At 72.4% G+C, this 57,671-nt stretch carries 7 protein-coding genes and 2 pseudogenes (1 of these 9 running past the window's edge); 4 read left to right on the top strand and 5 right to left on the bottom strand.

The genetic code is table 11. The features are described 5' to 3' along the window. On the top strand, positions 1-11,211 hold the 3' portion of the coding sequence (locus OG550_RS28110) for an SDR family NAD(P)-dependent oxidoreductase (RefSeq protein WP_442906087.1). 639 nt of this gene lie to the left of the window's left edge; 11,211 of the gene's 11,850 nt are visible here — the last part of the coding sequence; its start codon lies off the left edge, out of view; the stop codon is at positions 11,209-11,211. 118 nt (positions 11,212-11,329) lie between these two features. On the opposite strand, the gene OG550_RS28115 is transcribed toward OG550_RS28110, so the two are convergent. Next, positions 11,330-12,094, bottom strand: coding sequence for a maleylpyruvate isomerase family mycothiol-dependent enzyme (locus OG550_RS28115; RefSeq protein WP_327682157.1), 765 nt, complete (start codon positions 12,092-12,094; stop codon positions 11,330-11,332). Positions 12,095-12,482: 388 nt separating this feature from the next. On the opposite strand from OG550_RS28115, the gene OG550_RS28120 reads away from it, so the two are divergent. From OG550_RS28120 to OG550_RS32825, 3 genes and pseudogenes are all read left to right on the top strand, one after another. After that, on the top strand, positions 12,483-25,010 hold the full coding sequence (locus tag OG550_RS28120) for a type I polyketide synthase (protein WP_327682159.1): 12,528 nt from the start codon (positions 12,483-12,485) through the stop codon (positions 25,008-25,010). A gap of 84 nt (positions 25,011-25,094) precedes the next feature. Beyond that, a pseudogene (locus OG550_RS28125) lies at positions 25,095-34,547 on the top strand (type I polyketide synthase); the annotation flags it as partial. Positions 34,548-34,868: 321 nt separating this feature from the next. Then, positions 34,869-35,969: pseudogene (locus tag OG550_RS32825) on the top strand (thioesterase domain-containing protein); the annotation flags it as partial. A gap of 152 nt (positions 35,970-36,121) precedes the next feature. On the opposite strand, the gene OG550_RS28130 reads toward OG550_RS32825, so the two are convergent. The 4 genes from OG550_RS28130 to OG550_RS28145 form a co-directional block, all read right to left on the bottom strand. Continuing rightward, on the bottom strand, positions 36,122-37,843 hold the full coding sequence (locus OG550_RS28130) for a fatty acyl-AMP ligase (protein ID WP_327682163.1): 1,722 nt from the start codon (positions 37,841-37,843) through the stop codon (positions 36,122-36,124). A gap of 284 nt (positions 37,844-38,127) precedes the next feature. After that, entirely contained in the window at positions 38,128-39,336 is a 1,209-nt protein-coding gene (locus OG550_RS28135; protein ID WP_327682165.1) for a cytochrome P450, read from the bottom strand. A gap of 205 nt (positions 39,337-39,541) precedes the next feature. Beyond that, positions 39,542-45,181, bottom strand: coding sequence for a type I polyketide synthase (locus tag OG550_RS28140; RefSeq protein ID WP_327682167.1), 5,640 nt, complete (start codon positions 45,179-45,181; stop codon positions 39,542-39,544). 44 nt (positions 45,182-45,225) lie between these two features. Next, positions 45,226-57,150, bottom strand: a complete 11,925-nt coding sequence (locus tag OG550_RS28145; protein WP_327682169.1) for an SDR family NAD(P)-dependent oxidoreductase — start codon at positions 57,148-57,150, stop codon at positions 45,226-45,228. Positions 57,151-57,671: the final 521 nt, after the last annotated feature.

Here is a 57,671-nt window from a genome sequence, read left to right on the forward strand (position 1 = left end):
GTGGCACTGCACCTGGCCGCCCAGTCGCTGCGGGACGGCGAATGCGACCTGGCGCTCGCGGGCGGCGTCACCGTGATGTCCACCACCGCCGTCCTCGTCGCGCTCTCCCGGCAGCGGGCCCTCTCGGAGGACGGCCGGTGCAAGGCGTTCTCCGCGGCCGCGGACGGCGCGGGCTGGAGCGAGGGGGCCGGCGTCCTGCTGGTCGAGCGGCTCTCCGACGCCCAGCGGCTCGGGCACCCGGTGCTGGCCGTGTTCCGGGGAAGCGCGGTCAACCAGGACGGCGCGTCCAACGGTCTGACGGCGCCGAACGGCCCGTCCCAGCAGCGGGTGATCCGCCAGGCCCTCGCCAACGCCCGGCTCTCCGCGGCGGACGTCGACGCCGTCGAGGCGCACGGCACCGGTACCGGCCTCGGCGACCCGATCGAGGCCCAGGCGCTGCTCGCCACCTACGGGACCGCGCGCCCGGCGGACCGTCCGCTCTGGCTCGGCGCGGTGAAGTCGAACATCGGTCACACGGGCGCCGCGGCCGGGGTCGCGGGCGTCATCAAGACGGTGATGGCGATCCGCAACGCCCGGCTGCCGAAGACCCTGCACGTGGACCGGCCCACCCCGAACGTGGACTGGTCGGCCGGTGCGGTGGAGCTGCTGACCGAGGCCAGGCGGTGGCCGGAGACCGGCGCGGCCCGCCGCGCCGCGGTGTCGTCGTTCGGCGTGAGCGGCACCAACGCGCACGTCATCCTGGAGCAGGCCCCCGAGGCGACCGTGGCCGCCGAGGCGACCGGGGCGACCGGGGGCGACGAGCCCGCGGGGGAGCCCGCCGTCCCGACCGCGGCACCGGTGGAGCTCGCGGCCGTCCCGTGGGTGGTCTCCGCGCGAAGCGAGCAGGGGCTCCGGGCCCAGGCCCGCAAGCTCCTCGACCGGCTGGCGGAGCGCCCGCAGGCCGCCGTCGACGTCGCCTACTCCCTGGCCACCACCCGCACGGCCCTCGAACACCGGGCCGCCGTCGTGGCCGGGGACACCGCCGGGCTGCTCGACGGGCTCGCGGCACTCGCCGAGGGCCGGACCGCCGACACCCTCGCCCTCGGATCACCGGTCAAGGGCGAGGTGGCGTTCGTCTTCCCCGGCCAGGGCTCGCAGTGGGCCGGCATGGGGCGGGAGCTGCTCGACACCTCCCCGGTCTTCGCCGCGGCCGCCCGCGACTGCGCCGAGGCCATCGAGAAGTTCGTCGACTGGAAGGTGCTGGACGTCCTGCGGGACGCGCCCGGGGCCCCCTCGATGGACCGCCTCGACGTGGTCCAGCCCGTTCTGTTCACCATGATGGTGTCGCTCGCGGCGGTGTGGCGGTCCTTCGGGGTCGAGCCGACGGCGGTCGTGGGGCACTCGCAGGGCGAGATCGCCGCCGCGTACGTCGCCGGCGGGCTGTCGCTGGAGGACGCCGCGCGGGTGGTCGTGCTGCGCAGCCGTGCCTGGCTGACGCTGGACGGACGCGGCGGGATGGTGTCGGTCCTCCTGCCGGTCGACCGGGTGAGGGAGCTCCTGGCCCGCTGGGGCGACCGCCTCGCGGTGGCCGCCGTCAACAGCCCGAGGTCCTGCACCGTCGCCGGGGACCCGGAGGCCTGCGACGAACTGGTCGCGGCCTGCGACGCCGAAGGGGTCCGGGCCCGCCGGATCACCAGCGCGAGCGGGGCGGGCCACTCGGCCCACGTGGACGTGCTGCGCGACCGGATCCTGACGGACCTCGCGCCGGTGGCACCGCGGCCGGGCGACGTCCCGTTCTACTCGACCGTCACCGGTGGCCGGCTGGACACCGCCGAGCTCGACACCGACTACTGGTGGCGCAACATGCGCCGGCCGGTGGAGTTCGAGCAGGCGGTGCGGTCGGTGCTCCGCGACGGTCGGCGGATCCTCGTCGAGATGAGCCCCCACCCGGTCATGATGATGTTCGTCCAGGAGATCATCGAGGACGCCGGGAACGCGGCGCGGGCCTGCGCGAGCCTCCGCCGGGGCGAGGGCGGCCTCGCCCGGATGACGGCCTCGCTCGCCCAGGCCCACCTGCACGGCGCCCCCGTCGACTGGCCCGGGGTGTTCGCCGGCACCGGTGCCGAGCGGGTGGAGCTGCCGACGTACGCCTTCCAGCGGCAGCAGTTCTGGTCCGACATCCGGAACGCGGGCGGTGACGTCGGTTCCGTGGGCCTGGGCCCGGTGGACCACCCGCTGATGGGCGCGCTGGTGTCGACGGCCGGGGACGACGGCGCCGTGCTCACCGGACGACTGTCCCTGCACACCCATCCCTGGCTCGCCGGGCACGCCGTCATGGACCAGGTGGTGTTCCCGGGGACTGGCTTCGTCGAGCTCGCGGTGCTGGCCGGCGACCAGGTCGGCTGCGGCCGGATCGAGGAGCTGACCCTCCAGGTGCCGCTGATCGTCCCCCGCACCGGAGGGATCGTGGTCCAGGTCCGGCTGGAGGCACCCGACGAGACCGGTGCCCGCCTGCTGACCGTCTACTCCAGGCCCGAGGGCGGCGGCACCGACGTGGTGTGGACCCGTCACGCCACCGGTACCGCCGTCGAGGCGGTCCCGGCGGCGGCCGAGCGGTCGGCCGAGCCGTGGCCTCCGCCCGGAGCCGAGGCGGTCGACGCCACCGGCCTCTACGAGCGGATGGCCCGGGCCGGGTACCAGTACGGTCCCGAGTTCCAGGGGCTGACCGCCCTGTGGCGTCGGGGCTCCGAGGTGTTCGCCGAGGTCGGGCTGCCGCGGCAGCAGGTCTCCGAGGCCGAGCGCTTCGGCCTGCACCCGGCGTTGTTCGACGCGGCCCTGCACGCGATGTTCGCCCTGGGCACCGGGCAGGACGGCGTGGGCATGCCCTTCTCCTGGTCGGGTGTGGAACTGCACGCCTCGGGTGCGTCGCGCCTGCGCGTGCGGATCTCCCGTGAGCAGGGGGACTCCGTCTCCCTGCTGCTCACCGACGACACCGGCGGCCCCGTCGCCTCCGTCGACTCGCTGATCGTCCGCCCCATGAACGGTGCGGCCCTCACGGCTGCCAGGGAGGACTCGCTCTACCGGATCGACTGGCGCGCGGTCCGGACCGAGGACGCGGCACCGCCCCTCGCCGTTCTCGGCGACGCGGCCGACCTCGCCGCGGCACTGCCCGGCGGCACGCTGTTCGCCGGCCTGTCCGACCTCGTCTCGGGCACCGGCGTACCGGACACGGTCCTCTACCCGGTCCCCGGCCACGCCGGTGGGCCCGGCGCCTGGGAACCGGTCGTCGCCGTCCTGGAGTTCCTGCAGTCCTGGCTCGCCGAGGAGCGCCTGGAGCGCACCCGCCTGGTTCTGGTGACCCGCGGAGCGGTGGCGGTCTCGGACCGCGAGGACGTCACCGACCTCGCGGCCTCCGGGGCCTGGGGCCTCGTCAGGTCCGCCCAGTCGGAGCATCCCGGACGGTTCGTCCTGGTGGACCTCGACGGCGACGAGGAGTCGGTGGCCGCCCTCGGCGGCGCGCTGGCCTCGGGCGAGGACCAGCTGGCCGTCCGCGCGGGCCGCACCAGCGTGCCCCGGCTGGTGCGCTGGGACCGCACCGCGACCGCGCTCCCGCCGGTCGGGGAACGCGCCTGGCGGCTGGAGAACACCACCCCCGGCAGCTTCGGGGGGCTGGAGCTGCTTCCCTACCGGGAGGCCCTGGAGCCGCTGGCGCCCCACCAGGTGCGGCTGGGGATCCGGGCCGTCGGCATGAACTTCAAGGACGTCGTGGTCGCCCTCGACCTCGTACCGGGGCTGACCGGGCTGGGCGGCGAGGCCGCCGGGGTGGTGATCGAGGTCGGTTCCGACGTGCACGGCGTCGAACCCGGCGACCGGGTGATGGGTCTGTGCACCGAGACCTTCGGGCCGGTCGGCGTGACCGACCAGCGGCTGCTGGTCCGGATGCCCGAGGGCTGGACCTTCGAACAGGCCGCCGCCGTGCCCGTCGCCTACATGACGGCCTACTACGGCCTGGTCGACCTCGGCGGACTGCGGGCCGGACAGTCGGTGCTCGTCCATGCCGCGGCCGGAGGCGTCGGCATCGCCGCCACCCAGCTGGCCCGGCACCTGGGTGCCGAGGTCTACGGCACCGCCAGCCCCGGCAAGTGGCCGACCCTCCACGCGTACGGCCTGGACTCCGACCACATCGCCAACTCCCGTACGGTGGAGTTCGAGGAGCGGTTCCTGGCGGCCACCGGCGGCCGCGGCATGGACGTGGTCCTCGACTGCCTGGCCGGGGAGTTCGTCGACGCGGGCCTGCGCCTGCTGCCGCGCGGCGGCCGCTTCCTGGAGATGGGGAAGACCGACAAGCGCGACCCGGGGCCGACCGCCGAGCAGTACCCCGGCGTCGGCTACCAGGCGTACGACCTCCTGGAGGCGGGACCCGACCGGATGCGGGAGATGCTTCTGGAGATCCTGGAGCTGTTCGAGGCCGGGGTCCTCCGGCACTCCCCGGTGACCACGTGGGACGTGCGGCGCGCCAGGGACGCATTCCGCGACCTGAGCCAGGCCCGCCTGGTCGGCAAGGCCGTGCTGACCGTCCCCCGCCCGCTCTGGCCCGAGCACGGCACCGTCCTGGTGACCGGCGGCACCGGCCTGCTCGGCGGCCTGCTCGCCCGCCACCTCGTCACCCGGCACGGCGTGCGCCACCTGGTGCTCACCAGCCGCCGCGGTGCCGACGCCCCCGGCGCGGCCGAGCTCGCCGCCGAACTGGCCGAGGCCGGAGCCCAGGTCACCCTCGCGGCCTGCGACACGGCGGACCGCGAGTCCCTCCGCGGCGTCCTGGCGGCCGTCCCCGCGGACCGGCCCCTCACCGGCGTGATCCACGCGGCCGGCGTGCTGTGGGACGGACTGATCGAGTCCATGAGCGCCGAGCAGGCCGCCGCGGTCCTTCGCCCCAAGGTCCAGGGAGCGATCAACCTGCACGAGCTGACCGCCGACGCCGAGCTCTCGGCCTTCGTGCTCTTCTCGTCCCTCGCCGGGATCATGGGCGGCCCGGGCCAGGCCAACTACGCCGCCGCCAACGCGCTGCTGGACGGCTTGGCCCAGCACCGGAGGGCCCGCGGCCTGCCCGGGCTCTCCCTGCCCTGGGGCTTCTGGGAGCAGCGCAGCGAGCAGTCCGCGCACCTGGACGAGCGCGACATGAACAGGCTCAGCCGGGGCGGCGTCCTGCCGCTGGCCAGCGACGAGGGCCTGGCGCTCTTCGACACGGCCTGCCGGACGGACGACGCCGTCCTGGTGCCGGTCAGGCTCGACCCGGCGTCCATCGGGGCCCGCGGCACCGCAGTGCCGCCGATCATGCGCGCCCTGGTCAGGACGAGTGCCCGCCGCAGCGCCCGGTCCTCGGCCGTCGAGGCCGGTTCACTGCGCGAGCAGCTGTCCCGGCTGACCGGCCCCGAGCGGACCCGCACCCTGCTGCAGCTGGTCCGTGGACAGGCGGCCGCCGTGCTCGGACACGCGGACACCGAGGCGATCGTCGGCGCGCAGCCGTTCAAGGAGCTCGGCTTCGACTCGCTGAGCGCGGTCGAGTTCCGCAACCGCCTGACGACCGCGACCGGTCTGCGGCTGCCCGTCACCCTGGTGTTCGACCACCCCACGCCCAACGACCTCACGCAGCACCTCCACGACCAGCTGCTCGGCGAGTCGGCGTCCGCCGAGCCCGCCGCTCCGGTCCCCCGCGCGGCCGCCCGGGCCGGCGACGACCTGGCGATCGTGGCCATGACGTGCCGCTACCCCGGCGGGATCACCACCCCCGAGGACCTCTGGGACCTCGTGGTGGCGGAGAAGGAGGGCATCTCCGGCTTCCCGACCGACCGCGGCTGGGCGACCGGGGAGCCGGCCGCGGCCGACGGCCCCTCGGCGCCGCCCCGGCAGGGCGGATTCGTGCACGACGCCGCACTGTTCGATGCGGGGTTCTTCGGGATCGCCCCCCGCGAGGCGCTCACCATGGACCCGCAGCAGCGGCTGCTCCTGGAGACCTCGTGGGAGGCCTTCGAGCGGGCCGGGATCGACCCCGCCTCGCTCCGCGGAAGCCGCACCGGCGTGTTCGTCGGCGCCTCCGCCCAGGGATACGCGGCGCTGTTCCCGCGCGGCTCGGAGAGCATGGCGGGCTACGGGGTGACGGGCACCTCGACGAGTGTGGTGACCGGCCGGGTCTCCTACACGCTGGGACTGGAGGGTCCCGCGGTGACCGTGGACACCGCCTGCTCGTCCTCCCTCGTGGCCCTGCACACCGCCATGCAGTCCCTGGCCGGCGGCGAGTGCGACCTGGCGCTGGCGGGCGGCGTGGCGATCATGGCCAGCCCGTTCCTCTTCGACGACTTCCACCGGCAGGGCGGCATGTCCTCCGACGGCCGCTGCCGCGCGTTCTCCGCCGGGGCGGACGGCACCGGCTGGGCCGAGGGCGTCGGCCTGCTCCTCGTCGAACGGCTGTCCGACGCCCGGCGCAACGGCCACCCGGTGCTCGCCGTCCTGCGCGGTTCGGCGATCAACCAGGACGGCGCGTCGAACGGCCTGACCGCCCCGAGCGGCCCCTCCCAGCAGCGGGTGATCCGCCAGGCCCTCGCCAACGCCGGGCTGTCCGCCGCCGACGTGGACGTCGTCGAGGCCCACGGCACCGGCACCACCCTCGGCGACCCGATCGAGGCCCAGGCGGTCCTCGCCACCTACGGTCAGGACCGGCCCGAGGGCCGGCCGCTGTGGCTGGGCTCCATCAAGTCCAACATCGGCCACGCCCAGGCCGCCGCCGGGGTCGGCGGCGTGATCAAGATGGTGATGGCGCTCCAGCGGGGCCTGATGCCCCGCTCCCTCCACATCGACGAGCCCACCCCGCACGTGGACTGGTCCGCAGGCGCGGTGGAGCTGCTCTCCGAGGCCAAGCCGTGGCCCGGCACCGACCGCCCCCGCCGGGCGGCGGTCTCCTCCTTCGGCGTCAGCGGCACCAACGCCCACGTCATCCTGGAGCAGGCCCCCGACGGCGAACCCGCCACCCGCCCCGCCGAACCGGCTGTCCTCCCGGCCGTGCCGTGGCTGCTGTCCGGCCACAGCGAAGCAGGCCTGCGCGCCCAGGCGAAGCGTCTGGCCGACGCCCTCCGGGACCAGCCCGGACCCGATGCCACCGACCTGGGCTACTCGCTGGCCACCGGCAGGGCCGCCCTGGCGGAGCGCGCCGCGCTGCTGGTCCCGGACGTCACGCAGGCCGTCACGGTCCTCTCCCGGTTCGCGGCCGGAGAGGCCCCGCCCGAGGTGGTCCTCGGCACGGCCATGGACGGCGGCCTCGCCGTCCTGCTCTCCGGGCAGGGCGCCCAGCGCCCCGGCATGGGCCGAGGACTCCACGACCGCTTCCCGGTGTTCGCCGAGGCGTTCGACGGCGCGGCCGCGCTGCTCGACCCACTGCTCGACCGGCCGCTGCGCGAGGTCGTCTTCGCCGAGGAGGGGACCGGGGAGGCGGCCGAGCTCGACCGCACCGCGTTCACCCAGCCCGCGCTGTTCGCGGTCGAGGTGGCGCTCTACCGGCTGTTCGAGTCCTGGGGCGTCCGGCCGAGCTACCTCCTCGGCCACTCGGTCGGCGAGATCAGCGCCGCGCACCTCTCCGGCGCGCTCCCCCTCGCCGACGCCTGCACTCTGATCGCCGCACGCGGCCGCCTGATGCAGGCGCTTCCCGAGGGCGGCGCGATGCTGGCGGTGGCCGCGGGCGAGCCCGAGGTCACGGCGGCCCTCACCGAGGTCCTGGGGGCCGCCGCCGACACGGTCGGCATCGCCGCCGTCAACGCCCCCGAGGCGCTGGTGGTCTCGGGGGCCGCCGAAGCCGTCGGGAGGCTCGCCGACCACTTCGCGGCCTCGGGCCGGCGCACCCGGAAGCTGGCGGTCAGTCACGCCTTCCACTCCTCGCTGATGGAGCCGATGCTCGCCGAGTTCGCCGAGACCGTCGCCGGCCTGGCCTGGCAGCCGCCGCTGATCCCGGTCGTCTCCGACACGACCGGCGAGCTGCTCACCGCCGAGGAGATCAGCGCACCCGAGTACTGGGTCGAGCACGTCCGCAGGACGGTCCGCTTCGCCGACGGTGTCGCGACCCTCGCCCGCCAGGGGGTCACCACCTTCCTCGAAATCGGTCCGGACAGCGTCCTCACCCCGCTGGCACAGGACTGCCTGGACGCCGTCCCCGACGCCGCCCGGCGTGACCGAAGCCCGGTCTGCGTCCCGGCACTGCGCCGCGACCGGGCCGAGGCGGAGACCCTGCTCGCGGCGGTCGCCGCCGTCCACACGGCGGGCGTCGAGGTCGACTGGCCCGCGGTGTTCGCCGGCACCGGCGCCGTCCGGGTCGACCTGCCCACCTACGCCTTCCAACGGGACCGCTACTGGCCCGACCACACGCCGGCCGACCACGGTGATCTCGCCTCGGCGGGCCTGGACACCGCCGGGCACCCCCTGCTGAGCGCCTGGGTGGCCTCCGCCTCCGGCGACGAGGTGCTGTTCACCGGCGAACTCCCGTCCGCGGACCGGCACTGGCTCGCCGACCACGCTGTGCTGGACAACGTGATCCTCCCGGGCACCGGCTTCGTCGAACTCGCACTGTGGGCCGGCTCCCGGCTCGGCTGCGAGACCCTGGAGGACCTCACGTTGCAGAGCCCGCTGATCCTCCCCGACCGGTCCGGCGTCCGGATCCAGGTCGTGGTCGGCCGGGCGGACGAGTCCGGCCGCCGCCCGGTCGCCGTCTACTCGCGTGCCACACCCACCGCCGAGTGGACCCGGCACGCGGAGGGCCTGCTCGCTCCCGGAGCCGAACCGCCGACGGCCGGTGACGAGGGCGGCTCCTGGCCGCCCCCCGGCGCCGAACCGGTGGACCTCGACGGCTTCTACGAGCGGCTCCTCGACATCGGCTTCGCCTACGGGCCCACCTTCCGCGGACTGCGGGCGGCCTGGCGGCGCGGGGGCGAGGTCTTCACCGAGGTCGCGCTGCCCGATGAGGCGGCCGACTCCGGGGCGGCGTTCGCCGCCCACCCGGCCCTGCTGGACGCGGCCCTGCACGGCCTCGGCTTCCTGCCGACGGCCGACCGGGCCGACTCGGCCGCCCCCCGTCTGCCGTTCTCCTGGCAGGGCGTGTCCCTGCACCAGGCCGGGGCGAGGGCACTGCGGGTCCGGCTGTTCGAGTCCGGCCCCGAGACGGTCGCACTGTCGATCGCCGACTCGGTCGGCCAGCCCGTCGCGACCGTCCGGGCGCTCACCGTCCGGGAGACCTCCCGCGACCAGCTCGCCCGCGCCACCGGTGGCCGTGAAGGGCTGCACCGCACCTCCTGGACACCCGCTCCGCCGGTCCCCGGCACCACGGGCGACGACCGCTGGGCCGTGCTCGGCGGCGCCGGCACCCTCGGCGGGCTCGGCCGACCCGCCGACCGGCACCCCGACCTCGTCGCGCTGCTCGCCGCACTCGACCAGGGCGCCGCCGTCCCGGACCTCGTGATCGCCCCGTGCCCGCCGTCGGTGACGGGAGCCGACACGGACCCCGCCGTCGTCCGGGAAGGCGTCCACCGCGGCCTCGACCTGCTCCGGCTCTGGGTCGCGGACGACCGGCTCGCCGCGGCCCGACTGGTGCTCTGCACCCGCGGCGCGGTCGCGGTCCACGAGGCCGAGGGCGTCGACGACCTCTCCGGCGCGGCGCTCTGGGGACTCGCCCGGGCAGCCCAGCTGGAGAACCCGGACCGCATTCTCCTGGTCGACCTCGACGACACGGCAGGGGCCGACAGCGCCCTCGCGGAGGCCGTCGACCTCGCCCGGGCCGCCGGAGAGGTGCAGATCGCCGTCCGCGGCGGCACGCTGCTGATCCCCCGGCTCACCCCGCTCCGGGACACCGGGGACTCCGGGCCGGCGTCCTCGTGGCGCCCCGACGGCACGGTGCTCGTCACCGGGGCCACCGGACTGCTCGGCGGCCTGGTCGCCCGGCGCCTCGTCACCGATCACGGTGTCCGGCATCTCGTGCTCGCCAGTCGGCGGGGCCCCGACGCGCCCGGCGCGGACGGGCTCCGTCAGGAGCTCACCGCCCTCGGGGCGACCGTCCGGCTGGCCTCCTGCGATGTCGCCGACCGGCAGGCGCTCGCCGGACTGCTCGCCGCCGTCCCGGAGGGACGACCGCTGACCGGGGTGGTCCACACCGCCGGCGTGGTGGACGACGGGCTGCTCGGCTCGCTCACGCGCGAGCAGGTCGACCGGGTACTGCGGGCGAAGGTCGACGCGGTGCTGAACCTGCACGAGCTCACCTCGGGACTCGACCTCACGGCGTTCGTGGTCTTCTCCTCGCTCGCCGGGACGCTCGGCGGCGCCGGACAGGCCAACTACGCCGCGGCCAACGCCTTCCTGGACGCGCTCTGCGTGCGCCGGGCCACGGCGGGCCTGCCCGCGGTCTCCCTGGGCTGGGGCCCTTGGGAGAGCAGCGGGGGCATGGCCGCCGCCGTCGGCCGGGCCGACCTCAAGCGGATCGCCCGGGCCGGCCTGCTCCAGCTCGGCGTCGACGAGGGCATGGAGCTGTTCGACGCGGCCCTCGCGTCCGGCGAGACGGTCGTCCTGCCGTTCAGGCTGGACCCGGGGGTCCGTACCGGCGGCTTCGGCGGCGAAGCGGTCCCCGCCATGATGCGGAGCCTCACCGGGCCCGCCCGCCGTACGTCCGCCCCGGCCGCGTCGGGCGGTCTCGTGGAACGGCTGCGCCGCCTCCCGGAGGCGGAACGCGGGACGGTGCTCACCGATCTGGTGCGGGCGGAGGCGGCGAGGGCGGTCGGGCTCCCCTCGGAGGCGGGGGTGCCGGCCGGCCGGGCGTTCAAGAGCCTCGGCTTCGACTCGCTGATGGCGGTGGACCTGCGCAACCGCCTCGGCGCCGTCACCGGCGTCCGGCTCCCGGCGACGCTGGTCTTCGACCACCCGACCCCGACCGCGCTGGCCGGGTTCCTGCTCGACCGGCTCGACCTCGGCAGCGCGCCGGACACCAGCCCGGTCGAACTGGCGCTGGACGGGCTGGAGACGGCCATGCGGTCCCTCACGGCCGGCGGCGGCGGACACCCGGCGACGGCCAGCCGCCTGAGGGTCCTGCTGGCGAAGCTGGAGGAGGGGACCGCCCGGGACGAGGACGAGGAGCTCGACCTCGACCTCGACTCGGTCTCCGCGGAGGAACTCGTCAGCATGATCGGCGACGAGTTCGGCATCCGCTGACGAAGGTGCGGGCGACGGTGCGGCCGGCGCTCTCCGCGCGCCGGCCGCACCGTCGCGGGGACGTCTCCTCGGGGGCCCGGGCCATCCGCACCCGCAGACCCCCGAAGGAGGTGTCCTCTCAGCCCCAGTTCTGCAACCGCTGGATCAGGTCGGCGTCGCCCTCGATCCGCAGCGAGTCGGCCGGGATGCGCATGTACATGAGCAGGGCGATCTCACTCGCCGTGCCGTAGACGGCGGCGGTGGGCTTGCTCTCGGCGGCCTCCGCCGCGGTGAGGCGGGTGGAGCGGGAACCGGCGGCGTCCACCGTCTGGCGCCAGGAGCCGGCCCCGGCCGCGTGGTAGTCCATGGTGGCCGGCTCGCCCGGCCACGGGACCGTGACGGTGCAGACGGTGGCGAGGAACTCATCGACGGCGTCGACCGCCTCGGTCGTCGGCAGCTCCTGCGGGGCGCCGGAGGCCAACTGGGCGTCGTAGGTGTGGATCAGCGACTCCGGGACGCGGCGGCGGGCCGCGGCGGCCACGGTGTGCGACGAGGCCAGCGGCTCCCACCAGGCCCAGCAGCCCCGGTCCGGGCCGGCCTCGCGCAGAGCGGTGAGCAGCTGCTCCGTCGAGTCGGCCAGCCAGGCTATGAGGGCCTCGCGCTCCCTGGGCGCCGCCAGCCCGTCCTTGCTCGGCCGCTCGTCGCCCGGCGCGGTGTTCCGCACGATGTGGGCCCAGAAGCGGTCCCCCTCACTGAGGTGGTTCGCCAGGTCGTACAGCGTCCAGCCCGGGCAGGACGGGACGTCGGCGTCGAGGCCGGGGGCCGCGTCGACGGCGGCGCGGAACGCGGCGGAACGCTCGGCGATCATCCGCAGAAAGGTGGGGAAGGAGAGAAGCTCAGTCACGGAGACCTTCTATCACCCGGACCGGAACCCTCGCACTCCATTTGTGCCCCCCGATGAGGTGCCCTCATATTCGGACCGGCCCTCATCCGACCGGATGACCACCGACCACACGATGCGACGAGCCCCCTGACGAAGCACTACTAGGGGGCGGTCCCACAGAGTTAGGGGTGACGGCGCGAGGTCCGAGGGCTGACTGGGGGTCAGCTCGGACGGAGGGGCGCATAGCCTCCCTCTAAGATCCCGCGGACCCGGCCGCCCCGACGCGCCCCGACATCGACAGGTGCTCGACGCGGGGAGCCGGCACGACACGGTGGCGGGCCCTTGGAGACCCCCGTGTGATCGGCCTTTTCGACCCGGTTCATGGCGAACGGACAAGTGGGAGCTGACGATGGACACTGCCGGTGCAGACGTGATCGGCGCGCTGCGTGCCTCGCTTCTGGAGAACGAGCGACTGCGGCAGCAGAACAACCGCCTCAGCGCCGTGTCGACCGACCCCGTCGCCATCGTCGGCATCGGGTGCCGCTTCCCCGGCGGGGTGACCGACGCCGAGAGCCTGTGGCAGCTCGTCGTCGAAGGCCGTGACGCGATGACGGAGTTCCCCGAGGGCCGCGGCTGGGAGGACTGGCAGGTTCCGGGAGCCCGGCGGGGTGCGTTCCTGCACGGCGCGGGCGACTTCGACGCGGAGTTCTTCCGGATCTCGCCGCGCGAGGCGATGTCGATGGACCCGCAGCAGCGGCTGCTCCTCGAAACGTCCTGGGAGGCCCTGGAGCACGCGGGGATCGACCCGCTCTCGCTGCGCGGCAGCCGGACCGGCGTGTTCGTCGGTGGCACTCCCCAGGAGTACGGCGCACTGATGGCCAGTTCGCCCACCAGCCAGGGGTACATGGTCACCGGAACCGCGGGCAGCGTGCTGTCCGGGCGGGTGTCGTACGTCCTCGGGCTGGAGGGCCCGGCGGTCAGCATCGACACCGCCTGCTCGTCCTCACTGGTGGCACTGCACTCCGCCGTGCAGTCCCTCCGGCAGGGCGACTGCAGCATGGCCCTGGTCGGCGGTGTCCTGGTGATGACCACCCCGTCGATCTTCGCCGAGTTCGTCACGCTCGGCGGCTCCGCCGCAGACGGCAGCTGCAAGGCCTTCGCCGGCGCGGCCGACGGCACGGGCTGGGGCGAGGGCGTCGGTGTGGTGGTCGTCGAGCGGCTGTCGGACGCGCGGCGCAACGGGCATCCGGTGCTGGCGGTGATCCGGGGGAGCGCGGCCAACCAGGACGGTGCGTCGAACGGTCTGAGCGCTCCCAACGGTCCGTCGCAGCAGCGGGTGATCCGGCAGGCGCTCGCCAACGCCGGGCTGTCGTCCGCCGATGTGGACATGGTGGAGGCGCACGGCACGGGGACGACGCTGGGTGACCCGATCGAGGCGCAGGCGCTGCTGGCCACCTACGGCCAGGACCGGCACGAGGGCCGTCCGCTCTGGCTGGGGTCCCTGAAGTCGAACATCGGCCACACCCAGACGGCCGCCGGCGTGGCCGGCGTGATCAAGACCGTGATGGCCCTCCGGCACGGCGTCATGCCGATGACGCTGCACGTGGACGAGCCGACCCCGCACGTCGACTGGTCGGCGGGCGCGGTGGAGCTGCTGACCGAGGCCCGGGAGTGGCCGGAGACGGGTGCGCCGCGTCGCGCGGGTGTGTCCTCGTTCGGCATCAGCGGGACCAACGTCCACATGATCCTGGAGCAGGCCCCGGCGGAGCCGGAGGCCACGGCTGAGCCGTCCGGTCCCGGGGCGCTGGGCGGGGAGATCACGCCCTGGGTGGTCTCGGCCCGTTCGGAGGCGGCGTTGCGGGCGCAGGCGGGGCGGTTGGTGGAGGCGTTGGCGGGGTCGGATGTCCGGCCGGTGGATGTGGCGTTCTCGCTGGTGTCCTCGCGTGCGGCGCTGGGGTATCGGGCGGTGGTGTTGGGGGGTGGTGTGGAGGAGTTGCTGGAGGGTGTGCGGGCGGTGGCGGCCGGTGGTGGTGGTGCCGGTGTGGTGCACGGTGTGGTGGAGGGGGGTTCGCGGGTGGTGTTGGTGTTTCCGGGTCAGGGGTCGCAGTGGGTGGGGATGGGGCGGGAGTTGTGGGGTTCGTCGGTGGTGTTCGGTGAGTCGATGGCGGCGTGTGAGCGTGCTCTGACGCCGTTCGTGGACTGGTCGTTGCGGGATGTGGTGGAGGCGGGTGAGGGGGATCCGCGGTGGGGGCGGGTGGATGTGGTGCAGCCGGTGTTGTGGGCGGTGATGGTGTCGTTGGCGGCGTTGTGGCGGTCTTCGGGCGTGGAGCCGGCGGCGGTGGTGGGGCATTCGCAGGGTGAGGTGGCGGCTGCGGTGGTGGCGGGCGGGTTGTCGTTGGAGGACGGTGCGCGGGTGGTGGCGGTGCGTTCGCGTCTGGTGGCGGCACGGCTGTCGGGGCTGGGCGGGATGGTGTCGGTGTCCGCACCGCTCACGGTGGTCGAGGGGTTGCTCGCGGCGTTCGGCGGTGAGGTGTCGGTCGCGGCGGTCAACGGCCCGTCCTCGGTGGTCGTCTCCGGCGGGACGGCAGGGCTGGAGGCACTCCTCGCCGACTGCGAGGCGAACGGCGTACGGGCACGGCGGATCGCCGTGGACTACGCCTCGCACTCCGCACAGGTCGAGGCGCTGGAGGCCGAGCTGCTGGAGGCGCTGGCACCGGTACGCCCGGTGTCGTCGTCGGTGGCGTTCTACTCGACGGTCACCGGGGAGGGCATCGACACGGCGGTGATGGACGCCGGCTACTGGTACCGCAACCTGCGCCAGACCGTCCGCTTCGAGACCGCCGTCCGCGCCCTGGCCGCCGACGGCCACCACACCTACATCGAGGCCAGCCCCCACCCCGTCCTCACCGTCCCCGTCCAGGAGACCCTTGAGGACACCCCCGACCACCGTACCGAACCCACCGTCATCGGCTCACTGCGCCGGGGCGAGGGCGGGACCGAGCGGTTCCTGACCTCCCTCGCCGAGGCCTACGTCCGCGGCGCCACCGTCGACTGGACCAGCGTCCTCGCCGGCCGCGACGCCCACCGGATCGACCTGCCCACCTACGCCTTCCAACACGAACGCTTCTGGCTGGAGGGCGTCTCGGTCGGGTCGGTCGGACGCGCCATGGCGGCGCCTGTGGACGACCGTCAGCCGGTCGACGACTCGGCGGCTGCGGAGCTGCGCCGGCGCCTCGCCCGTCTCACCGAACCGGAACGGGACGCCCTGCTGCTGGATCTCGTCCGCTCCCAGGCGGCACTGGTGCTCGGCCACCGCTCCTCCGGAGTCATCACGGCGGCGAAGCCGTTCAAGGAACTGGGCTTCGACTCGGTCACGGCGATGGAACTGCGGAACCGGCTGAACGCCGCGACCGGGCTGCGGCTGCCCGCCACCCTGGCCTTCGACCACCCCAATCCGACCGCGCTCGCGTCCTTCGTCGCAGCCCGACTCGCAGGGGCGAAGCCGGACTTCGGGGCCTTCGTGCCGGCGCCGAGTCCGTCGGCGGTCGACGGGGAGCCGCTGGTGATCGTCGGCATGGCGTGCCGCTTCCCCGGAGGCGTCATGTCGCCGGAGGACCTGTGGCGTCTGGTCGACGAGCGCCGCGACGAGGTCTCGGCCCTGCCCACCGACCGGGGCTGGCAGGCTGCGAGTGTTCCCGCCATGGCCCAGGGCGCGTTCCTCTACGACGCAGGCGAGTTCGACGCGTCGTTCTTCGGGATATCGCCGCGTGAGGCGGCCGCGATGGACCCGCAGCAGCGGCTGCTGCTGGAGACCTCCTGGGAGGCGCTGGAGCGCTCGGCCATCAAGCCCTCCTCCCTGCGCGGCAGCCGCACCGGTGTCTTCGTCGGCGGTAGCGGCCAGGAATTCAGCATGCTGATGGCCAACGCGCCCGACTCCGTGGCGGGTTACGCGTTGACGGGGTCGTCGGGCAGTGTGATGTCGGGGCGGGTGTCGTACGTGCTGGGTCTGGAGGGTCCGGCGGTGACGGTGGACACGGCGTGTTCGTCGTCGCTGGTGGCGCTGCACCTGGCGGCCCAGGCGCTGCGCAACGGTGAGTGTGATCTGGCGTTGGCGGGTGGTGTGACGGTGATGTCGACGCCGGGTGCGTTCGCGGAGTTCTCGCGGCAGGGCGGTCTGGCGGCGGACGGTCGGTGCAAGGCGTTCTCGGCGGATGCGGACGGCACCGGCTGGGGTGAGGGTGTCGGTGTGGTGGTGGTGGAGCGGTTGTCGGATGCGCGGCGCAACGGGCATCCGGTGCTGGCGGTGGTGCGGGGTTCGGCGGTGAATCAGGACGGTGCGTCGAACGGTCTGACGGCGCCGAACGGTCCGTCGCAGCAGCGGGTGATCCGTCAGGCGCTGGCGAGTGCGGGGTTGTCGTCGTCCGAGGTGGACGTGGTGGAGGCGCACGGGACGGGGACGACGCTGGGTGACCCGATCGAGGCGCAGGCGCTGCTGGCCGCCTACGGCCAGGACCGGCCGGCGGACCGCCCGCTCTGGCTGGGGTCCCTGAAGTCGAACATCGGCCACACCCAGGCCGCGGCCGGTGTGGCCGGTGTGATCAAGATGGTCATGGCGATGCGGCGAGGTGTGCTCCCGGCGACGCTCCACGCGGATCGGCCCACCACGCACGTGGAGTGGTCGGAAGGCGCGGTGGAGCTGCTGACCGAGGCCCGGGACTGGCCGGAGACGGGTGCCCCGCGCCGGGCCGGCGTCTCGTCGTTCGGTATCAGCGGGACCAACGCCCACATGATCCTGGAGCAGGCGCCTGCCGAGGACCCCGAACCGGCCGCGTCCGAGGTCTCCGGGCCGTTGCCGTGGGTCCTGTCGGGCCGGACCGGGGCCGCCCTGCGTGAGCAGGCGGGACGGCTGCTGTCGTCCGTGGCCGAGGACGCACAGGCCGGGCTCGCCGACCTGGGGTACGCGTTGGCGGCCACCCGGGCCGAGTTCGAGCACCGTGCGGTGCTCGTCGGCGAGGACCGGTCGTCCTTCCTGGCCGGCCTGGCCGCCGTGGCCGAGGGACGTGCGGCCACCGAGGTTCTGCTGGGTACGGCGGAGGAGGGGCGGCTCGCCGTCATGTTCTCCGGCCAGGGTTCGCAGCGTCTCGGTATGGGGCGTGAACTGTACGGCCGTTTCCCGCACTTCGCCGCCGCGTTCGACGCGGTGTGCGCGGAGCTCGACCTGCATCTGGAGCGGCCGCTGAAGCAGGTCGTGTTCGCCGCGGAGGACTCGCCGGAGGCGGTCCTGCTCGATGAGACGGGCTTCACGCAGCCCGCGCTCTTCGCGGTCGAGGTCGCGCTGTTCCGCCTGGTCGAGGGCTGGGGCGTTCGTCCGGATGTGCTGATGGGCCACTCGATCGGCGAGCTGGCCGCCGCCCACGTGGCGGGTGTGTGGTCGCTCGCGGACGCCTGCCGGGTGGTCGCCGCCCGCGGGCGGCTGATGCAGGCACTGCCGACCGGCGGCGCGATGTGCGCACTGGAGGCCGGCGAGGCCGAGGTCGCGGAGCTGCTGGCCGGTGCGGACGCCACGGCCGGGGTCGTGGGGATCGCCGCCGTCAACGGCCCCGCCGCGGTCGTGGTCTCCGGTGACGGCGCGGCAGTGGCGGAGATCGCCGCCGGACTCGCCGCGCGAGGCCGGAAGACGCGGCAGCTGACGGTCTCGCACGCGTTCCACTCCACGCTGATGGAGCCGATGCTGGCCGAGTTCGCCGGAGTACTGGCCGAGGTGGCGTTCGAGGCGCCCCGTGTGCCCGTGGTGTCCAACGTGACCGGCACCGTCGCCGGCCCGGAGATCCGTACCCCGGAGTACTGGGTCGAGCACGTCCGGGCGGGCGTCCGGTTCGCCGCGGGTGTGGAGGCCCTGCACTCCCAGGGCGTGACCTCGTTCCTGGAGCTCGGCCCGGACGGGGTGCTGGCCGCGATGGCTCAGGACTGCCTGGTCGACGAGCCCGGGATCTCGGTCGCGGCGGCGGCCCGCCGCGACCGCCCCGAGGTGGCGACCTTGCTGGGCGCGCTCGGCCGGCTGTACGTGAACGGCGCGGCCGTGGACTGGGCCGCCGTGTTGGGCGGGCGCGCCGGCAGTCGGGTGGATCTGCCGACGTATGCGTTCCAGCGGGAGCGGTTCTGGTTGGAGGGTGGGGTCGGGGTCGGTGCGGGTGGGGTTGGTGTGGTGGATGGGGTTGAGGGTGCGTTCTGGGGTGCGGTGGAGCGGGGGGATGTGGAGGGTGTGGTGTCGGTGGTGGGTGGTGGGGATGGTTGGGGTTCGGTGGTGCCGGTGTTGTCGGAGTGGCGGCGTCGGCGGGTGGTTGGTTCGGTGGTGGATTCGTGGCGTTATCGGGTGGTTGAGCGGTCGGTGTCGGTGGGTTCGGGTGGGGTGTTGTCGGGGGTGTGGGTGTTGGTGGTGCCGGGTTGGGGTGGTGTGGGTGGGGTGGTTGATGGTGTGAGGGGTGCGTTGGTGGGTGCGGGTGCGCGGGTGGTTGAGGTTGTGGTGGGTGTGGGGGATGGTCGTGGGGTGGTGGCTGAGCGGTTGCGTGGGGTGTGTGGGGGTGTGGAGGTTGCCGGTGTGGTGTCGTTGCTGGGTGTGGGTGATGGTCTTGATGGCGTTGGAGTTGTTGATGGTGGTGGTGTGGGTGGTGGGTTGGTGTCGTCGTTGGTGTTGGTGCAGGCGTTGGTGGATGTGGGTGTGGGTGGTCGGTTGTGGATGGTGGTGTGTGGGGCGTTGGGGTTGGGTTCGGTTGAGGGTGTGAGGGCTGGTGGGGTGGCGTTGTGGGGGTTTGGTCAGGTGGTGGGGTTGGAGTGTGCGGGGTTGTGGGGTGGGTTGGTGGATGTGCCGGTGGTGTGGGATGAGCGGGTGGGTGCGGGGTTGGTGGGTGTGTTGGTGTCGGGGGTGGAGGATCAGGTGGCGGTGCGGTCGTCGGGGGTGTTCGGTCGGCGGTTGGTGCGGGCGCCGTTGGGTGTGTCGGGTGGGGGTTGGGGTGTGCGGGGGTCGGTGTTGGTGACGGGTGGTACGGGTGGGGTGGGTGCGTGTGTGGCGCGGTGGTTGGTGGGTGTGGGTGCGGAGCATGTGGTGTTGGTGTCGCGTCGGGGGTTGGGTGCTGAGGGTGCGGTGGAGTTGGTGGGGGAGTTGGAGGGGTTGGGGGCTCGGGTTTCGGTTGTGGCGTGTGATGTGGCGGATCGTGGGGCGTTGGAGGGGGTGTTGGCGGGGATTCCGGGGGATGTGCCGTTGTCGGGGGTGTTCCACGCAGCGGGTGTCGCGGACTTCGGAGAGGTGCTGCAGATCGGCGCGGAGGACCTCGCCTACCAGTACACCGCCAAGGTGGTGGGTGCGCGGCATCTGGATGAGCTGACGGCGGGGATGGCTCTGGATGCGTTCGTGCTGTTCTCCTCGGGTGCGGCGGTGTGGGGCAGTGCGGGGAACGCGGCGTATGCGGCGGCGAACGCGTACCTGGACGGTCTGGCCCAGGAGCGGCGGGCCCGCGGTCTGACCGCGACCTCCGTCGCCTGGGGCGGTTGGGGATCCGGTGGCATGCTGCAGGACCACGGCGAGACGGCCGAGCGGCTGGCCCGGCTCGGTCTGCGGCCGATGGATCCGGAGATCGCGATCAGCGCCCTTGAGCAGGCGCTGGAGCAGGACGAGACCCTGATCACCGTCACCGACATGGACTGGGAGCGCTTCGCACCCGGGTACATGATGGCCCGTCACCGTCCGCTGATCGAGGACATTCCCGAGGTCCGCCGTGCCCTGGAGGCGGCCGCCGACCCGGCGGCCGACGACTCCGTCGCCGGAGCGCTCCGCGAGCGGCTGGCCGGCCTGCGCGAGGCGGAACAGCGGACGGTCCTGCTGGAGCTCGTGCGGTCCGAGGCGGCGCTCGTCCTCGGGCATGCCTCGACCGGGGTGATCCCGGAGGCCAAGCCCTTCCAGGAGATCGGCTTCGACTCGCTCACCGCCGTCGAGTTCCGCACCCGGCTCAACGCCGTCACCGGGCTGCGGCTGCCTGCCACCATGGTCTTCGACCACCCGACCCCGTCCGCGCTCGCCGAGCTGCTGAGGGACGAACTCCTCGGCACAGGCGCGTCCGTGGGCCTTCCGGTGCCGGTGCGGTCGCTGGACGACGAGCCGCTGGTGATCGTCGGCATGGCCTGCCGCTTCCCGGGCGGTGTCACCTCGCCGGAGGACCTGTGGCACCTGGTCGCGGAGGGCCGTGACGAGACCTCCGCGATGCCTGTCGACCGGGGCTGGGAGCAGTGGCTCGGCGGTGACGTGCGGCGTGGTGGATTCCTGCACGACGCCGGCGACTTCGACGCGGACTTCTTCGGGATCTCACCGCGCGAGGCGGGCGTCATGGACCCGCAGCAGCGACTGCTCCTGGAGGTCTCCTGGGAGGCCTTGGAGCGCACGGGTGTCGACCCGTCGTCCCTGCGCGGGAGCCGGACCGGCGTGTTCGTCGGCGGAACCGCACAGGAGTACACGGCGCTGCTGATGACCGCTCAGGACACCAAGGGCTTCGGCGTCACCGGGTCGTCGGGCAGTGTGATGTCGGGGCGGGTGTCGTACGTGCTGGGTCTGGAGGGTCCGGCGGTGACGGTGGACACGGCGTGTTCGTCGTCGCTGGTGGCGCTGCACCTGGCGGCCCAGGCGCTGCGCAACGGTGAGTGTGATCTCGCGCTGGCGGGTGGCGTGACGGTGATGGCGACTCCGGCGACCTTCGCGGAGTTCTCCAAGCAGGGAGCCATCGCCGCCGACGGCCGCTGCAAGGCGTTCGCCGATGCGGCGGACGGGACCAGCTGGGCCGAGGGCGTGGCGATGCTCGCTGTCGAGCGGTTGTCGGACGCGCGGCGGAACGGGCACCCGGTGCTGGCGGTGGTGCGGGGTTCGGCGGTGAACCAGGACGGCGCGTCGAACGGTCTGACGGCGCCGAACGGTCCGTCGCAGCAGCGGGTGATCCGGCAGGCGTTGGCGAGTGCGGGGCTGTCGTCGTCCGAGGTGGACGTGGTGGAGGCGCACGGGACGGGGACGACGCTGGGTGATCCGATCGAGGCGCAGGCGCTGCTGGCCGCCTACGGCCAGGACCGGCACGAGGGCCGTCCGCTGTGGCTGGGGTCCCTGAAGTCGAACATCGGCCACACCCAGGCCGCGTCCGGTGCGGCCGGTGTGATCAAGATGGTGATGGCGATGCGGCAGGGGGTCCTGCCGAGGACGCTGCACGTGGACGAGCCGTCACAGCAGGTGGACTGGTCGGCAGGTGCGGTGGAGCTGCTGACCGAGGCCCGGGAGTGGCCGGAGACGGGTGCTCCGCGTCGCGCGGGCGTGTCCTCCTTCGGTGTGAGCGGGACCAACGTCCACATGATCCTGGAGCAGGCCCCGGTGGACGAGCCGGTGGTGGAGCTGCCGGTGGAGCCGGTGCCGGTGGCGCTGGATGGCCGGGTGGTGCCGTTGGTGGTGTCGGGGCGTTCGGAGGCGGCGTTGCGGGCGCAGGCGGGGCGGTTGGTGGAGGTGTTGGCCGGGGCGGATGTCCGGCCGGTGGACGTGGCGTGGTCGTCGGCGTCGGGACGGTCGCGGTTCGAGCATCGGGCGGTGGTGTTGGGGAGTGGTGTGGAGGAGTTGCTGGAGGGTGTGCGGGCGGTGGCGGCGGGTGGTGGTGGTGCGGGTGTGGTGCGGGGTGTGGTGGAGGGGGGTTCGCGGGTGGTGTTGGTGTTTCCGGGGCAGGGGTCGCAGTGGGTGGGGATGGGGCGGGAGTTGTGGGGTTCGTCGGTGGTGTTCGGGGAGTCGATGGCGGCGTGTGAGCGCGCTCTGGCGCCGTTCGTGGACTGGTCGTTGCGGGATGTGGTCGAGGCGGGTGAGGAGGATCCCCGCTGGGGGCGGGTGGACGTGGTGCAGCCGGTGTTGTGGGCGGTGATGGTGTCGTTGGCGGCGTTGTGGCGGTCCTCGGGCGTGGAGCCGGCGGCGGTGGTGGGCCATTCGCAGGGCGAGGTCGCGGCGGCCGTGGTGGCGGGCGGATTGTCGCTGGAGGACGGTGCGCGGGTGGTGGCGGTGCGTTCGCGTCTGGTGGCGGCACGGCTGTCTGGGCTGGGCGGGATGGTGTCGGTGTCGGCGCCGCTCACGGTGGTCGAGGGCTTGCTGGCGGGGTTCGGGGGTGAGGTGTCGGTCGCGGCGGTGAACGGCCCGTCCTCGGTGGTGGTTTCGGGCGGGACGGCAGGGCTGGAGGCACTCCTCGCGGACTGCGAGGCGAACGGGGTGCGGGCGCGGCGGATCGCGGTGGACTACGCCTCGCACTCCGCACAGGTCGAGGCGCTGGAGGCGGAGCTGCTGGAGGCGTTGGCACCGGTGCGGCCGGTGTCGTCGTCGGTGGCGTTCTACTCGACGGTGACCGGGGAGGGCATCGACACGGCGGTGATGGACGCCGGCTACTGGTACCGCAACCTGCGCCAGACCGTCCGCTTCGAGACCGCCGTCCGCGCCCTGGCCGCCGACGGCCACCACACCTACATCGAGGCCAGCCCCCACCCCGTCCTCACCGTCCCCGTCCAGGAGACCCTTGAGGACACCCCCGACCACCGCACCGAACCCACCGTCATCGGCTCACTGCGCCGGGGCGAGGGCGGGGTCGAGCGGTTCCTGACCTCCCTCGCCGAGGCCTACGTCCGCGGCGCCACCGTCGACTGGACCAGCGCCCTCGCCGGCCGCGACGCCCACCGCATCGACCTGCCCACCTACGCCTTCCAACACGAACGCTTCTGGCTGGAATCCAGTGGTGGGGTTGGTGTGGTGGATGGGGTTGAGGGTGCGTTTTGGGGTGCGGTGGAGCGGGGGGATGTGGAGGGTGTGGTGTCGGTGGTGGGTGGTGGGGATGGTTGGGGTTCGGTGGTGCCGGTGTTGTCGGAGTGGCGGCGTCGGCGGGTGGTTGGTTCGGTGGTGGATTCGTGGCGTTATCGGGTGGTTGAGCGGTCGGTGTCGGTGGGTTCGGGTGGGGTGTTGTCGGGGGTGTGGGTGTTGGTGGTGCCGGGTTGGGGTGGTGTGGGTGGGGTGGTTGATGGTGTGAGGGGTGCGTTGGTGGGTGCGGGTGCGCGGGTGGTTGAGGTTGTGGTGGGTGTGGGGGATGGTCGTGGGGTGGTGGCTGAGCGGTTGCGTGGGGTGTGTGGGGGTGTGGAGGTTGCCGGTGTGGTGTCGTTGCTGGGTGTGGGTGATGGCTTGGATGCTGTGGGTGATGTTGGTGGTGTGGGTGGTGGGTTGGTGTCGTCGTTGGTGTTGGTGCAGGCGTTGGTGGATGTGGGTGTGGGTGGTCGGTTGTGGATGGTGGTGTGTGGGGCGTTGGGGTTGGGTTCGGTTGAGGGTGTGAGGGCTGGTGGGGTGGCGTTGTGGGGGTTTGGTCAGGTGGTGGGGTTGGAGTGTGCGGGGTTGTGGGGTGGGTTGGTGGATGTGCCGGTGGTGTGGGATGAGCGGGTGGGTGCGGGGTTGGTGGGTGTGTTGGTGTCGGGGGTGGAGGATCAGGTGGCGGTGCGGTCGTCGGGGGTGTTCGGTCGGCGGTTGGTGCGGGCGCCGTTGGGTGTGTCGGGTGGGGGTTGGGGTGTGCGGGGGTCGGTGTTGGTGACGGGTGGTACGGGTGGGGTGGGTGCGTGTGTGGCGCGGTGGTTGGTGGGTGTGGGTGCGGAGCATGTGGTGTTGGTGTCGCGTCGGGGGTTGGGTGCTGAGGGTGCGGTGGAGTTGGTGGGGGAGTTGGAGGGGTTGGGGGCTCGGGTTTCGGTTGTGGCGTGTGATGTGGCGGATCGTGGGGCGTTGGAGGGGGTGTTGGCGGGGATTCCGGGGGATGTGCCGTTGTCGGGGGTGTTCCATGCGGCGGGGGTGGGGTCGTATCGGGAGGTGGGGGAGTTGTCGGTCGGGGAGTTCGAGGATGCGTTGCGGGCGAAGGTGGTGGGTGCGCGGCATCTGGATGAGTTGACGGCGGGGATGGCTCTGGATGCGTTCGTGTTGTTCTCCTCGGGTGCGGCGGTGTGGGGGAGTTCGGGGAATGGGGCGTATGCGGCGGCGAACGCGTATCTGGACGGTCTGGCTCAGGAGCGTCGGGCTCGGGGTCTGACCGCGACGTCGGTTGCCTGGGGTGGTTGGAGGGGGACCGGGATGGCGGACGGTCGGACCAGTGAGTTGTTGACCCGGGTGGGTCTGCGTCTGATGGATCCGGAGATCGCGGTCAGTGCCCTTGCTCAGGCTCTGGAGCGGGACGAGACCTTGCTGACGGTCACGGACATGGACTGGGAGCGGTTCACGCCGGGGTACATGATCGCTCGGCATCGTCCGCTGATCGAGGACATTCCCGAGGTGCGGCAGGTTCTGGAGGCGGATGCCGCCGAGGAGCCGGGTGACGACTCCGTGGTCCGGGCACTGCGCGAACGCCTCGCCGGCCTGACGGAGTTGGAGCGGCTTGACGCCCTGCTCCGGATCGTACGCTCGGAGGCCGCCGCCGTTCTCGGGCACAACTCCGCCGACGGTGTCGCGGAGAACCGCCCGTTCCAGGAGCTGGGCTTCGACTCGCTCACCGCGATGGAACTGCGCAACCGGCTGAACGCCGCGACCGGGCTGCGACTGCCGGCCACCCTGGTCTTCGACCATCCCACCCCTGCCGCGCTCGCCGACCGGCTCCGTGCGGAGCTGGGCGAGAGCGGACCGGACCAACTGACCGATGCGGTCGACATCGGTCGAGAACTTTCAAGGATCGACCAGGCATTGCCCCTGCTCGCGGACGACGTGCAGGGCCGTGAGGGCGTTGCGCACCGTCTGCGGGAGCTTCTCGCCAAGCTCGACGAGCAGGACGGCTCGGCCCAGGAGGCCGGCGCGGTCGCCGATCTGGAGTCCGCGACGGACGACGACCTGTTCGACCTCATCGACCGCGACCTCGGCGTGTCCTGATCCAGCCGATCGTCACGTCCTTCCTATTGCTCTTGAGTGGGGTTCACCATGACTGAGGACAAGCTCCGTACGTATCTGCGACGGGTGACGACCGAACTGCAGCAGACCCGCCAGAAGCTCCAGGCCGCCCAGGGCAGGGCGCGGGAGCCCCTGGCCGTCGTGGGAATGGCATGCCGGCTGCCGGGCGGGGCCGACTCCCCCGAGAAGCTCTGGCAGATCGCCGTCGACGAGGTGGACGCGGTCGCGGGGTTCCCGACCGACCGGGGCTGGGACCTGGACGACCTGTACGACCCCGACCCGGACCGGCCGGGCAAGACCTACACGCGCGAAGGGGCGTTCCTGGAGGGCGCGGGCGACTTCGACCCGGGGCTCTTCGGGATCTCGCCGCGTGAGGCGATGGCGATGGACCCGCAGCAGCGGCTGCTCCTCGAAACGTCCTGGGAGGTCCTCGAACGCGCCGGCATCGATCCGCTGTCGGTGCGCGGCAGCCGGACCGGCGTCTTCATCGGCGGGACCGCGGTCGAGCACACCGTGAAATTGATGAACTCCCCCAGCGAGCAGGGGTATGCGGTCACCGGCGGCATGAGCAGTGTGCTGTCGGGGCGGGTGTCGTACGTGCTGGGGCTGGAGGGTCCGGCGGTGACGGTGGACACCGCGTGCTCGTCTTCGCTGGTGGCGCTGCACATGGCCATCCAGTCGCTCCGGCAGGGCGACTGCTCGCTGGCCGTCGCCGGCGGTGTCGGGATTCTGGCGAGCCCGTCGGGGTTCATCACCTTCGCCCGTCAGCGCGGCCTGGCCGTGGACGGCCGGTGCAAGGCGTTCTCCGACGACGCCGATGGCATCGGCTGGGGCGAGGGCGCCGCGGTCGTCCTGCTGGAGCGGTTGTCGGATGCGCGGCGCAACGGGCATCCGGTGCTCGCGGTGGTGCGGGGCAGTGCGGTGAACCAGGACGGTGCGTCGAACGGTCTGAGCGCTCCCAACGGTCCGTCGCAGCAGCGGGTGATCCGTCAGGCGCTGACCAACGCCGGGCTGTCGTTCGGCGAGGTGGACATGGTGGAGGCGCACGGCACGGGGACGACGCTGGGTGATCCGATCGAGGCGCAGGCGCTGCTGGCCACCTACGGCCAGGACCGGCAGGAGGGCCGTCCGCTGTGGCTGGGGTCCCTGAAGTCGAACATCGGCCACACCCAGGCCGTCTCCGGCGTGGCCGGTGTGATCAAGACCGTGATGGCCCTCCGGCACGGCGTCATGGCGAAGACCCTGCACGTCTCCGCACCCAGTCGCCAGGTGGACTGGTCGGCGGGTGCGGTGGAGTTGCTGACGGAGGCCCGGGAGTGGCCGGAGACGGGTGCGCCGCGCCGCGCGGGCGTGTCCTCCTTCGGTGTGAGCGGGACCAACGTCCACATGATCCTGGAGCAGGCTCCGGTGGATGAGCCTCTGCCGGTTGAGGAGTCGGATGACGACGGGGCGTTGCGGGCTGTTGCCCCGTTCGCGTCGGTCAGTCCGCCGTGGGTGATCTCGGGTGAGACCGAGGCGGCGTTGCGGGCGCAGGCGGGGCGGTTGGTGGAGGTGTTGGCGGGGTCGGATGTCCGGCCGGTGGATGTGGCGTTCTCGCTGGTGTCCTCGCGTGCGGCGCTGGGGTGTCGGGCGGTGGTGTTGGGGGGTGGTGTGGAGGAGTTGGTGGAGGGTGTGCGGGTGGTGGCGGCGGGTGGTGGTGGTGCGGGTGTGGTGCGGGGTGTGGTGGAGGGGGGTTCGCGGGTGGTGTTGGTGTTTCCGGGTCAGGGGTCGCAGTGGGTGGGGATGGGGCGGGAGTTGTGGGGTTCGTCGGTGGTGTTCGGGGAGTCGATGGCGGCGTGTGAGGGTGCTCTGGCGCCTTTTGTGGACTGGTCGTTGCGGGATGTGGTGGAGGCGGGCGAGGAGGATCCCCGCTGGGGGCGGGTGGACGTGGTGCAGCCGGTGTTGTGGGCGGTGATGGTGTCGTTGGCGGCGTTGTGGCGGTCCTCGGGCGTGGAGCCGGCGGCGGTGGTGGGGCATTCGCAGGGCGAGGTGGCGGCTGCGGTGGTGGCGGGTGGGTTGTCGTTGGAGGACGGTGCGCGGGTGGTGGCGGTGCGTTCGCGTCTGGTGTCGGCACGGCTGTCGGGGCTGGGCGGGATGGTGTCGGTGTCGGCGCCGCTCGCGGTGGTGGAGGGGTTGTTGGCGGGGTTCGGGGGTGAGGTGTCGGTCGCGGCGGTGAACGGCCCGTCCTCGGTGGTCGTTTCGGGCGGGACGGCGGGGCTGGAGGCACTCCTCGCCGACTGCGAGGCGAACGGCGTGCGGGCGCGGCGGATCGCGGTGGACTACGCCTCGCACTCGGCGCAGGTCGAGGCGCTGGAGGCGGAGCTGCTGGAGGCCTTGGCACCGGTACGCCCGGTGTCGTCGTCGGTGGCGTTCTACTCGACGGTGACCGGGGAGGGCATCGACACGGCGGTGATGGACGCCGGCTACTGGTACCGCAACCTGCGCGAGACGGTTCGGTTCGAGTCGGTGGTGCGGGGGTTGGTGGAGCAGGGGTATGGCGTCTTCGCGGAGATGAGTCCTCATCCGGTGCTGACCGTCGCCGTCCAGGAGACGGCTGAGCGGTCGGACGGCGAGGTGGCGGCGCTGGGTTCGTTGCGGCGGGGTGAGGGCGGGGTCGAGCGGTTCCTGACCTCCCTCGCGGAGGCCTATGTCCGCGGTGTCACCGTCGACTGGTCGCGGCTCTTCGTGGGTCTCGATGTGAGTCGGGTGGATCTGCCGACGTATGCGTTCCAGCGGGAGCGGTTCTGGTTGGAGGGTGGGGTCGGGGTCGGTGCGGGTGGGGTTGGTGTGGTGGATGGGGTTGAGGGTGCGTTTTGGGGTGCGGTGGAGCGGGGGGATGTGGAGGGTGTGGTGTCGGTGGTGGGTGGTGGGGATGGTTGGGGTTCGGTGGTGCCGGTGTTGTCGGAGTGGCGGCGTCGGCGGGTGGTTGGTTCGGTGGTGGATTCGTGGCGTTATCGGGTGGTTGAGCGGTCGGTGTCGGTGGGTTCGGGTGGGGTGTTGTCGGGGGTGTGGGTGTTGGTGGTGCCGGGTTGGGGTGGTGTGGGTGGGGTGGTTGATGGTGTGAGGGGTGCGTTGGTGGGTGCGGGTGCGCGGGTGGTTGAGGTTGTGGTGGGTGTGGGGGATGGTCGTGGGGTGGTGGCTGAGCGGTTGCGTGGGGTGTGTGGGGGTGTGGAGGTTGCCGGTGTGGTGTCGTTGCTGGGTGTGGGTGATGGTTTGGATGCTGTGGGTGATGTTGGTGGTGTGGGTGGTGGGTTGGTGTCGTCGTTGGTGTTGGTGCAGGCGTTGGTGGATGTGGGTGTGGGTGGTCGGTTGTGGATGGTGGTGTGTGGGGCGTTGGGGTTGGGTTCGGTTGAGGGTGTGAGGGCTGGTGGGGTGGCGTTGTGGGGGTTTGGTCAGGTGGTGGGGTTGGAGTGTGCGGGGTTGTGGGGTGGGTTGGTGGATGTGCCGGTGGTGTGGGATGAGCGGGTGGGTGCGGGGTTGGTGGGTGTGTTGGTGTCGGGGGTGGAGGATCAGGTGGCGGTGCGGTCGTCGGGGGTGTTCGGTCGGCGGTTGGTGCGGGCGCCGTTGGGTGTGTCGGGTGGGGGTTGGGGTGTGCGGGGGTCGGTGTTGGTGACGGGTGGTACGGGTGGGGTGGGTGCGTGTGTGGCGCGGTGGTTGGTGGGTGTGGGTGCGGAGCATGTGGTGTTGGTGTCGCGTCGGGGGTTGGGTGCTGAGGGTGCGGTGGAGTTGGTGGGGGAGTTGGAGGGGTTGGGGGCTCGGGTTTCGGTTGTGGCGTGTGATGTGGCGGATCGTGGGGCGTTGGAGGGGGTGTTGGCGGGGATTCCGGGGGATGTGCCGTTGTCGGGGGTGTTCCATGCGGCGGGGGTGGGGTCGTATCGGGAGGTGGGGGAGTTGTCGGTCGGGGAGTTCGAGGATGCGTTGCGGGCGAAGGTGGTGGGTGCGCGGCATCTGGATGAGTTGACGGCGGGGATGGCTCTGGATGCGTTCGTGTTGTTCTCCTCGGGTGCGGCGGTGTGGGGGAGTTCGGGGAATGGGGCGTATGCGGCGGCGAACGCGTATCTGGACGGTCTGGCTCAGGAGCGTCGGGCTCGGGGTCTGACCGCGACGTCGGTTGCCTGGGGTGGTTGGAGGGGGACCGGGATGGCGGACGGTCGGACCAGTGAGTTGTTGACCCGGGTGGGTCTGCGTCTGATGGATCCGGAGATCGCGGTCAGTGCCCTTGCTCAGGCTCTGGAGCGGGACGAGACCTTGCTGACGGTCACGGACATGGACTGGGAGCGGTTCACGCCGGGGTACATGATCGCTCGGCATCGTCCGCTGATCGAGGACATTCCCGAGGTGCGGCAGGTCCTGGAGGCGGATGCCGCCGAGGAGCCGGGTGACGACTCCGTGGTCCGGGCACTGCGCGAACACCTCGCCGGCCTGGGCGAACCGGAGCAGCGGACGGTCCTGCTCGACCTGGTGCGAGCGGAGTCGGCGCTGGTCCTCGGACACGGCTCCACCACCGCGATCACGTCGGCGAAGCCGTTCCAGGAGCTGGGCTTCGACTCGCTCACCGCGATGGAACTGCGCAACCGGCTGAAGGCCGCGACCGGGCTGCGGCTGCCGGCCACCCTGGTCTTCGACCATCCGACCCCCACGGCGCTCGCGGTGCACCTGCGGGGGCAGTTGACGGGCGCGATCGCGGAGGCCGGAGCACCCGTGGCCGCGGCACTCCTGGATGACGAGCCGCTGGTGATCGTCGGCATGGCCTGCCGCTTCCCGGGGGACGTCACGTCGCCGGAGGACCTGTGGCGCCTGGTCGCGGAGGGCCGTGACGAGGTCGGCGACTTTCCGGCCGACCGCGGTTGGAACGCCGACAGCACGCACGATCCGGTGCAGTTCACGATGACGGCCACTCGGCAGGGCGCGTTCGTCCATGACGCGCCCGAGTTCGATGCCGCGTTCTTCGGGATCTCGCCGCGTGAGGCGCTGGCGATGGACCCGCAGCAGCGGTTGCTGCTGGAGTCCTCCTGGGAGGCGCTGGAGCGGACGGGCGTCGACCCGTCGTCCCTGCGCGGCAGCCGTACCGGCGTGTTCGTCGGGGGCTCTCCCCAGGAGTACAGCGCCGTGCTGATGAGCTCGGCCGAGGCGTCCAGCGGTTATGCGTTGACGGGGTCGTCGGGCAGTGTGATGTCGGGGCGGGTGTCGTACGTGCTGGGGCTGGAGGGTCCGGCGGTGACGGTGGACACGGCGTGTTCGTCGTCGCTGGTGGCGCTGCACCTGGCGGCCCAGGCGTTGCGCAACGGTGAGTGTGATCTGGCGTTGGCGGGTGGTGTGACGGTGATGTCGACGCCGGGTGCGTTCGCGGAGTTCTCGCGGCAGGGCGGTCTGGCGGCGGACGGTCGGTGCAAGGCGTTCTCGGCGGATGCGGACGGCACCGGCTGGGGTGAGGGTGTCGGCATGGTGGTGGTCGAGCGGTTGTCGGACGCGCGGCGGAACGGGCATCCGGTGCTGGCGGTGGTGCGGGGTTCGGCGGTGAATCAGGACGGTGCGTCGAACGGTCTGACGGCGCCGAACGGTCCGTCGCAGCAGCGGGTGATCCGGCAGGCGCTGGCGAGTGCGGGGCTGTCGTCCGCCGAGGTGGACGTGGTGGAGGCGCACGGCACGGGGACGACGCTGGGTGATCCGATCGAGGCGCAGGCGCTGCTGGCCACCTACGGCCAGGACCGGCCGGCGGACCGCCCGCTCCGGCTCGGCTCGATCAAGTCCAACATCGGCCACACCCAGTACGCGGCCGGCGTGGCCGGTGTGATCAAGATGGTCATGGCGCTTCGGCACCGGGAGCTCCCTCGCACCCTGCACGTGGCGGAGCCGACGCCCCAGGTCGACTGGTCGGCGGGCGCGGTGGAGATCCTGGCCGACTCGTGCGAGTGGACCGTGCCGGACGACCGGCCGCGCCGGGCCGGTGTCTCGTCCTTCGGGATCAGCGGGACCAATGCGCACGTCATCCTGGAGCAGGCACCTGAGCCGGAGCCCGAGGACGGCACGGCGGTCACACCGGGGTCGGTGCCGTTGGCCTGGCTGCTCTCCGGGCAGACCGCGGAGGCCCTGACCGAACAGGCCCGCCGGCTGCTGGCCCGGTTCGAGGCGGATCCCGCCTCGGCCGACCCCGCGGACGTCGCCTTCTCACTGGCGACCACCCGTGCGCAGCTCGCCCACAGGGCGGCGGTGGTGGCCGAGGCCCTGCCCGACTTCCTGGCCGGCCTCGCGGTGCTGGCCGAGGGAGGATCGGCGCCCGGTGTGGTGCGCGAGCTGGCGACGGACGGCGGGCTGGCCGTGCAGTTCTCCGGCCAGGGTTCGCAGCGTCTCGGTATGGGGCGTGAACTGTACGACCGTTTCCCGCACTTCGCCGCCGCGTTCGACGCGGTGTGCGCGGAGCTCGACCTGCATCTGGAGCGGCCGCTGAAGCAGGTCGTGTTCGCCGCGGAGGACTCGCCGGAGGCGGTCCTGCTCGATGAGACGGGCTTCACGCAGCCCGCGCTCTTCGCGGTCGAGGTCGCGCTGTTCCGTCTGGTCGAGGGCTGGGGCGTTCGTCCGGATGTGCTGATGGGCCACTCGATCGGCGAGCTGGCCGCCGCCCACGTGGCGGGTGTGTGGTCGCTCGCGGACGCCTGCCGGGTGGTCGCCGCCCGCGGGCGGCTGATGCAGGCACTGCCGACCGGCGGCGCGATGCTGGCGGTGCAGGCCGGTGAGGAGGAGGTGGCCGAGGCGCTGGCCGCGGTGTCGGGCCAGGTGGGTGTGGCGGCCGTCAACGGTCCGTTCTCGATGGTGCTGTCGGGCGGGATCGAAGCCCTGGAGGAGCTCGCCGAGCGCTTCTCGGCGGCGGGCCGCAAGACACGGAGGCTGTCGGTCAGCCACGCCTTCCACTCGCCGCTGATGGAGCCGATGCTCGCCGAGTTCGCCGAGGTGCTCGCCGGTGTCTCCTTCTCCCCGCCGCGGATACCCGTGGTGTCGAACGTGACCGGCGGCCCGGCCGGGCCGGAGTTCTGCACGCCCGAGTACTGGTCGCGCCACGTCCGCGAGGCGGTCCGGTACGCCGACGGCGTCCGGACGCTCCTCGACCGGGGCGTCGGCACGGTGCTCGAACTGGGCCCCGGCGAGGTGCTGACCGCGCTCTTCCAGGAGGCCGTGTCCGAGCACGGTGCGGCGGCGCCGAGCGCGGTCGCGGTCCTGCGAGGCAGGCGCGGTGAGGCGGCCGCGGTCACCGCGGCCCTCGCCCGGGTGCACGCCCGGGGTGCGGCGGTCGATTGGTCGGCCTTCCTCGCGGGCCGGTGGAACCGCACGGTGGGCCTGCCCACCTACGCGTTCCAGCGTCGGCGCTACTGGCTGGCCACCGGGGCGGCCCGGACCGGCGACCCGTCGAGCGTCGGACTGAGTGCCGCGGGGCACCCGTTGCTGGGGGCCGGGGTGGCGCTCCCGGACTCGGACGGCTTCCTCTTCACCGGACGCCTGTCCCTGGCGGCCCACGGCTGGATCGCCGACCACCGGCTCGCCGGTCTGCCGCTGTTCCCCGGTACCGCGTACGTGGAGCTGGCCCTCTGGGCCGGCGAGCAGGTCGGGTGCGGCCTGCTCGACGAGCTCACCCTCCAGGCGCCGCTGGTCCTGTCGGAGCACGGCGGTACCGCGCTGCAGGTGGTCGTCGGAGGTCCGGACGACGAGGGGCGGCGTGCCGTGAGCGTCCATGCGCGGCCCGAGGACGCGGCGCAGGACGGTGCGTGGACCTGCCACGCGAGGGGCGTGCTCGCCGCCGGGGACGCGGCCGCGGGAGGGGAGCCCGTGCCGTGGCCCCCGGTCGATGCGCAGGCCGTCCCGCTGGACGGCTTCTACGAGGGTCTGGCCGACGACGACTTCGTGCTCGGGCCGGTGTTCCACGGCCTGCGGGCCCTGTGGCGCCGGGGCGGGGACCTGTTCGCGGAGGTCGAGCTGCCGGAGGCGGCGGGGGAGCGCGAGAACGGGTTCGGCATCCACCCCGCGCTGTTGGACGCGGCGCTCCAGCCGCTCGCCCTCGGTCTGCTGGGCCAGGACGAGCAGGGCCGGGGGACGGCGACGGTGGGACTGCCGTTCGCCTGGACCGGGGTGCGGTTGCACGCGACCGGTGCGTCGACCGTACGGGTGAGGCTGACTCCGGCGGGTCGGGACGGTGCCGCGATCACGGTCGTGGACACCGAGGGTGATCCGGTGGCCTCGATCGACTCGCTCACCCTGCGCAGGCCGTCCCCCGAACTGTTCGCCGGGGCCGGTGCCCCGGGTGGTGCCCCGGTCGACGGCTCCCTCTTCCGGCTCGACTGGACGCCCGTGCCGACCGCCGGGCGGCCACTGGCCGGACGCTGGGTGACGCTCGGGCTCGATCCGCTCGGTCTCCGGCCGCACGTGCTGGCGGCCGGGCTCGCCGAGACCCCGTACCTCGACTGGCAGTCGCTGACCGACATGCTGGGTGCGGGCGCCCCGGCACCGGACGGGATCGTCGTCTTCTGTGCCGGCGGCGTCGACGGGGGGACACCGCAGGCCGCGCACGCGGCCGCGCGGTGGGCGCTCGACACCGTTCGGCAGTGGCTCGCCGACGAACGCCTCGCCGGCTCCAGGCTGGTCGTGCTGAGCAGCCACGCCGTGGCGACGGGACCGGCGGACCCGGTCACCGACCTGGCCGCGGCGACGGCCTGGGGGCTGCTCAGGTCCGCACAGTCCGAGAACCCCGACCGGATCGTCCTGGTCGACGTCGATGCGGACGAGGCGTCCTTCCGGGCCCTTCCCGCTGCGCTGGCCGGCGGCGAGCCGCAGTTGGCGCTGCGCGCGGGCGAGGCCACCGTGCCGCGGCTGGTCGCGCGGCCGGCCGTGGAGCCGGCCGTGGAAGGGGGCCCTGCCCGGCGGACCACGTTCACCGGGCGCGGCACCGTGCTGGTGACCGGAGCCGGTGGGGCGCTCGGCGGCCTGGTGGCCCGTCATCTCGCCACCGGGCACGGTGTGCGCAGGCTGCTTCTGGCCGGCCGGCGCGGACCCGCCACACCCGGCATGGACGAGCTGATCGCCGAACTGGGCGAGCAGGGCGTCGAGGTGACCGCGGCCGCCTGCGACGTCTCCGACCGGGACGCCCTGGCCGAACTGCTGGCCACGATCCCCGCGGAGCACCCGCTGACCGGAGTGGTCCACCTGGCGGGCGTCCTCGACGACGGCCTGCTGACCTCGCTGACCCCCGAGCGGCTGGACCCGGTGCTGCGGCCCAAGGTGGACGCCGCCTGGCACCTGCACGAGCTCACCGAACACCTGGACCTGTCGGCCTTCGTCCTGTTCTCGTCGGCCGCCGGTGTGCTGGGCAGCCAGGGGCAGGGCAACTACGCGGCGGCCAACACCTTCCTCGACGCCCTCGCCGGCCACCGCCGGGATCGCGGCCTGGCCGCGCTCTCGTTGGCCTGGGGCTGGTGGGAGCAGGCCGGCGGCATGGCCGACGGGCTGGCGGACCACCAGCGGGCCAGGCTGGCCCGCGGCGGGATGCTGCCGTTCAGCGCCCAGCAGGGCATGGCGGCCCTCGACCTGGCACTGGCCGCCGAGGGGGAGCCGCTGCTCATTCCCGTCCGCTTCGCCGCGGGGCGCGGGACGGCGCTGCCGGGGCAGGAGATCCCGGCCGTGCTGCGTGCGCTGGTCCAGCCGTCGCGGCGACGGGCGGCGTCCGGCCGGGGCGGCGGCGAGGGACTGCGCGCGCGCCTGACGGCGCTGGAGCCCGCCGCGCGCGAGGCGGCGCTGCTGGACCTGGTCCGGACCGAGTCCGCCGAGGTGCTCGGGCACACCGACCTGGCCGGGGTCCAGGGGACGAGTGCCTTCGCGGAGCTCGGCTTCGACTCGCTGACGTCGGTCGAGCTGCGAAACCGGCTGAACGCCGCCACCGGGCTCAGGCTGCCTCCCACGCTGATCTTCGACCACGCGACGCTGGTCTCGCTGGCCGGAGAACTGCACCGGCGACTGGACGGCGCCGCAACGGCACCGGACGCCCGGGCGGAGGCGGCCGCCCCCGTGGAGGACACCGCGACCGCGGCGGTGAACGGGGTCGAGGCGCTGTACCGCCGAGCCCTGGAGACCGGGCGGATCGACATCGCGCACAAGGTGCTGGCGACCGGCGTCGAACTGCGCCCGACGTTCTCCGACACGGCCGAGGTGATCGGCGGTCCGGGCCTGGTCCGGTTGGCCAGCGGCTCGGAGCACCCGCGGATCATCTGCTTCCCGTCGCCGTCGGCGTGGGCGAGCAACCAGGAGTTCGTCCCCTTGGCGACCCCGCTGCGGGGCATCCGCGACATGTGGTCGCTGATGCTTCCCGGGTTCGTGGGCGGCGAGCCGGTGGCAGCCGGGGTCGAGGTCCTGGCCGACCACTGCGCCCGTCTCATCGAGGAGAGCACGGCCGGCGAGCCGTTCGCGCTGGCCGGTCTCTCCTCCGGCGGCAGCATCGCCTACATGGTGGCCACCAGGCTGGAGGAACGGGGTGTCAGCCCGCTGGGCGTCGTGCTGCTGGACAGCTTCCTGGCCGGGACCGAGCAGGCCGACTACATCCTGCCGGTGATGGAGTCCAGGACCCTGGACCGGGAGAAGGACTTCGGGCGGCTGACCGGCGTCCGGCTGACGGCCATGGCCGCCTACTTCTCCCTGCTGGGGAGCTGGCAGCCGCAGGAGATCGCCACGCCGGCCCTGCTGGTCAGGGCCTCCGAGATGATCAACGCCGAGCCCGGTCGGCCGCTGCCGCCGGACGAGACCTGGAAGCCCTCCTGGCCGATGATCCGCGACGTCATCGACGTCCCGGGCGACCACTACACCATGATGAGCGAGCACGGCGACAACACGGCGCGCATCGTGCACGAGTGGCTGGCCGCGCGGTAGCACCGCGAGACCGGGGAGCCCCGCATCCGCCGGGTGGGCCGAGCAGCGGCCCGCCCGGCGGTCGTGTGCCGTCCGGACCGCGTCCGGGCGGACGGCGGAAGGCCGGTGCGCCCTGGCGGGGGCGGCACCGGCCTTCCGGGGTGTCGGGGGCGTCAGCGCCCGGCCACGGCGGGCTTCAGGGCGCCGTGGAGGTAGAGCTCCCGGCACGCTCGGCGCTGCACCTTGCCGCTGGTGGTCCGGGGGAGGGCTCCGCGGCGGATGACGACGACCTCGTCCACCCGGAGCCGCTGGCCGTCGTGGACGGCCAGGCGTATGCGCTCGCGCAGGCCGTCCTCGCCGGTCGCGCGCAGGACGCGGCCGTCGGCCTCGACGACGACCACGAGGCGTTCGGTCTCGCCGTCGTCCACGGAGAAGGCCGCCGCGCAGTTGGGGTGCAGGCCGGCGGCCGAGCCCTCGACGGACAGCTCAAGGTCCTGGGGGTAGTAGTTGCGGCCCTTGCGGATGATGACGTCCTTGAGCCTGCCCGCGACGAACAGCTCGTCCGCGTGGAGGAACCCGAGGTCACCGGTCCTCAGATAGCGGGGGGCGGCATCGGAGCGGTCCGCGCCGGCCGGGCGGGCGTGGAAGGTCTCCCGGGTCTCGTCGGCCCGGCCGCGGTAGCCCTGGGCGATGCAGGGGCCGCTGATCCAGATCTCGCCGACGGTACCGGGCCGGCAGGGTTCCAGGGTGGCGGGGTCGACGATCAGCACGTGGGTCGGGTGGGCGGGAGGGCCCGCGCCGACCAGGGGCTTCGCCGTCTCGGCGGTCGCCTCCAGCAGTTCGAGGCGGCCTTCGAGCAGGGCAGGGCCGGACACCCACAGGACGGTCGGCCGCCGGTCCGGCGAACTCCCGGTGGCCTTCAGGGTGTTCTCGGCCAGGCCGTAGCCGGGTGACATGGCCTCCGGGGCGAATCCCGCCGGACCGAACGTCTCGGTGAACGACTCGACGGCCCGCCAGCGGACCGGTTCCGCGCCGTTGACCGCGGCCCGCCACGAGGACAGGTCGAGCCCCTCCGCCACGGCCTCCGCTCCGGCCTCCTCGGCCGCACGTACGCAGAGCTCGTAGGCGAAGCTCGGGGCGGCCGCGTGGGTGCCGCGGAACCGGGAGACGGCCTCCAGCCAGCGCAGCGGCCGGCGGACGAAGGCGGCGGGTTCCATGAGGTAGGCGGGGATGCCGGAGCAGAGCGGCAGCAGGACGCCGAAGATCATGCCCATGTCGTGGAAGAGCGGGAGCCAGTTGACGACCACGCCGTCCGCCCCTGACGGCCAGACCTGCTCGGTCTCCGCCACGTTGTGCAGGAAGTTGGCGTGGGAGACCATCACCCCCTTGGGGTGGCCGGTCGAGCCCGAGGTGTACTGGAGGAGGGCGATGTCGTCGGGGCGGGGGCGCCCGGCCGGCAGTTCCGCCGCCGGCGCGAGGGACCCGGTGTCGAGCAGGGTCAGCCCGGCCAACTCCGGCAGTGTGCCGAACCTCTCCTCCAGGTCCCGCTTGATCTCGGCAGTGGTGAGGATGACGGTGGTACCGGCGTCGTCGGCGATCCGGCGTACCCGTTCGAGGCCGCTCCGGCGGGTGGGGACCTGGACCGGGGCGGCGGCGACCCTGGCGTACATGCAGCCCAGCAGCGACTGGATGAACTCCAGACCCGAGGGGTAGAGCAGTACGGCCGCGTCCCCGGCCGTGAGCCCGGCGGCCGCGAGGGCGCCGCCACGGGCGCGGGCCTCGGCCTCCAGCTCCCGGTAGGTGAGGGAGCCGTCGGGGGTCTCACCGTCGCGGAGGAACAGGTAGGCGGTCTCGTCCGGTTGTTTGACGCTCCGGAGGTGGAGGGCTTCGGTCACCGTACTGACGTTGGCCGTCTCGGTCTCTGCACCGGGCTGGTTCATCGGGGAAGTCCCTGCCTTCTGGTGTCGCGGCCGCTGGGCGATGCCCCGAGCGACCGGGCAGCGGGTGTGTCGGGCGGGCGGCGGCCGCCGATGGGCCGGCGCCGATGGCGGACGGGTGCCACCGCGTCCGGCCGCGAGGAGGACGCGGGCACGCCGATGGGCGGCCGAACGACGCTGGGGGTGTGAGAACGGCGAGCCGCTTCCACACCCCCAGCTGTCGAGCCAGTGGCCCCCTGCGGTTACCAGGTGACCGGCAGCGCCTGGAGGCCGCGCAGCGCCGAGAAGGGCTTCATGCTGAGCTCGGACTCGGGCACCGCGATCTCCACGTCCGGCATCCGCCGGATCAGGCCGAGGAGGGCCTCCTGCAGCTCGACGCGGGCCAGGTGCGCACCCAGGCAGTGGTGCAGACCGCCACCCAGGCTGAGGTGCGGGTTCTCGGTCCGGGTGAGGTCGAGCTTCTCGGGGTCGGGGAAGACCGACGGGTCGCGGTTGGCGGCCGCGGTGCCCGGCAGGATCAGTGCTCCGGCCGGGATGGTCACACCGCTCACGACCACCTCCTGCTTCGTGATCTTCGGCTGGCCGGTGCCGCTGGTCCCGGTCTGCACGACACGCAGGAGCTCCTCGACGGCCGCGGGCACGCCGTCGGGGTTGGCGAGCAGCTGCGCGAACTGCTCGGGGTTGCGCTTGAGCACCAGCAGGAACATGCCGATCGCGTTCGCGGTGGTCTCGTAGCCGTTGATCAGCATCCCGACGCAGAGGTGGACGATCTCACGCTCCGTCAGCTTGTCGCCCTCGTCGCTCGCGGCGATCAGGGCCGTTATGAGGTCGTCGCCGGGATCGGCGCGCTTGGCCTCGATCAGCGCGGTGAAGTACTCGCGGAAGCGCAGGGCGGCCTCGTCGCGCTTGACCGGGTCCGTCATCCAGTCCCCGAGCAGGGTGTCCGCCCAGGCGCGGAAGTCGTTCCCGTCGGTGCTGGGGACACCGAGCAGCTCGCAGATCACCTGGACCGGGAACGGTACGGAGAAGTTCTCCACCAGGTTGACCGGCTGGGGCAGCGCCTCCATCCTGGTGATCAGCTCGTCCACGAGCTGGGTGATCCGGGGACGGAGTGCGTCGACCCGCTTGACGGTGAACGCTCGGGAGACCAGCTTGCGCAGGCGGGTGTGCTCCGGCGGATCCATGCCGACCAGCGACTCGTTCATGATCGCGGTGACTTCGTTCTGCGGCATGCTGGGCATGGCGGGCATGACCCGGTTGCTGAAGGCCGGGTCGAACAGCGCCTGGCGCACGTCCGCGTGGCGGGTCAGCAGCCACGCGGACGTCCCGTCCGGGAGGGCCACCCGTGCGACCGGGCAGGTCTCACGGATCTCGTCCAGCTGGGGGATCGGCTGGCAGATGACCTCCCCCTCGGGGAAGGGGAAGGGGATCGGGGCAGGAGCATCGGTCACGGGAAGTCTCTCCGGTCACGGTGGGTCGGCTGATGGTTGGGGGCGGGCGGGTCGAACCGCTCCCTCACCCGCGGCGGCACTGCACGACGCTGCGATCGTATGAATTTGCGCCCCCTATCCGAGAACCCCTACGGCCCCCTGAAGCGGCGCACCGCTCCAGGGGCCCGGCGGGAGGACGCGCCCTGCGGCATCGCCTGACGGAACGTCAGGACGACGCACCGGAGCCGGAGTTGCCCATGGCGAGCTGGATAAGGGAGGAGGCGTCCATAGCCATGATGGACTCGCTGCGGTCCGCCTCCTCACCCCCCTGGCCACCGCCGGGCCGACGGCCCTCGGCAAGCTCAAGCAGCGGGTCGAGCAGGCCGCTCTCACGCAGTCGGGCCAGCGGCAGCGAGAGCAGCGCCTCCCGGATCCCGGCCTCCTCGGCGGCCTGCGGATCGACCGCCTCCTCGGCCGAGGCCGGAAACAGCTCGTCGCGCAGGAAGCCGGCGAGCACCTCCATCGTGGGATAGTCGAAGACGGCCGTGATGGGCAGCCGCACCCCGGTGGCGGCGTTGAGCCGGTTCCGCAGCTCCACCGCCGTCAACGAGTCGAAACCCAACTCCTTGAACGGCCGGTCGGTGTCGACGGCCTCGGCCGAGGCGTGGCCCAGCACCGACGCGACCTGTCGGCGGATCAGTGCCAGGAGCGTGTCGTAGCGCTTGGCCGCGGACACCGCGGTCAGCTGTCCGCGCAGCTGCGCCCCGGAGTCCCCGCCGTCGCCGGAGGTCCGGCGCGACGCGCCGGGGGCCAGCCCGCGGAGGACCGGCGGGAGTGCGCCGTCCCCGGCCTGGGCGCGCAGCGCGGCCGGGCTCAGCCTGACCGGGAACAGCACGGGCTCGTCCGAGCGCCAGCAGGCGTCGAACAGCCCGAGGCCCTCCTCGGACGGCAGCGGGACGACGGCCCGCATCGAGGTGTTGGCGAGCAGCGCGGCGTCGAACCGTCCACCCATCCCGCTGCTCGTCTCCCACAGGCCCCAGGCCAGCGAGGTGGCCGTCAGCCCGTTGGCACGGCGGTGCTGCGCCAGCGCGTCCAGGAAGGTGTTGGCGGCGGCGTAGTTGCCCTGTCCGGTGCCGCCGATGGTGCCGGCCACCGAGGAGAAGAGCACGAAGGCCGCCAGGTCGGTGCCCTCGGTCAGCACGTGCAGATTGACCGCCGCGTCGACCTTCGGGCGGAACACCGCGTCGACCTTCTCCGGCGTCAGCGATGCCAGCAGGCCGTTGTCGACCGTTCCGGCACAGTGCACCACCGCGGTCAGCGGGTGTTCGGCGGGGACGTCGGAGAGTGCTCGGGCCAGCGAGGCGCGGTCCGCCACGTCACAGGCCACCACGGCGGCGTCGGCACCGGCCTCGCGCAGGTCGTCCACCAGCTCGGCGGCGCCCTCGGCCGCCGGGCCCCGGCGGCTGAGCAGCAGCAGCCGGCGCGCGCCGTGCTCGGACACCAGCCGCCGGGCCACCATGGCGCCCAGGCCGCTGGTGGCACCGGTCACCAGGACGGTCCCCTCGGGGTCGAACCGGGTCGGCGCGGGCGGTTCGGAGGCGTCCGGTGCGGTGTCCGCGGGGAGGGCGCGGAACCGGCCCAGCCGGGGTGTCAGAGCCGCCCCGGCGCGCAGCGCCAGCTGGTTCTCGCCGGAGGCCAGTGCCGCCGGCAGAGCCCGCCAGGAGGCGGTGTCGCCGTCCACGTCGAGCAGCACGAACCGGCCGGGGTTCTCGGCCTGGGCCGAGCGCACCAGCCCCCAGAGCGGTGCCCCGGCCAGCCCGGTCACGTCCTCCCCGTCGCGCGCGGCCAGTGCCCTGCGGGTGACCACGACCAGGCGGGCCGAGGACAGCCGCTCGTCGAGAGCCGGGTCCAGCCAGGCCCGGGCCGTGTCCAGCACCCGGCCGGCGGCCAGCCGGGCGGCCTCGGCCAGGTCGGTGAGCCCGCCGGGTCCGTCGGCCGAGGGGTCGATCAGCACGAAGTCGGGTGCCGCGGCTCCCTCGGTGAGGGAGGCGGCCAGCGCCTCCAGGTCGGCGAAGGACACCGGCCCGCCCTCGGAGCGGTCGTGCGCGAGTTCGAGCAGGTCCGGTCCCACCGGGCCGAGCACCGCCCAGCGGGGGCCGGCGGCCGCTTCGACGGACGCCGCCGTCCAGTCGATCCGCAGGAGCGAGTCCCGCCGTGCGCCGGCGGTGAACTGCTCCGTCGCGATCGGGCGCATGGCCAGCGAATCCACGGAGACGACGGGCACACCCGCGGTGTCGGTGGCGAACAGCGTGAGCGAGCCGGCACCGGCCGGTGCGAGCCGCACCCGGAGGGACGAGGCGCCCGCCGCGTGCACCGACACGCCGCTCCATGCGAAGGGGCGCCAGCCCGGCACGCTGTCGTCCAGCAGCCCTCCCAGGCCCACGGTGTGCAGGGCGGCGTCCAGCAGCACGGGGTGGAGGGTGAAGCCGCCCGCCCGCTCCAGCTGTCCGGACGGCAGGGTCACCTCGGCGAAGACCTCGCTTCCCCGCCGCCACGCGGCGCGCAGTCCTTGGAACGCCGGGCCGTAGAAGACCGGTCCGTCGGCGGCGATCTCGTACAGGTCGTCGACCGGCACGGGCTCGGCACCCGGCGGTGGCCACTCGGAGAGATCGGGGGAGGACGGGCCGCCGCCGGCGGCCAGCAGCCCGCTGCCGTGGCACAGCCACCCGGCGCCTTCCTCGGCGTCCTCGTCCTGCGAGTACAGCCGGATCGGTCGGAGTCCCGCCTCGTCCGGCGGGCCCACGATCAGCTGGAGGCGCACGTGTCCGCGGGGCGGCAGCAGGAGGGGCGCCTCCATGGTCAGCTCTTCGAGCCGGTCGCAGCCGACCTGGTCACCGGCGAGCATCGCCAGCTCGACGAAGGCCGTCCCGGGGAGCGGTACGGTCCCCATCACCCGGTGGTCGGACAGCCACGGGTGGGTGCGCAGTGACAGCCGGCCGATGAGCGCCAGGCTCTCGGAATCGGCCAGGCGGACGACGGCGCCGAGGAACGGGTGGCCCGACGCGTCGAGCCCCACGCCGGTGACGTCGCCACCGGTGCCGGGCTCGGGCCAGAAGCGTTCGTGTTGGAAGGCGTAGGTGGGCAGGTCGATCCGGTGGGCGTCGCGGCCGGCGAGGGCGCTGGTCCAGTCGACGGTGGCGCCGCGGACGTAGGCCTCGGCGAGGGAGGTCAGGAACCGTTCGGTCCCGCCCTCGCCCCGGCGCAGTGAGCCGATGACGGTGGGTTCGGTGCGGTGGTCGGGGGTGTCCTCAAGGGTCTCCTGGACGGGGACGGTGAGGACGGGGTGGGGGCTGGCCTCGATGTAGGTGTGGTGGCCGTCGGCGGCCAGGGCGCGGACGGCGGTCTCGAAGCGGACGGTCTGGCGCAGGTTGCGGTACCAGTAGCCGGCGTCCATCACCGCCGTGTCGATGCCCTCCCCGGTGACCGTCGAGTAGAACGCCACCGACGACGACACCGGCCGCACCGGCGCCAACGCCTCCAACAGCTCCGCCTCCAACGCCTCCACCTGCGCGGAGTGCGAGGCGTAGTCCACCGCGATCCGCCGCGCCCGTACCCCGTTCGCCTCGCAGTCCGCGAGCAGTGCCTCCAGCCCCGCCGTCCCACCCGAAACCACCACCGAGGACGGGCCGTTCACCGCCGCGACCGACACCTCACCCCCGAACCCCGCCAACAACCCCTCCACCACCGCGAGCGGCGCCGACACCGACACCATCCCGCCCAACCCCGACAGCCGTGCCGCCACCAGACGCGAACGCACCGCCACCACCCGCGCACCGTCCTCCAACGACAACCCGCCCGCCACCACCGCAGCCGCCACCTCACCCTGCGAATGCCCCACCACCGCCGCCGGCTCCACACCCGAAGACCGCCACAACGCCGCCAACGACACCATCACCGCCCACAACACCGGCTGCACCACATCCACCCGCCCCCAGCGGGGATCCTCCTCACCCGCCTCGACCACATCCCGCAACGACCAGTCCACAAAAGGCGCCAGAGCGCGCTCACACGCCGCCATCGACTCCCCGAACACCACCGACGAACCCCACAACTCCCGCCCCATCCCCACCCACTGCGACCCCTGACCCGGAAACACCAACACCACCCGCGAACCCGCCTCCACCACACCCCGCACCACACCCGCACCACCACCACCCGCCGCCACCACCCGCACACCCTCCACCAACTCCTCCACACCACCCCCCAACACCACCGCCCGATGCTCGAACCGCGACCGTCCCGACGCCGACGACCACGCCACGTCCACCGGCCGGACATCCGCCCCGGCCAACGCCTCCACCAACCGCCCCGCCTGCGCCCGCAACGCCGCCTCCGAACGCCCCGACACCACCAACGGCACCACCACGCCGTCCAGCGCCACCGGCACCGGCTCCACCGGCAGCTCCACCGCCGGCTCGTCCACCGGGGCCTGCTCCAGGATCATGTGGGCGTTGGTCCCGCTGATGCCGAACGACGAGACGCCCGCGCGACGCGGAGCACCCGTCTCCGGCCACTCCCGGGCCTCGGCCAGCAGCTCCACCGCGCCCGCCGACCAGTCCACGAACGGCGTTGGCTCGTCCACGTGCAGCGTCCTCGGCAGGACCCCCTGCCGCATCGCCATCACCATTTTGATCACACCGGCCACGCCCGCAGCGAAGAGGGTGTGGCCGATGTTGGACTTGATCGAGCCGAGCCAGAGCGGGCGGCCCTCCTGCCGGTCCTGGCCGTAGGTGGCCAGCAGCGCCTGCGCCTCGATCGGGTCACCCAGCGTCGTCCCCGTCCCGTGCGCCTCCACCACGTCCACCTCGGCGGACGACAGCCCGGCGTCGGCCAGCGCCTGACGGATCACCCGCTGCTGGGACGGACCGTTGGGAGCGCTCAGGCCGTTCGACGCACCGTCCTGGTTGAGCGCGCTCCCCCGGATCACGGCCAGCACCGGATGCCCGTTGCGCCGCGCGTCCGACAGCCGTTCGACCACCAGGACGCCGACGCCCTCGCCCCAGCCCGTGCCGTCGGCCGCGCCGGCGAAGGCCTTGCACCGGCCGTCCGGCGACAGTCCGCCCTGCCGGGAGAACTCGGTGAAGGTCATCGGCGTGCACATCACGGAGACGCCGCCGGCCAGCGCCATGCCGCACTCCTCCTTGCGGAGGGACTGCACGGCCAGGTGCAGCGCCACCAGCGAGGACGAGCAGGCGGTGTCCACCGTGAGCGCGGGACCCTCCAGACCCAGGGTGTAGGCCACCCGCCCGGACAGCACGCTGCCCGTGGTGCCGGTCAGACCGTGGCCCTGACCGCCCTTCGAGGACGTGGCCAACAGCCCGGCGAAGTCCTGGGAGGTGCCACCGAAGAACACCCCGGTCCGGCTGCCCTGGACGGAGTGGGGGTCGATCCCCGCGTGCTCCAGGGCCTCCCAGGACGTTTCGAGGAGCAGCCGCTGCTGCGGGTCCATCGCCATCGCCTCACGGGGCGATATCCCGAAGAACGACGCGTCGAACTCCGATGCGTCGTAGAGGAATCCACCCTCCAGAGGGGTGGCGTTGCCGCTCTCGTGGGTGTCGGGGCCGTAGAGGCCGTCCAGGTCCCAGCCGCGATCGGTCGGGAAGCCCGCGATGGCGTCGGTGCCGCCGGCCACCATCCGCCACATGTCGTCGGGGGTCACGACACCGCCGGGATAGCGGCAGGCCATGCCGACGATGGCGATCGGCTCCCGCGACCTGTCCTCCACCTCCTTGAGACGGTGCTGGAGGTGGCGCGCGTCGGTGATGGCGCGCTTCAGGTATTCGCGAAGCTTGTCCTCTTCGGACATGTGGATCGGCTCCTCGGGGATGAGTGGTTGCATTGCCTGCGCGGTCAGGAGACCCCGAAACCCTTGTCGATCAGGTCGAAGAGGTCGTCGTTCGTGGCCGAATCGAGGTCGTCGCCGTCTCCCGGCACGTCGCCGTCGCCGTTCCAGCGGGCGACGAGCGTCTTCAGGCGCCGTGTCACCAGGCCGCGGTCCGCGTCGTCGGAAGCGATCGAGGACAGCGCGGCCTCCAGCCCGGTCAGGCCGGCCAGTGCGGTGTCGATGGGGGTTTGGGTGGTGTCGGGGAGGAGTTGGGTGAGGAGGTGGGTGGTGAGGTCTTCGGGTGTGGGGTGGTCGAAGACGAGGGTGGCGGTGAGTTGGAGTCCGGTGGCGGTGTTGAGGGTGTTGCGGAGTTCGATGGCGGCGAGGGAGTCGAAGCCGTGTTCGCGGAAGGTGCGTTTGGGGTCGATGGTGTGGGGGGTGGTGTGGCCGAGGACGGTTGCGGTGTGGGTGAGGGTGAGTTCGAGGAGGGTGCGGTGTCGGTCGGTGGGGGTGAGGGGGTGGAGTTGTTGGGTGAGGGTGTGGTGGGTGGTGGTGTGGTGGGTGGTGGTGGCGCGGGGGAGTGGGGTGCGGGTGAGGTTGTGGAGGAGGTGGGGGAGGGTGTGGTTGTTGGCTTGGGTTTGGAGGGTGTGGGGGTTGAGGCGGAGGGGTGCGAGGTGGGGGGTGTGGAGGGTGAGGGCGGTGTCGAAGAGGGTGAGTCCGTCGTGTTCGGTGAGGGGTTGGACGCCGGCGCGGGTCATGCGGTTGAGGTCGATGTCGGTGAGTTGGGCGGTCATGCCGTTGGTGTCGGTCCAGGCTCCCCAGGCGAGGCTGGTGGCGGGGAGGTTGTGGTGGTGGCGGTGGTGGGCGAGGGCGTCGAGGTAGGTGTTGGCGGCGGCGTAGTTGGCTTGGCCGGCGGCGCCGAGGAGGCCGGCGGCGGAGGAGAAGAGGATGAAGTGGGTGAGGGGGTGGTTTCGGGTGTGGTGGTGGAGGTTGGTGGCGGCGTCGATTTTGGGTTGGAGGACGGTGTGGAGTTGGTGGGGGGTGAGGTTGGTGGTGAGGGCGTCGTCGAGGGTGCCGGCGGTGTGGATGACGGTGGTGAGGGGGTGGTCGGGGTGGATGTGGGTGAGGAGGTGTTGGAGTTGTCGGGGGTCGGCGGTGTCGCAGGCGGTGAGGGTGATGTGGGCGCCGGCGTTGGTGAGTTCGGTGGTGAGTTGGTTGGCGTTGGGGGCGTCGGGGCCGCGTCGGCTGGTGAGGATGAGGTGGCGGATGCCGTGGTGGTGGACGAGGTGGCGGGCGATGAGGGAGCCGAGCATGCCGGTGGCGCCGGTGATGAGCGCGGTACCCGACCGGTCCAGCGGCCGGGGGATCGTCAGGACGGCCTTTCCGGTGATCTTGGCCTGACTCAGGTTGCGGAAGGCGTCCCGGGCCTGTCGCACGTCCCACACGGTGATCGGCGGATGCCGGAGCTTCCCCTGGCGGAACAGCTCCATCACCTCGCGCAGCATCCCCTGCGTCCGGTCGGGGCCGGCGTCCTGGATGTCGTACACCCGGTAGTCGACGCCGGCGTGGGCCGCGGCGACCTCGTCGGGGTCGCGCTTGTCGGTCTTCCCCATCTCCAGGAAGCGGCCGCCGCGCGGCAGCAGGCGCAGGCCCGCGTCGACGAACTCCCCGGCCAGGCAGTCGAGGACCACGTCCATGCCGCGGCCGCCGGTCGCCGCCAGGAACCGCTCCTCGAACTCCACCGTACGGGAGTTGGCGATCCGGTCCGGAGCCAGCCCGTTGGTGCGCAGCGCCTCCCACTTGCCGGGGCTCGCCGTGCCGTAGACCTCGGCGCCCAGATGCCGCGCGAGCTGGACGGCGGCCGTGCCGACACCGCCGGCGGCCGCGTGGACCAGCACCGATTCCCCGGCCCGCAGGCCGCCGAGGTCCACCAGGCCGTAGTACGCGGTGAGGTAGGTGATCGGCACCGCCGCGCCCTGTTCGAAGGTCCAGTCGTCCGGCATCCGGGTCAGCCACCTGTGGTCGGTGACCGCCAGCGGCCCGAATGACGTCGGGCACAGTCCCAGGACCCGGTCGCCCACCGCGACGTTCTCCACGCCTTCGCCGATCTCCAGCACGACGCCGGAGGCTTCGCCGCCGATGCCGTCCTGTCCCTCCACGACGCCGAGGGCGACGATCACGTCACGGAAGTTCAGGCCCGCGGCCCGGACGGAGATCCGTACCTGCCCCGGCGCCAGCGGCGCCAGGACCTCCGGGTACGGGACCAGTTCGAGGCTTTCGAGGACGCCGGGACGCGCGGTGTCCAGCCGCCAGGGAAGGTCCCCCGTCGGCGGTCGGAGTGAGGGGTGGGAGCCCATCCGGGCGAGGCGCGGAGCGAGCAGCCGGCCCTGCCGGATCGCCAGACGCGGCTCGGTGGCGCCGAGTGCGGCCGGGAAGGCGGCGGCGGTCGCCGGATCCCGGTCGGTGTCCAGGAGCGTGATGCGCCCGGGGAACTCGCTCTGCACCGAGCCGATCAGCCCCCACAGGGCGGCGGCGGCGAGGTCGGTGACGTCCTCGTGGTCGCCGGCGGCCACCGCCCCGCTCGTGGCGAGCACCAGGTGAGTGGTCGCGAACCGGTCAGCGGCCAGCCAGGACCGCACGAGGTCCAGGGTGCGCCGGGTCGCCTCGTGGGCGGCGGCCACGACGTCCGGGTCCGGACCGCCGAGCAGGAAGGCGACCACGGCGGCCCCGGCCGGAACCGTGTGCCCGGCGTCCGGTGCGAGGAGCTCGGACAGGTCGGCCGTCGTTCCGACGGCTTCGGCGGAGAGGCCGAGCGGATCCGGACCGGCCACCACGAAGGCGGACGGACCGTCGGCCGGCGTGCCGGTCATCGGCGCCCAGTCCAGCCAGAAGAGCGAGTCGTCCTGGGAGGTCGGCGATGCGGGTTCCGGCCGGTCGCCGGCCACCTCCCTGACCACCAGCGAGTCGATGCTGATCACGGGCCGACCGGCGTCGTCGCTCGCGCTGATCGCGAAGGACGACGGGCCGGTGGGTGTCAGCCGGACGCGCACCGCGCCGGCTCCGGCCGCGTGGAGGGTGCAGCCGGTCCAGTTGAACGGCAGCCGGACGCCGTCGCTCCGCTGCTCGGCGAAGGCCAGCGCGTGCAGCGTCGCGTCCAGGAGCGCGGGGTGGAGGCCGAAGCGGTCGGCTTCGGTCCGGTGGTCCTCCGGGAGGCTGATCTCGGCGTAGACCTCGTCGCCGAGCTTCCATGCGGCCCGGACGCCCTGGAAGGCGGGACCGTAGTGGTAGCCGGTCTCCAGCAGGTCGGTGTAGAGGGTCGAGACGTCGACGGGGGTGGCTTCGTCCGGCGGCCATGCGGCCGTCCGCTCCGGTTCGTCGGGGCGCTGATCGGTCAGGACGCCGGCCGCGTGCTGGATCCACGGCCCTTCACCGGCGCGTCCGTGCACGGTCAGTGTCCGTCGGCCGGCCTCGTCGGTCGGGTTGATCCGGACCTGGACGGTCACCGCGGCGCGCCGCTCAGAGGCCAGGGTGAGCGGTGCGAGGAGGGTGAGTTCGGCGACGTACGGCGTGTCCGTCTCCTGGGCGGCCCGGAACGCCAGTTCGAGGAAGGCGGTGCCGGGCAGGAGCACGGTGCCGTTCACGGCGTGGTCGGCGAGCCAGGGGTGCGTGGTCGGCGAGATGCGGCCGGTGAGGAGCAGGGTGCCGTCGTCGGGCAGCGTCGTGGCCGAGGTGAGCAGCGGATGGTCGACGGCGGTGAAGCCGACCGCCGCCGGATCGGCCTTCGGCCTGTGCTGGAGCCAGTAGTGCTGGTGGTGGAAGGGGTAGGTGGGGAGGGGGGTGGGGGTGGTGGGGTGGTGGGTCCAGGTGATGGGGATGCCGTTGGTGTGGGCGTGGGCGAGGGTGGTGTGGAGGGTGTGGTTGTCGGGTTGGTTGCGGCGGAGGGTGTGGGTGTGGGTGGTGTTGGGGGGGAGGGTGGTGGTGGCGTGGTTGGTGAGGGTGGGGTGGGGGCCGATTTCGATGGTGTGGGTGATGTTGTGGGTGTGGAGGGTTTGGAGTGCTTGGTGGAATCGGACGGGTTGGTGGATTTGGTTGGTCCAGTAGGTGGGGTCGGTCCAGTGGTCGGGGTTGTCGGGGATGGTGCCGGTGACGGTGGAGACGAGGGGGGTGGTGGGGTGGTGGTAGGTGATGGTTTGGGCGGTTTTGTGGAATTCGTCGAGGATGGGGTGCATGAGGGGTGAGTGGAAGGCGTGGCTGACGGGGAGTCGTTTGGTGGTGCGGCCTTGGTGGGCGAAGTGGTTGGCGATGTTGGTGATGGTGGTGGTGTCGCCGGAGATGACGAGGTTGTCGGGGGTGTTGATGGCGGCGATGGAGGCGTGGTGGGTGTGGTCGGTGAGGTGGGGGGTGAGTTCTTCTTCGGTGGCTTGGATGGCGATCATGGCGCCGTTGGTGGGGAGGTTCTGCATGAGGCGGGCGCGGGTGGCGATGAGGGTGCAGGCGTCTTGGAGGGTGAGGATGCCGGCGGCGTGGGCGGCGGCGAGTTCGCCGATGGAGTGGCCGGTGAGGGCGTGGGGGTGGAGGTTGTGGTGTTCGAGGAGGCGGTGGAGGGCGATTTGGAGGGCGAAGGTGGCGGTTTGGGTGTAGAGGGTTTGGTTGAGCAGGGTGGCGTGGGGGGTGTCGGGGGGTGCGAAGAGGACGTCGCGGAGGGGGTGGTCGAGGTGGGGGTCGAGGTGGTCGCAGATGGTGTCGAGGGTGTGGGCGTAGGTGGGGTGGGTGGTGTAGAGCTGGTGGCCCATGCGGGGGTGTTGGGCGCCTTGGCCGGTGAAGAGGTAGGCGTAGCGGGGTTGGTGGGCGGTTGAGGTGATGAGGTGGGGGTGGGGGGTTTGGGTGGCGAGGGCTTGGAGGGTTTGGAGGAGGGTGTCGCGGTCGTTGTGGGTGGTGAGGATGGCGGCGCGGTGGTGGAGGTGGGCTCGGGTGGTGGCGAGGGTGTGGGTGGTTTGGTGGATGGTGAGGTCGGGGTGGGTGGTGAGGTGGTGGTGGAGTCGGGTGGCTTGGGTTCGGAGGGCGTGGGGGGTGGCGGCGGACAGGAGGAGGGGCAGCGGCGGGGTGGTGCTGCCGGTGCTGTCAGTGGTGCCGGTGTTGCCGTCGGTGTTGTCAGTGCTGTTGTCGGTGGTGTTGGGGGTGGGGGGTGCTTGTTCGAGGATGATGTGGGCGTTGGTGCCGCTGACGCCGAAGGAGGAGACGCCGGCGCGGCGGGGGCGGTCGAGTTCGGGCCAGTCGAGGGTTTCGGTGAGGAGGTGGACGTTGCCTTCGGTCCAGTCGACTTCGGTGGTGGGGGTGGTGATGTGGAGGGTTTTGGGGAGTCGGCCGTGGTGGATGGCCTGGACCATTTTGATGATGCCGGCGGCGCCGGCGGCGGCTTGGGTGTGGCCGAGGTTGGATTTGACGGTGCCGAGGTGGAGGGGTTGGTGGTGGGGGCGGTCGTGGCCGTAGGTGGCGATGAGGGCTTGGGCTTCGATGGGGTCGCCGAGGGTGGTGCCGGTGCCGTGGGCTTCGACGGCGTCGATGTCGGTGGTGGTGAGGCGGGCGTTGGTGAGGGCTTGGCGGATGACGCGTTGTTGGGAGGGTCCGTTGGGGGCGGTGAGGCCGTTGGAGGCGCCGTCCTGGTTGACGGCGGTGCCGCGGACGAGGGCGAGGACGGGGTGGTTGTTGCGTTGGGCGTCGGAGAGGCGTTCGACGAGGATGACGCCGGCGCCCTCGGACCAGCCGGTGCCGTCGGCGTCGGCGGAGAAGGACTTGCACCGCCCGTCCGACGCGAGACCGTTCTGACGGCTGAAGTCGATGAAGGTCGCCGGGGTCGCCATCACGGTGACGCCGCCGGCCATGGCGAGGTCGCACTCGCCGTTGCGCAGGGACTGGACGGCCAGGTGCAGGGCGACCAGTGACGACGAGCAGGCGGTGTCGATGGTGACCGCGGGGCCCTCCAGGCCCAGGGTGTAGGCCACCCGGCCGGACAGCACACTGCCCGCCATCCCCGTTCCGACGTAGCCGGCCGCCTCGGCCGGTATGGTCTCCGGGTCTCCGGCGTAGTCGTGGTACATGATGCCCGCGAACACGCCGGTGCGGCTTCCGCGGACGGAGTGCGGGTCGATGCCGGCGCGCTCGAACACCTCCCAGGACGTTTCGAGGAGCAGCCGCTGCTGCGGGTCCATCGCCAGCGCCTCGCGCGGTGAGATCCCGAAGAACTCGGCGTCGAACCCGCCCGCGTCGTAGAGGAAGCCGCCCTCCATCGTGGTGGAGCCGCTCGCCTCGGGCCCGTAGAGCTTCTCCAGGTCCCAGCCGCGGTCGTCCGGCATGGCCGAGATCGCGTCCCGGCCCTCGGCGACCAGCTGCCACAGCTCGTCCGGCGACGTCACCCCGCCCGGGTAGCGGCAGGCCATCCCCACGATCGCGATCGGCTCGGTGATGCGCGCTGCGGAGTCGTCGAGGTGCTCCGCGGTGTCGATGGGGGTTTGGGTGGTGTCGGGGAGGAGTTGGGTGAGGAGGTGGGTGGTGAGGTCTTCGGGTGTGGGGTGGTCGAAGACGAGGGTGGCGGTGAGTTGGAGTCCGGTGGCGGTGTTGAGGGTGTTGCGGAGTTCGATGGCGGCGAGGGAGTCGAAGCCGTGTTCGCGGAAGGTGCGTTTGGGGTCGATGGTGTGGGGGGTGGTGTGGCCGAGGACGGTTGCGGTGTGGGTGAGGGTGAGTTCGAGGAGGGTGCGGTGTCGGTCGGTGGGGGTGAGGGGGTGGAGTTGTTGGGTGAGGGTGTGGTGGGTGGTGGTGTGGTGGGTGGTGGTGGCGCGGGGGAGTGGGGTGCGGGTGAGGTTGTGGAGGAGGTGGGGGAGGGTGTGGTTGTTGGCTTGGGTTTGGAGGGTGTGGGGGTTGAGGCGGAGGGGTGCGAGGTGGGGGGTGTGGAGGGTGAGGGCGGTGTCGAAGAGGGTGAGTCCGTCGTGTTCGGTGAGGGGTTGGACGCCGGCGCGGGTCATGCGGTTGAGGTCGATGTCGGTGAGTTGGGCGGTCATGCCGTTGGTGTCGGTCCAGGCTCCCCAGGCGAGGCTGGTGGCGGGGAGGTTGTGGTGGTGGCGGTGGTGGGCGAGGGCGTCGAGGTAGGTGTTGGCGGCGGCGTAGTTGGCTTGGCCGGCGGCGCCGAGGAGGCCGGCGGCGGAGGAGAAGAGGATGAAGTGGGTGAGGGGGTGGTTTCGGGTGTGGTGGTGGAGGTTGGTGGCGGCGTCGATTTTGGGTTGGAGGACGGTGTGGAGTTGGTGGGGGGTGAGGTTGGTGGTGAGGGCGTCGTCGAGGGTGCCGGCGGTGTGGATGACGGTGGTGAGGGGGTGGTCGGGGTGGATGTGGGTGAGGAGGTGTTGGAGTTGTCGGGGGTCGGCGGTGTCGCAGGCGGTGAGGGTGATGTGGGCGCCGGCGTTGGTGAGTTCGGTGGTGAGTTGGTTGGCGTTGGGGGCGTCGGGGCCGCGTCGGCTGGTGAGGATGAGGTGGCGGATGCCGTGGTGGTGGACGAGGTGGCGGGCGATGAGGGAGCCGAGCATGCCGGTGGCGCCGGTGATGAGCGCGGTACCCGACCGGTCCAGCGGCTCTTCGGCTCCGTCGATCTGTTCGGTGATCACCTCGGCGGCGGTCATCCGGACCAGGCGGGGCATCCACGCCTCGCCGGAGCGGAACGCCAACCGCGGCTCACCCGAGTCGAGAGCCGTGCGGAGCACCGCGGCGGGCACCTGCCGGCCGTCGGTGTCCCACAGGGTGATTCGGCCGGGGTTCTCGCTCTGCGCGGAGCTGACCAGGCCCCAGACCGCGGCGTGGACCAGGTCGGGCGGAGTCGTCGACCGCTCCGTCACCACGGCGTTCCCGGTCAGCACGATCAGTCGGGTGCCTACCAGTCGCTCGTCACTCAGCCATGACTGGAGGAGGTGGAGCGTGTGCTCGGTGGCCTCGTGCACGTGGGCCACTGTGTCCGTGTCCGTGTCCCCGGCGCCGTCGGTGAGCTGCAGCAGCATGAAGTCGGGGGCCGGGGAGCCTGCTTCGATGGCCCGGGAGAGGGCGGACACGTCGGCGAACACCTCGACGGCCTGGTCGGAGGAGTCGAGCAGCGCATCGCCGCGAGGGCCCTCCGAACCGAGCAGGGCCCAGCGTCCGGTCGGCTCGGCGTCCTCGCGGGAGGCGAGGTTCGTCCAGGACAGCCGGTGCAGACACTCCCCGAGGATGTCCCGTTCCGCTCCGTTCAGGCTTTCGGCCGGGAGTTCACGCACCGTCAGCGACTCGATGGAGGCGACGGGCCGGCCGGCGGCATCGGCGAGGGCCAGTGCGTAGGCGTCCGGTCCGGTGGGGGTGAGCCTGACCCGGAGGGACGAAGCGCCGACGGCGTTCAGCGACGCGCCGCCCCAGCTGAACGGAAGTCGGCCGCGCCCGGACTCCGAGCCGGTGGCGGTGAACACCGCGATGTGGAGGGCGGCATCGGCGAGCGCGGGGTGGAGGCCGAAGCGGTCGGCTTCGGTCCGGTGGTCCTCCGGGAGGCTGATCTCGGCGTAGACCTCGTCGCCGAGCTTCCACGCGGCCCGGACGCCCTGGAAGGCGGGACCGTAGGCGAACCCGGCTCCGGCCAGGTCGTCGTAGAGACCGTCGACGACGAGCGGGTCCGCGCCGGCCGGCGGCCACTGTGTCAGATCGGACTTCGCTGCGGGCCGTCCCGGGGTGCCCGGGGCTAGCACACCGCTGGCGTGGCAGGTCCAGGCCTCGTCACCCGTCGCACCGGTCTCCGGACGCGAGTGGACGGTGAACCGCCGGCGTCCCCGGGTGTCGGGAGCGGCCACGGCGAGCTGCATCTGGACCCCGCCCTGCGTGGGCAGGAGGAGCGGCAGTTCGAGGACGAGTTCCTCCACCTGCTCGGAGCCGAGGGTCCTGCCCGCGTGGAACGCCAGTTCGAGGAAGGCGGTGCCGGGCAGGAGCGCGGTGCCGTTCACGGCGTGGTCGGCGAGCCAGGGGTGCGTGGTCAGGGAGATGCGGCTCGTGAAGAGCCAGCCGTCGGAGTCCGCGAGGGTGATGGAGGCACCCAGCAGCGGGTGGTCGGGCGAGGCCAGTCCAGCCCTCCCGAGGTCACCGGCGTCCCGTTGCGCCTGGAGCCAGTAGTGCTGGTGGTGGAAGGGGTAGGTGGGGAGGGGGGTGGGGGTGGTGGGGTGGTGGGTCCAGGTGATGGGGATGCCGTTGGTGTGGGCGTGGGCGAGGGTGGTGTGGAGGGTGTGGTTGTCGGGTTGGTTGCGGCGGAGGGTGTGGGTGTGGGTGGTGTCGGGGGGGAGGGTGGTGGTGGCGTGGTTGGTGAGGGTGGGGTGGGGGCCGATTTCGATGGTGTGGGTGATGTTGTGGGTGTGGAGGGTTTGGAGTGCTTGGTGGAATCGGACGGGTTGGTGGATTTGGTTGGTCCAGTAGGTGGGGTCGGTCCAGTGGTCGGGGTTCTCGGGGATGGTGCCGGTGACGGTGGAGACGAGGGGGGTGGTGGGGTGGTGGTAGGTGATGGTTTGGGCGGTTTTGTGGAATTCGTCGAGGATGGGGTGCATGAGGGGTGAGTGGAAGGCGTGGCTGACGGGGAGTCGTTTGGTGGTGCGGCCTTGGTGGGCGAAGTGGTCGGCGATGTTGGTGATGGTGGTGGTGTCGCCGGAGATGACGAGGTTGTCGGGGGTGTTGATGGCGGCGATGGAGGCGTGGTGGGTGTGGTCGGTGAGGTGGGGGGTGAGTTCTTCTTCGGTGGCTTGGATGGCGATCATGGCGCCGTTGGTGGGGAGGTTCTGCATGAGGCGGGCGCGGGTGGCGATGAGGGTGCAGGCGTCTTGGAGGGTGAGGATGCCGGCGGCGTGGGCGGCGGCGAGTTCGCCGATGGAGTGGCCGGTGAGGGCGTGGGGGTGGAGGTTGTGGTGTTCGAGGAGGCGGTGGAGGGCGATTTGGAGGGCGAAGGTGGCGGTTTGGGTGTAGAGGGTTTGGTTGAGCAGGGTGGCGTGGGGGGTGTCGGGGGGTGCGAAGAGGACGTCGCGGAGGGGGTGGTCGAGGTGGGGGTCGAGGTGGTCGCAGATGGTGTCGAGGGTGTGGGCGTAGGTGGGGTGGGTGGTGTAGAGCTGGTGGCCCATGCGGGGGTGTTGGGCGCCTTGGCCGGTGAAGAGGTAGGCGTAGCGGGGTTGGTGGGCGGTTGAGGTGATGAGGTGGGGGTGGGGGGTTTGGGTGGCGAGGGCTTGGAGGGTTTGGAGGAGGGTGTCGCGGTCGTTGTGGGTGGTGAGGATGGCGGCGCGGTGGTGGAGGTGGGCTCGGGTGGTGGCGAGGGTGTGGGTGGTTTGGTGGATGGTGAGGTCGGGGTGGGTGGTGAGGTGGTGGTGGAGTCGGGTGGCTTGGGTTCGGAGGGCGTGGGGGGTGGCGGCGGAGAGGAGGAGGGGCAGCGGCGGGGTGGTGTTGCCGGTGCTGTCAGTGGTGCCGGTGTTGCCGGTGTTGCCGTCGGTGGTGTCGGTGGTGTCGGTGGTGTTGGGGGTGTTGGGGGTGGGGGGTGCTTGTTCGAGGATGATGTGGGCGTTGGTGCCGCTGACGCCGAAGGAGGAGACGCCGGCGCGGCGGGGGCGGTCGAGTTCGGGCCAGTCGAGGGTTTCGGTGAGGAGGTGGACGTTGCCTTCGGTCCAGTCGACTTCGGTGGTGGGGGTGGTGATGTGGAGGGTTTTGGGGAGTCGGCCGTGGTGGATGGCCTGGACCATTTTGATGATGCCGGCGGCGCCGGCGGCGGCTTGGGTGTGGCCGAGGTTGGATTTGACGGTGCCGAGGTGGAGGGGTTGGTGGTGGGGGCGGTCGTGGCCGTAGGTGGCGATGAGGGCTTGGGCTTCGATGGGGTCGCCGAGGGTGGTGCCGGTGCCGTGGGCTTCGACGGCGTCGATGTCGGTGGTGGTGAGGCGGGCGTTGGTGAGGGCTTGGCGGATGACGCGTTGTTGGGAGGGTCCGTTGGGGGCGGTGAGGCCGTTGGAGGCGCCGTCCTGGTTGACGGCGGTGCCGCGGACGAGGGCGAGGACGGGGTGGTTGTTGCGTTGGGCGTCGGAGAGGCGTTCGACGAGGATGACGCCGGCGCCCTCGGACCAGCCGGTGCCGTCGGCGTCGGCGGAGAAGGACTTGCACCGCCCGTCCGACGCGAGACCGTTCTGACGTGACGCTTCCACGAAGGTGGTGGGCGTGGCCATGACGGTGACGCCGCCGGCCATGGCGAGGTCGCACTCGCCGTTGCGCAGGGACTGGACGGCCAGGTGCAGGGCGACCAGTGACGACGAGCAGGCGGTGTCGATGGTGACCGCGGGGCCTTCCAGGCCCAGGGTGTAGGCCACCCGGCCGGACAGCACACTGCCCGCCATCCCGGTGCTGAGGTACCCCTCCACTTCCGGGGGCAGAGTGGCGGGGTCCCCGGCGTAGTCGTGGTACATGATGCCCGCGAACACGCCGGTGCGGCTTCCGCGGACGGAGTGCGGGTCGATGCCGGCGCGCTCGAACACCTCCCAGGACGTCTCCAGCAGCAGCCGCTGCTGCGGGTCCATCGCCAGCGCCTCGCGCGGTGAGATCCCGAAGAACTCGGCGTCGAACCCGCCCGCGTCGTAGAGGAAACCGCCCTCGCAGGCGTAGCTCGTACCGGGGCGGTCGGCCGTGCGATCCGGTTCGTAGAGCTTCTCCAGGTCCCAGCCGCGGTCGTCCGGCATGGCCGAGATCGCGTCCCGGCCCTCGGCGACCAGCTGCCACAGCTCGTCCGGCGACGTCACCCCGCCCGGGTAGCGGCAGGCCATCCCCACGATCGCGATCGGCTCGCTGTCCCCTGCCTCCAGCTTCTTGATACGGCGGTGCGCCACACGGAGGTCGGCCGCCATCCGCCGCAGGTAATCAACGAGCTGAGATTCGTCCGTCATTTCTTACCCCGCTGAGAGAGAGCAAAGGATACGTGGGATTAATAATCTGGAAAGAGGTGCAAGCCGGACAGGAGACCTGTCCGGCGCTTCTTTCCTATGAATATGGGCAAGCGGATCCGGTGCTTGCACGGTCGCCATGCGATTGCGGAACCGCCGGTCGGTCGATCCCCACTATGCAGCGCCATTTCCCCTCCTTGCCGGGGAGGCGTCGGCCCCGCGCCGGAAGGCCCTTTCCAACAATGGTCGCACCTGCCGGACGGATATGTGTCCGTGAACACAGACGAACGAGAAGCGCGAGAACGATGCACGGGAATATGTGGGATGATAGCGAGCAGCGGATCCCAGCTACCACCCCTATCGCTCCGGCGGAACCCCTAGACAGCGATGGGCCATCCCGTATCGGTGGCGGCGGATCCCCGTACGAGTGGCCTGTTCGGAACGGCCGGAAATGAATGTACGGACGGCCGGCATTAGTCGTCCGGGTCGATTGGACGTCGCGACCCGCCGGCGGATCCTCTGGT

It is taken from the genome of Kitasatospora sp. NBC_00458, assembly GCF_036013975.1.
GTDB lineage: Bacteria > Actinomycetota > Actinomycetes > Streptomycetales > Streptomycetaceae > Kitasatospora.

Excerpts from the sequence above, each read along its gene's own strand:
- OG550_RS28120 (WP_327682159.1), top strand. The coding sequence starts at position 12,483 with ATGGACACTGCCGGTGCAGACGTGATCGGCGCGCTGCGTGCCTCGCTT.
- OG550_RS28140 (WP_327682167.1), bottom strand. The coding sequence starts at position 45,181 with ATGTCCGAAGAGGACAAGCTTCGCGAATACCTGAAGCGCGCCATCACC.
- OG550_RS28145 (WP_327682169.1), bottom strand. The coding sequence starts at position 57,150 with ATGACGGACGAATCTCAGCTCGTTGATTACCTGCGGCGGATGGCGGCC.